This is a genomic window from Neobacillus camarae, from assembly GCF_054950115.1.
On record NZ_JBUCKX010000002.1, the window covers coordinates 348358 to 405876 of the forward strand.

At 43.9% G+C, this 57519-nt stretch carries 57 protein-coding genes (1 of these 57 only partly in view); 37 read left to right on the forward strand and 20 right to left on the reverse strand.

Features of this window, described 5'->3' with window-relative positions:
• Positions 1-162 precede the first annotated feature (162 nt).
• Positions 163-429 (reverse strand): hypothetical protein, encoded by a 267-nt coding sequence (locus ACY8D0_RS09400; RefSeq protein WP_462410253.1) that lies wholly within the window; start codon positions 427-429, stop codon positions 163-165.
• 135 nt (positions 430-564) lie between these two features.
• On the opposite strand from ACY8D0_RS09400, the gene ACY8D0_RS09405 reads away from it, so the two are divergent.
• The 3 genes from ACY8D0_RS09405 (at position 565) to ACY8D0_RS09415 (ending at position 2166) form a co-directional block, all read left to right on the forward strand.
• Positions 565-1491 (forward strand): magnesium transporter CorA family protein, encoded by a 927-nt coding sequence (locus ACY8D0_RS09405; RefSeq protein WP_462410254.1) that lies wholly within the window; start codon positions 565-567, stop codon positions 1489-1491.
• 215 nt (positions 1492-1706) lie between these two features.
• A complete protein-coding gene (locus tag ACY8D0_RS09410) occupies positions 1707-2003 on the forward strand; it encodes a hypothetical protein (RefSeq protein WP_462410255.1) in 297 nt (98 codons plus the stop codon).
• On the forward strand, positions 1951-2166 hold the full coding sequence (locus tag ACY8D0_RS09415) for a hypothetical protein (RefSeq protein ID WP_462410256.1): 216 nt from the start codon (positions 1951-1953) through the stop codon (positions 2164-2166). The genes ACY8D0_RS09410 and ACY8D0_RS09415 overlap by 53 nt, the downstream gene beginning before the upstream one ends.
• An 80-nt stretch (positions 2167-2246) precedes the next feature.
• Here the strand turns inward: ACY8D0_RS09415 and ACY8D0_RS09420 are convergent, their stop codons facing one another.
• Positions 2247-2432: a hypothetical protein gene (locus ACY8D0_RS09420; RefSeq protein WP_462410257.1), complete on the reverse strand. Its 186-nt coding sequence runs from the start codon at positions 2430-2432 to the stop codon at positions 2247-2249.
• A 211-nt stretch (positions 2433-2643) separates the two neighbouring features.
• Between ACY8D0_RS09420 and ACY8D0_RS09425 the strand changes: the two genes are divergently transcribed.
• The 4 genes from ACY8D0_RS09425 to ACY8D0_RS09440 all read left to right on the forward strand — a co-directional run bounded on the left by ACY8D0_RS09425 (position 2644) and on the right by ACY8D0_RS09440 (position 5432).
• Positions 2644-2964: an anti-sigma factor antagonist gene (locus ACY8D0_RS09425; protein ID WP_462410258.1), complete on the forward strand. Its 321-nt coding sequence runs from the start codon at positions 2644-2646 to the stop codon at positions 2962-2964.
• 12 nt (positions 2965-2976) lie between these two features.
• The gene (gene rsbW / locus ACY8D0_RS09430) at positions 2977-3459 is read left to right on the forward strand and encodes an anti-sigma B factor RsbW (protein WP_462410259.1); all 483 of its coding nucleotides are present in this window, start codon (positions 2977-2979) and stop codon (positions 3457-3459) included.
• Complete coding sequence (gene sigB / locus ACY8D0_RS09435; protein WP_462410260.1) at positions 3425-4213, forward strand: RNA polymerase sigma factor SigB; 789 nt, start codon at positions 3425-3427, stop codon at positions 4211-4213. Before rsbW ends, sigB begins: the two co-directional genes overlap by 35 nt.
• A gap of 76 nt (positions 4214-4289) precedes the next feature.
• Positions 4290-5432: a PP2C family protein-serine/threonine phosphatase gene (locus tag ACY8D0_RS09440; RefSeq protein WP_462410261.1), complete on the forward strand. Its 1143-nt coding sequence runs from the start codon at positions 4290-4292 to the stop codon at positions 5430-5432.
• Positions 5433-5566: 134 nt separating this feature from the next.
• Here the strand turns inward: ACY8D0_RS09440 and ACY8D0_RS09445 are convergent, their stop codons facing one another.
• Positions 5567-6028: a Dps family protein gene (locus ACY8D0_RS09445; protein WP_462410262.1), complete on the reverse strand. Its 462-nt coding sequence runs from the start codon at positions 6026-6028 to the stop codon at positions 5567-5569.
• A gap of 244 nt (positions 6029-6272) precedes the next feature.
• Between ACY8D0_RS09445 and ACY8D0_RS09450 the strand changes: the two genes are divergently transcribed.
• Both ACY8D0_RS09450 and ACY8D0_RS09455 read left to right on the forward strand, forming a co-directional pair.
• A complete protein-coding gene (locus ACY8D0_RS09450) occupies positions 6273-9035 on the forward strand; it encodes a CHASE3 domain-containing protein (RefSeq protein WP_462410263.1) in 2763 nt (920 codons plus the stop codon).
• A gap of 5 nt (positions 9036-9040) precedes the next feature.
• A complete protein-coding gene (locus ACY8D0_RS09455; protein WP_462411336.1) occupies positions 9041-9925 on the forward strand; it encodes a CheR family methyltransferase in 885 nt (294 codons plus the stop codon).
• 152 nt (positions 9926-10077) lie between these two features.
• On the opposite strand, the gene ACY8D0_RS09460 is transcribed toward ACY8D0_RS09455, so the two are convergent.
• Both ACY8D0_RS09460 and ACY8D0_RS09465 read right to left on the reverse strand, forming a co-directional pair.
• On the reverse strand, positions 10078-10332 hold the full coding sequence (locus ACY8D0_RS09460; protein WP_462410264.1) for a GlsB/YeaQ/YmgE family stress response membrane protein: 255 nt from the start codon (positions 10330-10332) through the stop codon (positions 10078-10080).
• A gap of 102 nt (positions 10333-10434) precedes the next feature.
• Positions 10435-10770 (reverse strand): IDEAL domain-containing protein, encoded by a 336-nt coding sequence (locus tag ACY8D0_RS09465; RefSeq protein WP_462410265.1) that lies wholly within the window; start codon positions 10768-10770, stop codon positions 10435-10437.
• Positions 10771-10972: 202 nt separating this feature from the next.
• Here ACY8D0_RS09465 and ACY8D0_RS09470 point away from each other — a divergent pair, with 202 nt between their 5' ends.
• From ACY8D0_RS09470 to murA, 4 genes are all read left to right on the forward strand, one after another.
• Positions 10973-11299, forward strand: a complete 327-nt coding sequence (locus ACY8D0_RS09470; protein ID WP_462410266.1) for a YflT domain-containing protein — start codon at positions 10973-10975, stop codon at positions 11297-11299.
• Between the two features lie 462 nt (positions 11300-11761).
• On the forward strand, positions 11762-11998 hold the full coding sequence (locus ACY8D0_RS09475; RefSeq protein ID WP_462411337.1) for a DUF1146 family protein: 237 nt from the start codon (positions 11762-11764) through the stop codon (positions 11996-11998).
• A 239-nt stretch (positions 11999-12237) separates the two neighbouring features.
• Positions 12238-13053 carry a YwmB family TATA-box binding protein gene (locus ACY8D0_RS09480; RefSeq protein WP_462410267.1) on the forward strand — a complete coding sequence of 272 codons (816 nt, stop codon included), beginning with the start codon at positions 12238-12240 and terminating at the stop codon, positions 13051-13053.
• A 32-nt stretch (positions 13054-13085) separates the two neighbouring features.
• Entirely contained in the window at positions 13086-14399 is a 1314-nt protein-coding gene (murA, locus tag ACY8D0_RS09485; protein WP_462410268.1) for a UDP-N-acetylglucosamine 1-carboxyvinyltransferase, read from the forward strand.
• Positions 14400-14458: 59 nt separating this feature from the next.
• Here the strand turns inward: murA and ACY8D0_RS09490 are convergent, their stop codons facing one another.
• Positions 14459-14713 (reverse strand): hypothetical protein, encoded by a 255-nt coding sequence (locus ACY8D0_RS09490; protein WP_462410269.1) that lies wholly within the window; start codon positions 14711-14713, stop codon positions 14459-14461.
• On the opposite strand from ACY8D0_RS09490, the gene spoIID reads away from it, so the two are divergent.
• The 3 genes from spoIID (at position 14712) to ACY8D0_RS09505 (ending at position 19532) form a co-directional block, all read left to right on the forward strand.
• Complete coding sequence (gene spoIID / locus ACY8D0_RS09495; RefSeq protein ID WP_462410270.1) at positions 14712-15740, forward strand: stage II sporulation protein D; 1029 nt, start codon at positions 14712-14714, stop codon at positions 15738-15740. The two genes, ACY8D0_RS09490 and spoIID, sit on opposite strands and share 2 nt — an antisense overlap.
• 143 nt (positions 15741-15883) lie before the next feature.
• Positions 15884-17137, forward strand: coding sequence for an Nramp family divalent metal transporter (locus ACY8D0_RS09500; protein WP_462410271.1), 1254 nt, complete (start codon positions 15884-15886; stop codon positions 17135-17137).
• A gap of 1423 nt (positions 17138-18560) precedes the next feature.
• Positions 18561-19532 carry a nuclease-related domain-containing protein gene (locus ACY8D0_RS09505; protein ID WP_462410272.1) on the forward strand — a complete coding sequence of 324 codons (972 nt, stop codon included), beginning with the start codon at positions 18561-18563 and terminating at the stop codon, positions 19530-19532.
• Here the strand turns inward: ACY8D0_RS09505 and ACY8D0_RS09510 are convergent.
• Entirely contained in the window at positions 19529-19948 is a 420-nt protein-coding gene (locus ACY8D0_RS09510; RefSeq protein WP_462410273.1) for a VanZ family protein, read from the reverse strand. The two genes, ACY8D0_RS09505 and ACY8D0_RS09510, sit on opposite strands and share 4 nt — an antisense overlap.
• A 118-nt stretch (positions 19949-20066) precedes the next feature.
• On the opposite strand from ACY8D0_RS09510, the gene ACY8D0_RS09515 reads away from it, so the two are divergent.
• Positions 20067-20963, forward strand: coding sequence for a stage II sporulation protein SpoIIQ (locus ACY8D0_RS09515; RefSeq protein WP_462410274.1), 897 nt, complete (start codon positions 20067-20069; stop codon positions 20961-20963).
• A gap of 232 nt (positions 20964-21195) precedes the next feature.
• Positions 21196-23190 (forward strand): penicillin-binding transpeptidase domain-containing protein, encoded by a 1995-nt coding sequence (locus ACY8D0_RS09520; RefSeq protein WP_462410275.1) that lies wholly within the window; start codon positions 21196-21198, stop codon positions 23188-23190.
• A 1077-nt stretch (positions 23191-24267) separates the two neighbouring features.
• Here ACY8D0_RS09520 and ACY8D0_RS09525 read toward each other — a convergent pair.
• Positions 24268-24600, reverse strand: coding sequence for an MGMT family protein (locus tag ACY8D0_RS09525; RefSeq protein ID WP_462410276.1), 333 nt, complete (start codon positions 24598-24600; stop codon positions 24268-24270).
• An 87-nt stretch (positions 24601-24687) separates the two neighbouring features.
• On the opposite strand from ACY8D0_RS09525, the gene ACY8D0_RS09530 reads away from it, so the two are divergent.
• The 4 genes from ACY8D0_RS09530 to ACY8D0_RS09545 all read left to right on the forward strand — a co-directional run bounded on the left by ACY8D0_RS09530 (position 24688) and on the right by ACY8D0_RS09545 (position 27837).
• Entirely contained in the window at positions 24688-25287 is a 600-nt protein-coding gene (locus ACY8D0_RS09530) for a pyroglutamyl-peptidase I (RefSeq protein WP_462410277.1), read from the forward strand.
• Positions 25288-25700: 413 nt separating this feature from the next.
• On the forward strand, positions 25701-25973 hold the full coding sequence (spoIIID, locus tag ACY8D0_RS09535) for a sporulation transcriptional regulator SpoIIID (RefSeq protein ID WP_007086083.1): 273 nt from the start codon (positions 25701-25703) through the stop codon (positions 25971-25973).
• 196 nt (positions 25974-26169) lie between these two features.
• Entirely contained in the window at positions 26170-27171 is a 1002-nt protein-coding gene (mreB, locus tag ACY8D0_RS09540; RefSeq protein WP_462410278.1) for a rod shape-determining protein, read from the forward strand.
• 300 nt (positions 27172-27471) lie between these two features.
• Positions 27472-27837: a DNA-directed RNA polymerase subunit beta gene (locus ACY8D0_RS09545; protein ID WP_462410279.1), complete on the forward strand. Its 366-nt coding sequence runs from the start codon at positions 27472-27474 to the stop codon at positions 27835-27837.
• A gap of 27 nt (positions 27838-27864) precedes the next feature.
• Here the strand turns inward: ACY8D0_RS09545 and ACY8D0_RS09550 are convergent, their stop codons facing one another.
• Genes ACY8D0_RS09550 through ACY8D0_RS09560 form a run of 3 tightly spaced genes read right to left on the reverse strand, consistent with a single transcriptional unit; the run spans position 27865 to position 30787 of the window.
• Positions 27865-28668, reverse strand: a complete 804-nt coding sequence (locus tag ACY8D0_RS09550) for an HAD family hydrolase (protein WP_462410280.1) — start codon at positions 28666-28668, stop codon at positions 27865-27867.
• Between the two features lie 34 nt (positions 28669-28702).
• Positions 28703-29323 carry a sugar O-acetyltransferase gene (locus ACY8D0_RS09555; RefSeq protein WP_462410281.1) on the reverse strand — a complete coding sequence of 207 codons (621 nt, stop codon included), beginning with the start codon at positions 29321-29323 and terminating at the stop codon, positions 28703-28705.
• A gap of 18 nt (positions 29324-29341) precedes the next feature.
• Positions 29342-30787 carry an MATE family efflux transporter gene (locus ACY8D0_RS09560; protein WP_462410282.1) on the reverse strand — a complete coding sequence of 482 codons (1446 nt, stop codon included), beginning with the start codon at positions 30785-30787 and terminating at the stop codon, positions 29342-29344.
• A 66-nt stretch (positions 30788-30853) separates the two neighbouring features.
• Between ACY8D0_RS09560 and ACY8D0_RS09565 the strand changes: the two genes are divergently transcribed.
• The 4 genes from ACY8D0_RS09565 to ACY8D0_RS09580 all read left to right on the forward strand — a co-directional run bounded on the left by ACY8D0_RS09565 (position 30854) and on the right by ACY8D0_RS09580 (position 35627).
• The gene (locus ACY8D0_RS09565) at positions 30854-31744 is read left to right on the forward strand and encodes an AraC family transcriptional regulator (protein WP_462410283.1); all 891 of its coding nucleotides are present in this window, start codon (positions 30854-30856) and stop codon (positions 31742-31744) included.
• An 83-nt stretch (positions 31745-31827) separates the two neighbouring features.
• Positions 31828-32256 (forward strand): 3-hydroxyacyl-ACP dehydratase FabZ, encoded by a 429-nt coding sequence (gene fabZ, locus ACY8D0_RS09570; RefSeq protein WP_462410284.1) that lies wholly within the window; start codon positions 31828-31830, stop codon positions 32254-32256.
• 439 nt (positions 32257-32695) lie between these two features.
• The gene (locus ACY8D0_RS09575) at positions 32696-35095 is read left to right on the forward strand and encodes an immune inhibitor A domain-containing protein (protein ID WP_462410285.1); all 2400 of its coding nucleotides are present in this window, start codon (positions 32696-32698) and stop codon (positions 35093-35095) included.
• Between the two features lie 157 nt (positions 35096-35252).
• A complete protein-coding gene (locus ACY8D0_RS09580) occupies positions 35253-35627 on the forward strand; it encodes a hypothetical protein (protein WP_462410286.1) in 375 nt (124 codons plus the stop codon).
• Between the two features lie 109 nt (positions 35628-35736).
• Here ACY8D0_RS09580 and ACY8D0_RS09585 read toward each other — a convergent pair whose 3' ends face one another.
• On the reverse strand, positions 35737-36159 hold the full coding sequence (locus tag ACY8D0_RS09585; RefSeq protein ID WP_462410287.1) for a YwpF-like family protein: 423 nt from the start codon (positions 36157-36159) through the stop codon (positions 35737-35739).
• Between the two features lie 246 nt (positions 36160-36405).
• Between ACY8D0_RS09585 and ssb the strand changes: the two genes are divergently transcribed.
• Both ssb and ACY8D0_RS09595 read left to right on the forward strand, forming a co-directional pair.
• Entirely contained in the window at positions 36406-36813 is a 408-nt protein-coding gene (gene ssb / locus ACY8D0_RS09590; protein ID WP_462410288.1) for a single-stranded DNA-binding protein, read from the forward strand.
• A complete protein-coding gene (locus ACY8D0_RS09595) occupies positions 36803-36985 on the forward strand; it encodes a hypothetical protein (RefSeq protein WP_462410289.1) in 183 nt (60 codons plus the stop codon). Before ssb ends, ACY8D0_RS09595 begins: the two co-directional genes overlap by 11 nt.
• Positions 36986-37394: 409 nt before the next feature.
• On the opposite strand, the gene ACY8D0_RS09600 is transcribed toward ACY8D0_RS09595, so the two are convergent.
• A complete protein-coding gene (locus ACY8D0_RS09600) occupies positions 37395-37823 on the reverse strand; it encodes a helix-turn-helix domain-containing protein (protein ID WP_462410290.1) in 429 nt (142 codons plus the stop codon).
• Positions 37824-38012: 189 nt separating this feature from the next.
• Here ACY8D0_RS09600 and ACY8D0_RS09605 point away from each other — a divergent pair, with 189 nt between their 5' ends.
• From ACY8D0_RS09605 to ACY8D0_RS09620, 4 genes are all read left to right on the forward strand, one after another.
• On the forward strand, positions 38013-38420 hold the full coding sequence (locus ACY8D0_RS09605) for a hypothetical protein (RefSeq protein ID WP_462410291.1): 408 nt from the start codon (positions 38013-38015) through the stop codon (positions 38418-38420).
• 495 nt (positions 38421-38915) lie between these two features.
• Positions 38916-40001, forward strand: coding sequence for a 3D domain-containing protein (locus ACY8D0_RS09610; protein WP_462410292.1), 1086 nt, complete (start codon positions 38916-38918; stop codon positions 39999-40001).
• Positions 40002-40288: 287 nt separating this feature from the next.
• Positions 40289-42010 carry a sensor domain-containing protein gene (locus ACY8D0_RS09615; RefSeq protein WP_462410293.1) on the forward strand — a complete coding sequence of 574 codons (1722 nt, stop codon included), beginning with the start codon at positions 40289-40291 and terminating at the stop codon, positions 42008-42010.
• A 220-nt stretch (positions 42011-42230) separates the two neighbouring features.
• Positions 42231-42503, forward strand: coding sequence for a DUF3949 domain-containing protein (locus ACY8D0_RS09620; protein WP_462410294.1), 273 nt, complete (start codon positions 42231-42233; stop codon positions 42501-42503).
• Between the two features lie 39 nt (positions 42504-42542).
• Here ACY8D0_RS09620 and ACY8D0_RS09625 read toward each other — a convergent pair whose 3' ends face one another.
• Positions 42543-43175: a histidine phosphatase family protein gene (locus tag ACY8D0_RS09625; protein WP_462410295.1), complete on the reverse strand. Its 633-nt coding sequence runs from the start codon at positions 43173-43175 to the stop codon at positions 42543-42545.
• Positions 43176-43287: 112 nt separating this feature from the next.
• Between ACY8D0_RS09625 and ACY8D0_RS09630 the strand changes: the two genes are divergently transcribed.
• Positions 43288-43746, forward strand: a complete 459-nt coding sequence (locus ACY8D0_RS09630) for a hypothetical protein (RefSeq protein ID WP_462410296.1) — start codon at positions 43288-43290, stop codon at positions 43744-43746.
• A 29-nt stretch (positions 43747-43775) separates the two neighbouring features.
• On the opposite strand, the gene ACY8D0_RS09635 is transcribed toward ACY8D0_RS09630, so the two are convergent.
• Positions 43776-44549: a Cof-type HAD-IIB family hydrolase gene (locus ACY8D0_RS09635; protein WP_462410297.1), complete on the reverse strand. Its 774-nt coding sequence runs from the start codon at positions 44547-44549 to the stop codon at positions 43776-43778.
• Positions 44550-45480: 931 nt separating this feature from the next.
• Here ACY8D0_RS09635 and ACY8D0_RS09640 point away from each other — a divergent pair.
• Entirely contained in the window at positions 45481-48588 is a 3108-nt protein-coding gene (locus ACY8D0_RS09640; RefSeq protein WP_462410298.1) for a rhamnogalacturonan lyase family protein, read from the forward strand.
• A gap of 60 nt (positions 48589-48648) precedes the next feature.
• Here ACY8D0_RS09640 and ACY8D0_RS09645 read toward each other — a convergent pair whose 3' ends face one another.
• The 3 genes from ACY8D0_RS09645 to ACY8D0_RS09655 all read right to left on the reverse strand — a co-directional run bounded on the left by ACY8D0_RS09645 (position 48649) and on the right by ACY8D0_RS09655 (position 51406).
• Positions 48649-49104, reverse strand: coding sequence for a DUF3592 domain-containing protein (locus tag ACY8D0_RS09645; protein WP_462410299.1), 456 nt, complete (start codon positions 49102-49104; stop codon positions 48649-48651).
• A 798-nt stretch (positions 49105-49902) separates the two neighbouring features.
• Positions 49903-50427 carry a P-loop NTPase family protein gene (locus tag ACY8D0_RS09650; RefSeq protein WP_462410300.1) on the reverse strand — a complete coding sequence of 175 codons (525 nt, stop codon included), beginning with the start codon at positions 50425-50427 and terminating at the stop codon, positions 49903-49905.
• Between the two features lie 166 nt (positions 50428-50593).
• Positions 50594-51406 carry a lipid II flippase Amj family protein gene (locus ACY8D0_RS09655; RefSeq protein ID WP_462410301.1) on the reverse strand — a complete coding sequence of 271 codons (813 nt, stop codon included), beginning with the start codon at positions 51404-51406 and terminating at the stop codon, positions 50594-50596.
• Between the two features lie 351 nt (positions 51407-51757).
• Here ACY8D0_RS09655 and ACY8D0_RS09660 point away from each other — a divergent pair, with 351 nt between their 5' ends.
• Positions 51758-52765: a DUF3231 family protein gene (locus tag ACY8D0_RS09660; RefSeq protein WP_462410302.1), complete on the forward strand. Its 1008-nt coding sequence runs from the start codon at positions 51758-51760 to the stop codon at positions 52763-52765.
• Positions 52766-52953: 188 nt separating this feature from the next.
• Positions 52954-53508: a hypothetical protein gene (locus ACY8D0_RS09665; RefSeq protein ID WP_462410303.1), complete on the forward strand. Its 555-nt coding sequence runs from the start codon at positions 52954-52956 to the stop codon at positions 53506-53508.
• 155 nt (positions 53509-53663) lie between these two features.
• Here the strand turns inward: ACY8D0_RS09665 and ACY8D0_RS09670 are convergent, their stop codons facing one another.
• On the reverse strand, positions 53664-54629 hold the full coding sequence (locus ACY8D0_RS09670; protein ID WP_462410304.1) for a phosphatase PAP2 family protein: 966 nt from the start codon (positions 54627-54629) through the stop codon (positions 53664-53666).
• 327 nt (positions 54630-54956) lie between these two features.
• A complete protein-coding gene (locus tag ACY8D0_RS09675; protein WP_462410305.1) occupies positions 54957-55979 on the reverse strand; it encodes an AraC family transcriptional regulator in 1023 nt (340 codons plus the stop codon).
• Between the two features lie 180 nt (positions 55980-56159).
• Between ACY8D0_RS09675 and ACY8D0_RS09680 the strand changes: the two genes are divergently transcribed.
• Positions 56160-57519 carry the 5' portion of a PTS transporter subunit EIIC gene (locus ACY8D0_RS09680; RefSeq protein ID WP_462410306.1) on the forward strand. It continues 41 nt past the right edge of the window, so only the first 1360 of its 1401 coding nucleotides appear in the window; the start codon lies at positions 56160-56162; the stop codon falls past the right edge of the window.

Genomic DNA, 57519 nt, shown 5'->3' on the forward strand with positions numbered 1-57519 from the left:
AATCCCAGCTTCTTGAATTCCATTAAAAAACTTGATAGCTCAATAAAAAAAGCAGAGCGGATTCATAAGTGAATTGCTTTGCTTTAATATTGTCTTAGGGTACCTTTAGAGAAAAGCCTACTCCTGATGCAAAAAAATTTCCTCAAGTACGTCCCCTTAAGTTCACTGCATTTTTTCATTATAAAATTGCACCGCATACATCGCACCTTCGCTGACCATATTGTTATCTTCAAGGTCATCGGGGTGAGGGTGGCCACCCTTATTAATCGGCAGTTCGGTCTTATGAAAAACAGTCGGTTTGATTTTGTGCTTCCAATCACGTAGAAATGACTCTGCCTTGATGCGGTTGGGTTTATTCGATAACCATAGTGCAGCGGAGGTACCAACCCCTACAGCCAATAATGAACTCATACTTAGGACTCGTTTCATCTCTTATTCACTCCCTTTAGTACTATTTATACTATGTATACCCGCCCATTTTTGCCATCAAACATTTTTTAAAGTTTGATTTGGGCAATAATGGGGGATGCAGATAAAAAACATCAGGGAACGGGAGGATGGAACATGGAGAATGATTTCCCTACGGGTCAGTGGCAATGGATCCAGCTTCACAAAAATGACCAGGGCCGTATTAGTGATGAAAAGATAAAGGCCTGGCTAGAGGATGTCCGCAAAAATAAAACGAACTTCCTGCGGGTCAATTGTTTCGAAGATGAGGAACAGATCGTCAATGGTTCCCTCATCTATAAACAGAATATTTCTGATGAACAGGACTATAAAATGATTCATTTTTACCTAACGGAAGATCGATTGGTGACCGTCAATTTGGATTGGTCGGAGCTAAAACAAATCACCCCCGATCGGTTTGTTCGGCAAATCAAGGGAACCAAAAATGCCGTCGAGGGATTTTTGCTGTTTCTTAGCGAAGTTATCAATGAAATGTTAGTGGGAATTGACGAGTTCGAAGAGGCGCTGAAAACACTGGTCTGGAGTGTGAGGAAGAGAAACGAAACGGGGATTTTAGAGGAGGTGTACCATCGCAGGCATGAGCTATTGGTTTGTAAAAATCTCCTCATCCCGATTAATGAAGTCAAAATGGCGATCGATGAGATGGGCTTTCACGGCATCAGCGACAGCAAAATTTTTAAAACCATCGGCAAACGCACGGAACGGATGATGTTTTTGCTGAATGAATATGAACACCAGCTAGATTCAATGATTAACTTGGAAGAAGTCATCTCTTCGCATCGCGGAAATGAAATCATGAAGACCTTAACGGTGATTACGACGATTTTTACCCCGATTATGGCACTGGGCGCCTTATGGGGAATGAATTTTAAACATATGCCGGAGCTGGAGTGGCGCTATGGCTATAGTCTCTCAATCGTTGTCATCCTTATTTCTACTTTACTTCTATATGGATATTTAAAAATGAAAGGCTGGACCGGAGACCTGCTCAAGGGCAAAAAACGAGGTTCCTTTTTTAAATAACAAGTTACAAATATATCAAAAGGATTAAAAGGCAAGAAAAAGGTTTTATGATGACGGCCGGGTGGTATAACACTATCAAGGTTACAAACAAGGTAACCTGATAGAAGAATCCAGCTTAACACAAGAAAGAGGGTGGTTGAAATATGTGGGCTGCGTGGGATTTACCGTATGTGAAAGGAAGGCAGCAGACATAAAATTTAGAGGAGGAATGGAAAATGGCAAAGAATGATAGGGAACGAATGGATATGGAAGAGACGCTTACTCAAAGGAATGACGGATACGGACGGCAAAGGCAGCTTGATGAAAGTAATCGGGACCCGCGTAAGTCTGGAGTACAAGAGCAGCGGGACCCAAGCAATGACAGGGCACACGGGATACAGGAAGTGCGGGATCCATCCGCAAACGGTGGCCGACAGTTGGAACGAGATCCCAAGTTGCAAGTCAGAGGGGGACAAGCTGATGGTGACCCGGCCGTTCTTTGTAGCGGGCAGAACGCATGGTCAACCTGGTGAGTCCGGGGATGCCCGAGCTGGCATTCCGAATTTCAACAGGAATGAACTGATCGACGACCCTACGGTCCTCTATGGTGATAAGCAGCAACAGGATACCAGCGGGTTACGATATGGAGAAGAAATGTCGAAAAGTGCATTGAAAGAGTACGGGCAAAAGGAATAAATGTAATAAACAAGAGGCTTGCACTAATTGGTGCAAGCCTCTTGTCTTGGTAAGCCCATAAAAAACCAGCGGCCCGATTATCAGGACCGCTGGTTTTGCAACGGATCAGCAGTTTTATGGTCTTCTTCCTCCAGCTCAGTGCCGGTTTTGGCCTGCTCCATTTCCTTGCCGAGTTTTTTGACTTCCTCAAGATTTCGCGCCATGGAACCATTCTGCTCGTTATTGGGACTCTCTCTTTTGATGGATGGTTTGGTCAGTTTCTCCATGTATGTCCCCTCCTTTTTATATGTGTATGTACCCGAATCTGCTATAACAAAACCACTTTTTTAAAAAAAGTACAAAAGCACTAGGCGGTTCCGTCTATTCGATGTGTTGGAATATTTTGATATAATGCAAAAAAGAAATTTTTAAAAAAAGAGGTTTAACCAAGTTTGGAAGCGGGTATTAAAAAACTAAAGCTATCAGAGGTGAGGATGAATGAATCTAGCGATTGATGTTCAAAAGAAGGATCGAGAAGTATGGGTACAAGCAGCAGGGGAAATTGATGCGTTTACCGCACCAAAATTGAGAGAGGAATTATGGCCCTATGCACAAGGAAATACGGTAACCAATATTGTCATCGACTTAAAGAATGTTTCCTATCTAGACAGCACCGGGCTTGGCGTCTTTGTTGGCTTATTTAAACAGTTGAAGCAAAAGGGTGGGGAGTTAAAACTGATGAATCTATCGAATCGGTTACAGCGGCTATTTGAAATTACAGGACTAAGTCATATTATGGATATTTCTGCGAATGTTTAGGAGTGGGGGACGATGGAACAAGTGATGGATTATATTGAAATGAAAATTCCGGCCAAGCCGGATTATGTCGGTGTGATCAGGTTAACATTATCGGGGATTGCCAGCCGCATGGGTTATAGCTACGAGGAAATTGAGGACATCAAGATTGCGGTTAGTGAAGCCTGCACAAACGCCGTGCAGCATGCTTACCCGATGAATGATAGGGGCGAAGTGATTGTTGGCTTTGGCATTTATCCCGACAAGCTGGAGCTGATGGTAGCGGACAGCGGCAGGAGCTTCAATTTTTTAGAGACAAAAAACGAACTGGGACCCTACTCAGAATCTAGCACAGTGGATCAGCTTTCCGAGGGAGGGTTAGGGTTATATTTGATTGAAACGCTCATGGATGAGGTCCGTGTGCTGAATCATTCCGGTGTAACGGTCTTCATGGTGAAGTATCTGAGCGGGGAGCGTGAAAATCATGGGACAACTAGCACAACCCAGGAAACGAACTAAGGAAGAAGTCGATGCCTTGATTTTTGAATTCCAGCAAAATGGGAACGAGTTGGCCCAGACCATCTTAGTGGAGAATTATACGGCACTCGTCGGGAGTCTGGCGCGAAAATATTCTAAAGGAAAGAATCACCATGAAGATATGATGCAAGTCGGAATGGTCGGCTTATTGGCTGCCATCAGAAGATATGACCCCGAAGCAGGAAAACCCTTTGAATCGTTTTTGATTCCTACCGTGATTGGAGAAATCAAACGGTTCCTAAGAGATAAAACGTGGAGTGTCCATGTTCCGAGACGAATCAAAGAAATTTGGCCCAAAGTGAATAAGGCGGTGGACGAGCTGACCACTCAATATAAACGCTCGCCAAAAATCCAGGAAATTGCCGAGTTTTTGGAGATTTCCGAAGAGGAAGTGTTAGAGGCGATGGAAATGGGGAGAAGCTACCAAACCGCCTCAGTGGACCAAACCATAGAACTGGGCTCCGGTGAAAGCACGGTGACCACCTTAGACATCATGGGGTCGCCGGATGAAAACTTCGAAAAAGTGGAACAGATGCTTTCTATTCAAAGTGCCCTAAACATTCTATCCGAACGAGAAAAACAAATTCTCCATTACACATTCGCTGCTAACAAAAGCCAAAAAGAAACAGGCGAGCAACTGGGAATCTCCCAAATGCACGTATCCCGCCTGCAAAAAAAAGCCCTCAAAAAACTGCGCAAAGCACTCACAAGCGACTCCTTCCAAGGAGTCAACTAAAAGGTGCCTGACCCCCGTTGCGTTAACGCGTTAATACACTGGGGGACAGGCACCTTTACAAAGGGGATGAAGCTTGATGAATATTGTGATTGTCGATGATAATGCCACCAATTTAATGATTGTCGAGAAGGTGCTGCGGAAGGCTGGTTATGAACGATTGGTTTTGCTGTCTTCAGCCCGAGCGTTATATGATTATTTGCAGCTGGACACGCCCAATCCGGAGGAGGTTCCGGCCGATTTAATTTTGTTGGATTTGATGATGCCGGAAATTGATGGAATCGAGGCGTGCCGGACGATTCTGGCTAATGAGCGATATCATGACCTGCCGATCATTTTTGTTACGGCGATGGGAGACTCCTATAAGATGGCGGAAGCGATGGATGCGGGTGCCCTTGATTATGTGATGAAACCAATCAATAAAGTCGAGCTGTTGGCGAGAATCCGCTCGGTGCTCCGCTTAAAGTATGAGAAGGACCTGAGGAAAGAACGGGATAAGCGGATTCAGTATGAATTGGACTTGGCCAAGCAGGTGCAGCGAAGCGTGCTGAGCAGTCCGTTTCATGATGATCATGTGACCATTTCAGCGGTGTACAAACCTTCATTTGAGCTGGCTGGTGACTTATATGCTTGGTATAAAATTAGTCCCGACCGTTATGGGGTTATTTTGCTTGATATGATGGGACATGGAATTTCATCCTCCCTCGTATGCATGTATATTTATTCTGTCTTAAAAGATTGCATTACGGGTATGTGCGACCCGGAGACGGTGATGAAAGAATTGAATCGGCGCATGAACCAGCTGCATGATTCTGATAGTCTATTAAATTATTATTTTACGGCAATTTATTTGGTGCTCGACACGGACAATCAGACGGTTGAATATGTGAATGCCGGGCATCCGGCGGGGATTGCAATGGTGGATGGCCGGGCGGAAATGATGACGGAAGGCTGCTGCCCTCTTGGCCTGTTTGAGGAGATTGAGGTATCAAAAGGTGTGATTTCGTACCAGGATGGGGTACGGATTTTGTTGTTTACAGATGGGGTATCAGAATCGCTGGAGGAAGATTATGAGGAAGCATTAATGAAGATCACCGACTGTATGGAAAGACCGGGTATGGTTGATCCTGCTGCTTTGCTGCAACAGCTGCAGCCAGGTTCTGAGTTGGTGAATGCTCCAAAGGATGATATGTGTTTGGTGATGCTATCGACAAAAGGTTAGGACGGGGCTTTCAGGGTAGTGATGTAGGTTGGGGTTGGATAAGTCTTTGTCGGTGGTCACAAAGAAGGGTCTCAGCATTCTAATGCTGACACCCGAAATGGTATGGGATGGGGAGGGGGATTCTCCTACTCAGACTAGTAGGCTTGGAGCATCCATCTGTATTTCTCGAGTGAAGCCCGGATGCTGGTCATCAGGTCGGCGGTCGGCTGGTCTTCGTGGTTTTCGGAGAGGGTGATGCCCTCGGTGAGCTCACTGCAGATGGCGTCAAGGTCGTCTGCGAGTGCCTGGACCATGTCTTGGGCGGTCTCCTCGCCATCTGCTTCGTTTATGGAAGAAAGCTGTAATTGTTCTTTCAATGTCGCAGTTGGAAAGGCGCCAATTGACAGCATTCTTTCCGCAATAGTATCAAGATGGAGCGCTGCTTCGGTATAGAGTTCTTCAAATTTAGCATGCAGCGTAAAGAAGTTCTCACCTTTTACATACCAATGGAAATGGTGCAGCTTCATATAAAGGACCGAGAAATTAGCCACCTGCTTATCCAGCAAACCACCCACCTGACCAGCCTTCGCCATTCCCTTTGTCATCGTTCTAGCCATACTAACAACCTCCAGTTATGAAACAAATTTTGATAAATAAGTGGTGCTACCCAATAAATACCCGTAAATCGAACACTTAAAACCTAAAAAAATATAACTCTTAAAAATGCTACAAGGGGGACAGGCCTCCAGCAGAGTGACGCGGTAAAGTAATGGGGGACAGGCCCCCGGCAAGGTAACGCGGTAAAGCAGCGGGGGCCTGTCCCCCGTCACTGTAATGTAATGATGTAAGGGGGCGGATGGGATGAAAGGTTTTGTTTATAATATTCGTGGCAAGATTTTGTCGGGTTATTTGTTTGTCTTGTTTTGTTTGGTGCTGTCTCTGCTGATTGTGATTGGCAGGATGACGGCTCTGCAAAACGAGGTGGATTATGTGGCTGAACATGATATGGCGGTGCACGATTTAGCGAATCAGATTCAAAAGAATGTCTTGGATATGGAAACCGGTATGAGGGGTTATGTGATAACGGGCAATGAGGACTATTTGGAGCCCTATAACCAGGGGAGCCGGAGCTGGCAGGATAACTACAATAAACTGCATTCTCTGTTAGAGGAGAACGGCGCCCAGCAGCGGACTCTGGAAGAAATTAAACCTTTGATAATCAAGTGGGTAAACGATTCTGGAGAATACCTCATCAATCAAAAGCGTGCAGGGAACGAAGAGGCAATAACCGAAAACTTTAAAAATAATACAAGTAAGAATATAACGGATCAGCTGCGCAAACAGTTTGATTCTTTTCTGGCGGCAGAAAAGAAACTGACAAGCGAACGAATCAACCATCTCTATCAGAACAACACCAACTTAAAAGTAGCCCTGTATGCCATCATCGTTTTGGTGTCATTGGTTACCATTGCTACAGCATTATTTTTGTCCAATTCAATCGCCAAAACGATTAAACAAGTAGTTAGGACGATTAAAAACATTACCGATTCCAGTTCTGAAGTCGATCTTACGGCACGGATAAAGGTAAACACACGTGACGAGACCCGCGAGCTGGCAGACGCAATGAACGACCTTCTCGGCAGTCTTGAAAAACAAAGCTGGGTTCAAAAAAGCGTCGCTGATATTTCCACGATGTACCAAGGAATCACGGACCTTGACGACTTGGCGCAGGCCTTTGTTACCAAATTGGCTCCATTACTTGAAGCAGTTTACGGGGTCGTCTATCTCCGCAAGAGCGAAGGGAAGGAGACCGTTTATGTGAAAGCCGCCGGATATGCCCTGACGAAGGAAGAGCCTGGCGAAGCAAGCTTCCGGCTGGGGGAAGGGCTCATCGGCCAAGCGGCATTGGATAAACGATTATTTCTAATTGATCAGCTGCCCGAAGAGCACATCAAGGTGACCTCCGGATTAGGCATGTCATCACCAAGAAACCTATTGATTGCTCCAATTGTCGTGGAGGACAGGGTAGAGGCAGTCGTTGAGTTTGCGGCACTGCAGCCATTTCTCTCCCAGCACTTGACCTTATTGGACATGCTTCAAGATAAATTTGGCTCGGCGATTACCAATGTAGCCGGCCGGATGGAAGTCGAAAGGCTGTTGGCAGAATCACAGGTCTTGACGGAAGAACTACAGGCACAATCTGAAGAGCTCCAAGCCCAATCAGAAGAATTGCAGATGCAGCAGGAGCAGCTGCGGATTACCAATGAATTTTTAGAAGAACAGAAGCAATACGCCGAGCAGCGCGCGCGTGACCTCAAAAAAGCGAAGGACGAACTGGAGGATTATTCGCGAAAACTGCAGATGAGTTCACAATATAAGTCTGATTTTCTGGCGAACATGTCCCATGAGCTTCGCACGCCGTTAAACAGCATCATCATTCTGTCACAGATGCTGATGGAGAATACGGAAGAAATGGACGAGGGCGAGGTAAGTGAATCGGCACGAGTCGTGTATACAGCGGGTAAAGATTTATTAAGGCTAATTGATGATATTCTTGATTTATCAAAAATTGAAGCAGGGAAAATTGAAATTTTAACAGACGAGGTCAATGTGACAGAAATTCCGCAGATGATGAAAAGCATGTTTGACCCCATTGCGGCTAAAAAGGGGCTGGGTTTCGACGTAATCATCGGTCCCGATGTGCCGCCTATCCTATCGACAGACGGACAACGATTGCAGCAAATATGGAAAAATCTACTATCAAACGCCTTTAAATTTACTGAACACGGCTCGATTACGGTACGAATTGAACTTGCCGGTTTTGAAAAAATCCAAGGGTTGCTTGGACAACAAACTGGGGAGCCTGTGCTGGCGATATCGGTAACAGATACCGGAATTGGCATTCCAGCCGAAAAACAGCAAATTATTTTTGATGCCTTCCAGCAGGTCGATGGCACGACCAATCGGCAATATGGGGGTACCGGACTCGGATTGTCCATATGCCGCGAATTCACTCGTTTGCTTGGCGGCGCCATTGAAGTAGAAAGTGAGCCTGGCAAGGGAAGTACGTTTACCTTATATATTCCAAGTATTATAGAGGCGGAGTACCATGCATTGGACCTTGCGATGAGAGAAGTGGCGGCCGGCACCGTAACAGAACCAGTGGAACGTTTCGATAATGAACCTGAGGCTCAGAAGGAACCAGCCGATACGGAATGCTCTGATGTTCAGCTTTTTAAAGGAAAAAAGGTACTATTAGTCGAGGACGATGGCCGAAATGTCTTTGCACTTGTGACCGCTCTTGAGAAAAAAGGAGTGAACGTGCAGGTGGCAGAGAACGGCAGACGGGCCATTGAGATATTGCAAGCACAGGCCGAATTTGACTTGATTTTCATGGATATCATGATGCCAGTCATGGGAGGTTATGAGGCAATGAAAATGATCCGAAACGACCTGCAGATGGAAAATCTCCCTATCATTGCATTGACAGCCAAGGCAATGAAGGGAGAACGCGATAAGTGCATGGAGGCAGGGGCCTCTGATTACATTATGAAGCCATTAAATATCAATCAGCTATTTTCGCTGATGCGCGTGTGGCTGACGGAGCAGGTGAATCCAAGGTGAACAACATGCCCATCAATCAAACGATAAATATAATAGAAGAAAGAGATGCTTTTGAACTGAACGAAATTCAGCAAATCGAAATCAATTTGCTTTTGGAAGGACTATATCAAATGTATGGCTATGACTTCCGCGGCTATGTGCGATCGTCTCTTACCAGAAGGATATTATATCGCATGAAGGCAGAGCGGCTTCCGACAATTTCGTCACTTTTGGAAAAAGTGCTTCACGAGCAAGGCTATGTAGAAAGGCTGTTGAATGATTTATCCATCCGGATGACGGAAATGTACCGGGACCCCAGCTTTTTTGCTGCTTTTAGGGATCAGGTCGTGCCAGTGGTGCGAGGTCTTCCGGAGATCCGCATCTGGCATGCCGGCTGCGCGACAGGAGAAGAGGTTTACTCCATGGCCATCCTGATGCTCGAGGAGGGGCTGGCTGCCAAAACAAGGATTTACGCGACGGATATGAATGAGAAAGCCCTGCTAGCAGCACAAAAAGGAGCATTCCCACTGAAGAAAATGCAGCAATACACGAAAAATTACTTAAAAGCAGGTGGAAAAAGGTCCTTTTCCGAGTACTATACAACCGACCATCATTATGCCTATTTCCGCCCTGATCTGAACCAGAACATCACCTTCGCGCAGCATAACTTAGTTACAGACGGATCGTTCAACGAATTCCATGTCGTCCTCTGCCGAAATGTGATGATATACTTTGACAACCACCTGCAGCAGCAAGTGCACACCCTCATCCACAACAGCCTGGCGGACGGAGGATTCATCGGACTCGGAAACAAAGAAACCATCCTATACATGCCCAAACACATCCAATACCAAGAATTCAACCCACAAGAGAGAATCTACCGCAAAGGGGTCAGGCCCCCGGCGGAGTAATGCGGTAAAGCGGTGGGGGACAGGCCCCCGGCAAAGTAATGCGGTGAAGCGGTGGGGGCCTGTCCCCCAACAAAGTAATGCGGTAAAGTGCCGGCAGCTGAACAGGGTCCGAAAAAAGAGACTGCATGGTTTGCAGTCTCTTTTGGTTATGTTTATGTTGTGCGGTTGAGGCTTTTGAGTAGGAAGGTTACGAGGAGTGTGATGGCTATGGCGCCGAGGAGTGCTGGGAGGATGTAGAATCCTCCGATGACGGGGCCCCAGCTTCCTAGTAGGAGCGATCCGAGCCATGCTCCGATAAATCCTGCAATAATATTTCCAATGATGCCTCCCGGTAGGTCCTGGCCGAGAATGAGCCCGGCCAGCCAGCCGATTACGCCTCCGATGATTAATGACCAAATGAATCCCATAAAGATTCGCTCCTTTCTATTTTTCTATGAGTTATGGGTTATATGTACCCGATTAAAAATCACTTAAACATGGTATTGAACGATTCTAATAATCCCACCTGTTTACAACAGTTTCTCGTGAAGTTGCCCCTGGGGATCAGCTGCTTTTAAACCTAAATAATGCCGGCATACCTTAAGCTCATACGTCAACCTTTGGAATTTCTCCTGATTCCGCTCATCCAAACATTGGTCGATTTCCCGTTGCAGCAAACTCATCTTGGTGATAATTTCAGCCTGGCACCTCTGCTCCATAGAAATATGCTTGTTCCGCTTGGGCGGAAGCTCCCGGGCATAATCAATCGGCTGGGTTAATAATAACCCGCATTTGCACCAATTTACTCCTACATCTATCACGAAAAATTCATCGTTGCCGCAATATCGGCATTTCAGTTTCCTCATTCTAGCCACCTCCAAAGTAATAACGGCCTCAACCGCTCCTACGTTTTTTCATCTATATACCCACATTTCTTTTCCGAGTAACCTCGAATAAAAATTTTTTAAAAATAGGTTTCATATCCTTCAGGAGCGGTTATATACCAAACAAGCCGCAACTGACATTCATCGTCAGCTTCGGCAAAGTGACCCTAGAGGAGGAATGAACATGGCTTTTATAAAAACAGTTGAAAATGGAGTAGAAGCGAAAAGGGAAATCGAGCAATTTCTCACCCAAGGGTATTCAAAGGAAGAAATTTATTTATTTGCCCATGATGAAAATCGCTCGGAGCATTTAACCGATTCTTTGGAACTGAATCATGTCGGAGTGGCAGAGCAAGGTGTACTGGATTCCATCGCCAATGTGTTCCGCAGCCGTGGGGATGAACTTCGCTCAAAGCTGCATTCACTGGGAGTATCCTCAACAGAAGCCGAAGTATATGAAGAACAATTAGATCACGGAAAACTAGTCGTACTGGCTGCCAAAACAGCCTAACGGGAGATAGCAGGAAATCGATAGGGAACCCAGTTACAATAGGTTCCCTATCGATTATAAAAAAATGGGGAGAGGAGAAATTAATATGAAAATATCCAATCAAAGTTTAGATCGATTATTAGGAAATCGTAAAACGGCGCGGCACAAAACCAGCAGGGTATCCGTACTGGACCCATTACCCGATTATCCATCAAGAGATACAGGGAGACAGGGTCTATGTTCCACTTAATTTAATGCAGGTCTGGAATGAAATATAGGAACAACAGCATTTATCATCCATCCTTAACTGCCTAAACACGGTTCTATGGTTGTGACCGGGTTTAGGCAGTTAAGCATGTGGAAAAACACGCAGGCAACTTATGGTTTTTGGAATATTCTAAATTAAAACAAAATGGAAAGTTTTAGCATTTTGTCCCGTCGGTATGATAGAATATTCACAGTGTTTCTAAAAGGAAGGGAATAATAATGGATGATTTCGGGCAGATTGCGTTAATCAGTATCTTGTCCCATTTGGTTTTTATCGCGATTTCCTGGTGGGCATTGCAGGCCATCCGGTTGGACAAACTGCTGAGGCCAAACCATATCGCCCAAGCAAGATTACTTTATATATTGTTGGCCATTGTCATCGGCTCAACTGTTAGTAATTTTTTCCTAGACTACCTACAATGGTCGCGCCAACTGCCATTAATCCTGCAGTAATGAGAATTGGAAAAAATTTAGGTCCTCGTACATGTTTCCAAATGGGAGGATTTTGAGTACAATCTAGTTTGTGGAAAAATGAGCATAGGCCATTTAATGCGCAGTGCTACATTTTTATAAATCGCAACTTGTCAGACGTATAACATGTTTTGGACATTCGTTGTCAAAAAGTGACGACAATTCCCAAGTATGCTCCCTCCACCATTGGAAACAATGGTAATTAAGGGGGAGTTGAAACGATGAAAAAAAACAAAGAAACGTTTTTATATGTAATTATCCTGTTTTGTTTTTGTTTGGTTGTTATTGGGAGTAAAACCACTGAGGCAGAGAGCGGTCTGGATCTCCATCATGCAGAAAAATCGGAAAGCGGCAGCCGGTCAATTTTTCAAAAAAATGTTCAGGACATAGCAAAATTAACAAAGGTACTCGAAACCGAAAATATTTTGCTTCAGGAATGGACATATTATGCAAGAGAACAAGTGAAAGACCTGAAAAGTGAAGAAGAGATTAAGGAATACGCAGAAGAGCTTAAGAAAAAGTTTCCCGATTGGCATTGGACAGAGAAAACCACCGATGAAACTTGGGAAATGACAGCAGTATCTCCAACATCGAACCACCACAACGAAATGCTTCAAATCATGGCGACCCACACAAAACAACCACTTACTGCGTATACTGTTTATCGAGTCAGTGGAAAGCAGTGGAACAAAGCGTCAGAGGCCTTTTTCAAATCCGCCGAATTTGAAAGTAGGCAAAATGACATATTTCGAGAAATTCCTACAGTTTTTTCTTGTGTGAAAGGGCTTTACAGTGATACGATTGATAGGGCTTTAGCGAAGACAGCAGGAAAACTGCTTAATGGATTTAAGGCAACAGAAATTGAATCGTTAAAAGAGGAGAGGTTCATGTCGGTTTCGGCTGCATCCCCTTTGTTTTCTGACTCGATTATCACAGGAAAAAACAACATGAACCTGCAAATTGGCTTACGCTCCGAAGGATTGGGCGGAGAGACTACCGTTGTAGTTGGCACACCTATCATAACGATTGAATATTAATATAGAGAAAATGGACGCGGAGGGGAATACTCTTGGAAAAGATCATCGTCCGCGGCGGAAAAAGGCTGGAAGGAACGGTTAAAGTTGAAGGCGCAAAGAATGCCGTTCTGCCTGTTATCGCTGCAACATTATTAGCAAGTGATGGAAAAAGTGTAATTTATGATGTACCTACACTCTCCGATGTATACACAATAAATGAAGTTTTACGTTACCTAAACGCAGACGTAGCTTTTAATCATAACACCGTTGTTGTTGATGCATCTAGAGTGTTACGTGATGAAGCGCCGTTCGAATATGTTCGAAAAATGCGCGCGTCAGTACTAGTGATGGGATCCTTATTGGCAAGAAACGGCCGTGCCCGTGTTGCCCTCCCGGGTGGTTGTGCAATTGGATCTCGACCTATCGACCAACATTTAAAAGGCTTCGAAGCCATGGGTGCAACGGTCAAGGTAGGAAACGGCTTTATCGAAGCGGAGGTTAACGGCCGCTTGCGTGGGGCAAAAATCTACTTGGACTTCCCAAGTGTTGGGGCAACCGAAAACATTATGATGGCGGCAACCCTTGCAAAAGGAACGACCACCATTGAAAATGCCGCAAAAGAACCGGAAATTGTCGACCTGGCAAACTTCTTGAATAAAATGGGCGCTAAGGTAAAAGGAGCCGGCACCGGCACGATTCGAATTGAAGGCGTGGATGTGTTATTCGGTATCGAGCATACCATCATTCCTGACCGGATTGAGGCAGGTACGTTCATGGTGGCTGCAGCGATTACGGGCGGAAATGTCCTTGTTCGCGGTGCTGTACCAGAACATCTTTCTTCATTGATTGCGAAAATGGAAGAGATGGGTGTCAAAATTATCGAGGAAGAGGATGGCGTTCGTGTCATTGGACCGGACCGCCTAAAGGCTGTCGATATTAAAACGATGCCGCATCCAGGCTTCCCGACCGACATGCAATCGCAAATGATGGCTTTGTTGCTTCGGGCGCAGGGCACATCGATGATTACCGAAACCGTGTTTGAAAATCGCTTCATGCACGTGGAAGAGTTCCGCCGCATGAATGCCGATATTAAAATTGAAGGCCGTTCTGTTATTTTAAATGGTCCTTCAAACTTACAAGGCGCTGAGGTTTCAGCTACCGATCTTCGCGCTGCCGCAGCCTTGATTTTAACCGGGCTAGTTGCTGAAGGTGTGACACGCGTCACCGAACTTAAACACCTTGACCGCGGCTACGTGAACTTCCACCAAAAGTTAGCGGGTCTAGGGGCCGACATCGAGCGTGTGAACGAACAGGATGAAGATCTCTTCATCGGAATGCCAAAATACGTATCAGATATGAACGCTTAATTATTACACTAAACATGAACACAACCAAAGCAACGGGGCCTGGTAAACGGGTCCTGTTTTTATTTTGGAGAGAGTAGTTCATCCGGTGCGTTTCGGCATTTTTTTGCCTGCTGAGTACGTGCGTTTTGTCCTAAAAAGAGGGTGCGTTTTACCCTACTTACTTTATTATTATCTTGGTTGTTACTTAAATCTGCCTTAAGTTCTTTTGACAAATTTTTTGTAATAAATGCTTGTCCGCCTCCATATCTTGTAAAGAGACAAACAACCAGCTTGATAAGGCTGGCTGTGAAATTACAAACTGGAGGCACATACATGAAAAAATTCAACCCACTCTTCGTAGCAGCTGCATTTCTTCTTGCCTTGACGTTGATGATCCCCGCTATCTTGGTCATCCCGTTTTCCGACCACAAGGCGAGCGGAAAACTGGGCGAGGACCTGGCGAAGGCTCCGACAGAAAATGTTTCATCCCCATCCAAGGACGCGGCAGTAGAAGTCGCTGTGTTCCGTTCTTCCCAGAAAAAAATTGAGAATGTCGACATGGAAAACTACTTAGTTGGTGTGGTGGCGGCTGAGATGCCTGCTGATTTCAATGAGGAAGCACTCAAGGCCCAGGCGCTGACAGCTAGAACCTACATCGTCAATCGATTGGTGAACAAGGATACGTTGGGCGCCCCGGAAGGCTCACAGGTGACAGACACACAAATCCACCAGGTGTACATGAATGATGCTGAGCAGCGTGAGAAATGGGGCATGGACTATGATTGGAAAAAGAAAAAAATCGTGGAGGCAGTCCGCTCCACAAGCGGCCAAATTTTGACCTATCAAGGCAAGCCGATCAGCGCCCTGTTTTTTTCGACCAGCAACGGTTATACGGAGAATTCCGAGGACTATTGGTCCGGCAGTTTCCCATACTTACGAAGTGTGACAAGCCCATGGGATAAAAGTTCCCCGAAATTCAATACTCAAAAAGTGGTGACAGTAAAAGAGTTTGAGTCGCGCTTGGGTGTGAAAATTGGCAGCAGCACCACCATCGGCGAAATTAAAGAGCGGACCGCCGGCAAGCGTGTCGCTAAAGTGGTGATCGCCGGTAAGACGTTTACCGGTCGGGATGTCCGCGATAAATTGGATTTGAAATCCTCCGACTTTTCATGGGTGCGCAAAGGCGACAATATTGTCATTACCACTAAAGGCTTCGGACATGGCGTGGGCATGAGCCAGTACGGCGCCAACGGGATGGCCGAGGAAGGCAAGAACTATCAGGAAATCGTCAAGCACTATTACCAAGGCGTTGAAGTGACAGCAGCAGACAGCATGCTGGCCACGATTACGGCGCAAAAATAAATGAGGTTTGTTTAGCCAGGACCAAAGGGGTGCCTGGCTTTTTGATTTGCTCTATATGGCCTATTGAAAAAATAACCGTGAAATAGAATAATTACAAATATTGGTATAAATGTAAACGTTTCCTGTGGAAAGAGGGGGTTTCGATGAAAGAGGAGAGACAGCTTGACACCACTCCGGTGGTGGTAAAAAAGACGTCCATGATCGGACCGGGTTTGATTGTGGCCGCGACAGGGGTAGGCGCGGGGGACTTGGTTGCCGCGCTTGTGGCAGGCACGAACTATGGTTTGGTGTTCTTATGGGCGATTTTGATTGGGGCCATCTTAAAATTTGCCCTGAATGAAGGGGTGGGCCGCTGGCATTTGATGAGCGGGAAGACGATTCTGGAAGGCTGGCATCTTATGGGCAAATGGGCCACCGGCTATTTTGGGGTGTACTCGGTGATTTGGGGCTTTGTGTACGGAGCGGCAGGCACGGCTTCCTGCGCGCTGGCGGCCTCGGCCTTATTTCCGCAGTTGTCGTTGACTGTATGGGCGATTATCCATGGAATCCTGGGCTTGGTCTTGGTCTGGTCCGGTCAATATAAACGGTTTGAGCATGCGATGAATGTGCTGATTGGCATTATGTTTGTGACGGTGGTGGGGTCGGCAATTTTGATTCTGCCGCAGCTCGGCGATGTAGTGGGGACCGCAGTGCCAACCCTGCCAAAGGGCTCGCTGATTTATGCGCTCGGGTTAATCGGCGGCGTCGGGGGCTCGCTCACGATGGCTTCTTATGGTTATTGGCTGGAGGAAAACAAGTGGAAGGGACCATCGTTTATTCCTTCGGTCCGCTACGATTCTGCCGTGGCCTATATTGTGACAGCGTTGTTTACGGTCTCGCTGCTTGTGTTGGGGGCCGGGCTGTTGTTTGGCACGGATGTGACGATTAGCGGGGAAAAAGGGTTGGTGGATTTTGCGGGGATTTTGGGGAATGAGCTGAATCCGTTGGTCCGAATCTTGTTCTTGGTGGGGTTCTGGGCGGCTTCGTTTACTTCGGTGCTTGGGGTTTGGAATGGCGTGCCGTATTTGTTTGCCGATTTTATCCGCACGGTCCGGCATCAAGATATTCCGAATGAGGAGTTGAGCAAATCGAAGGCATACCGGTTTTATGTGCTGTGGCTGACGTTCCCGCCGATGCTGCTGCATATTATCGGCAAACCGGTGGCGTTGATCATTGCTTATGGTGCCTTGGGAGCAATCTTCATGCCATTTTTGGCGATTACGCTGCTGTATTTGTTAAACAAGAAGAAATACATCGGTACGCGTGACCGCGGCCAGTGGCTGTCCAATATCGGCCTGGGGGTAAGCATCTTGCTGTTTGTGGTACTGGCGGTCAATGAATTGATGGGGTTGTTTTGATTTGAAAAGGGCAGGTGTTGATAGAAGAGGGAAAATGGTTGATAAGAGGTACCGATCGGTCGATAGAACAGGTATAGGGGGGACAATGAACTTTGAAATGAACAAAGTCAAGAATCAAAGAGTTTGCCAGGCCCTAGCCTGGTTTTTTTATGAAAAAAGTGGAGTGTTGATAGAAGAGGGAAATCGGTTGATAGGAGGTCCCAATAGGTCGATAGAACAGGGAAAAGCGTTGATAAACAGGAAAGTTTGGTTGATAAACGAATCCAACTAAAAAAGTGCTCGCTTTAAAGAACGGATAAAGGGGGACAATGAACTCTGGAAAGAACAAAGTCAAGATCCAAAGAGTTAGCCAGGCCTCGGCCTGGCTTTTTATATGAAAAAAGGACAGTGTTGATAGAAGAGGGAAATCGGTTGATAGAGGATCTCCAATCGGTCGATAAGAGGTACCAGTTGGTCGATAGGACAGGGAAAAGCGTTGATAAACTAATCCAACTAAAAAAGGCTCACTTTAAAGAACAAATAGAGCAGAGAAATGACCTCTAGGAAGAACAAAGTCAAGATCCAAAGAGTTAGCCAGGCCCCGGCTTGGCTTTTTATATGAAAAAGGGACAGTGTTGATAGAAGAGGAAAGTCGGTTGATAGAAGGCTCCAATCGGTCGATTAAGGGGTCTCACTTGGTCGATAGAACAGGGAAAAGCGTTGATAAACAGGTAAGTTTGGTTGATAAACGAATCCAACTAAAAAAAGGCTCGCTTTAAAGAACGGTTATAGGGGGACAATGAACTCTGGAAAGAACAAAGTCAAGATCCAAAGAGTTAGCCAGGCCCCGGCCTGGCTTTTTAAATGAAAAAAGGACAGTGTTGATAGAAGAGGGAAATCGGTTGATAGAGATCTCCAATCGGTCGATAAAGAGTCTCACTTGGTCGATAGAACAGGGAAAAGCGTTGATAAACAGGTAAGTTTGGTTGATAAACGAATCCAACTAAAAAAAAGGCTCGCTTTAAAGAACGGGTATAGGGGGATAATGAGCTCTGGAAAGAACAAAATCAAGATTCAAAGAGATAGCCAGGCCCCGGCCTGGCTTTTTATATGAAAAAAGGACAGTGTTGATAGAAGAGGGAAATCGGTTGATAGAAGGCTCCAACCGGTCGATAAAGGGTCTCACTGGGTCGATAGAACAGGGAAAAGCGTTGATAAACAGGTAAGTTTGGTTGATAAACTAATCCAACTAAAAAAAGCTCACTATAAAGAACAAATAGAGCAGAGAAATGAGCTCTGAGAAGAACAAATAAAGCAAAAAAAGAACCCAATCCGGGGTGCTCATCTAAAGGTTCAAAAATATGTAACAATACTGGCCAAATTTAAGTAGGAGTAGCCGGACTATGAAAAGAAATAATAGAAAAAATGAAAGGAATGATGTTATTTGTCATCACTGTTCGCGAAAGAATGCGAGAAATCACTCCTCCTCCAAAAATATGAGGCACTGATCCCGCGAATCCCCAAAAACCACCCCGTCTACCACGAAATCCAGTCAGAATACAAACGAAGGCTCGCCGGTTACATAGGAGAAAAATCACTTGTCTTCTACCTCAGCATGCTCCCCGACACCAAATACGTCATTTTCCACAACCTTCGTCTCCAATTAGAGCATTATTTTTTCCAAATCGATTATTTAATCCTTTGTCCCTCGTTCGCCCTAGTCCTAGAAGTCAAAAACCGCATAGGTGAGTATTTTTTTGATAAAAACCTCAATCAGACCACGATAACCCATAATGGAATCACGGAGCGAATCAGAAATCCGGCCACCCAAGCCCGGCTCCAAGCGGTCAAACTGACCCGCTGGCTGCAAAAGCACAACTTTGGTGAACTGCCCATCCTCTATTTGTTTGTCAACGCCAACGAAAAAGCCAGCATCAAGCTGGCACCGGGCAGCGATCACCTACTGCGCCACATGTGCAACAGTGAAGGATTGCTAGAAGAAATAAGTGGAATCCAGAATCAGTATAAAGAAGAAAAGTGTGACCCAAAAGAAATCAAAAAGATCAAGCGGCTCCTTTTGACAAACCATACTCCAGATGATACCGATTTGCTGAAGAAATTTAATCTTACGCCAAAGGACCTTCCCCCGGGGGTCCAATGTCTAACCTGCGATTTTTTGCCCATGAACTATAACCACGGGATATGGAATTGCCCAAACTGCAAGGCAACTAGCAAAAAAGCTCATGTTAAAACCATACATGTCCACTTTCTTTTAATCAAACCAACTATCACAAACGCCGAACTAAGGCGGCTGATTCTCATTGACTCACCAAGGGCGGCCAACCACATTCTCCATTCATTGGACCTTCTCTATTCCGGAATCAATAAACACCGAATCTATTTTTTAAAAAACTAACCTAATTTCTCAACTCGTCCAAGCATTTTCCGGACCCCGGTAAACTTCCCTTTGAACAGTGCCCCGTTGACAAAATAGTAGCAAACGCTGATTCCAATAAAGTCTTTCACCAAATCAAACCAGGAAGCGGAGCGTGCGGGTATGAATGATTGATGGATTTCGTCGCTGATGCCGTACAGCCCGGCAAACACGGCGCAGGCTGCGTTCAGGGCCGGCGTAAATCCGCGGCGGCGCGTCAGCATGGCCAATACCAGGAGCACATACAAAATCGCAAACTCTATTAAATGCAGCGATTCCTTGATCGTCTGGTCGATGGTCGAGTCGGGCAGCTCGACGAACTTATTCGACGGGAAGCTTGATTGGATAAAGACGATGGCCATATAGACGATCGGCAAGATCCGTAAAACCCATTTCATAAAAAAAAACCTCCAAACTATGAATAAAAATATCATTACTGTAGAAAAATAAAAAATTTTTCTGACTAGTGTATATAATTCTACTTATCTGTTCAGAATGATTGCTGAGGTGATGAAAATGAGAGAGGAAGAAAACAAACGATCTTCTCAAAGTTCCAGCGTAAAACGCTTTTTCAAAAAGCGTTGGGTATTTCCAGCCATTTATATCGCAAGTGCAGCAATCATTTTAACCGGTGTTCTTTGGTACCAAAGCAGCGCGGGAGACACAGACAAATACAGCTATAAGTCTTCTGACCTGACTGGTAAAAAGAAAGAGACTCCGGCAGTCGAAGTCAACACAGCATTAGAAAACGTGAAAATGCCTGTCGCTGATGCCAAGGATGCTGAAATCAAAACGAAATTCTATGATTTCAATGCCAAAGCAGCCGACCAGGAAGCAGCTTTAGTATTTTACAATAACACGTACCAGCCAAACACGGGCATTGATATTACCATGAAAGACGGCAAAAGCTTTGATGTTACGGCATCATTATCCGGAACCGTTACCCGTGTGGAAGAAGATGCCATACTAGGCAACGTGATTGAAATCGACCACAACAATGGTATTGTAACACAATATCAATCTGTGAAGGACATTCAGGTTGAGGTTGGCGATAAGGTTGAGCAGGGAGATGTACTTGCCAAGGCTGGGCAAAGCTTGTTCAATGAAAAAGCGAAAACACACGTCCATTTTGAAATCCGTAAAGATGGTGTCGCGGTGAATCCATCCGAGTTTTTTGACAAACCGCTAAGCACTTTACAAGAAGATAAACAATCTCAATCAGTGGATACTCCAAAAGCCAAGGAAGATCAGCAAAAAATTGACGACGAAGGCACTAAAGTAGAGGATCCAGCCGGTGACACCCCATCAGATGATGAGTCAACCACAGAAGACGAATCAACGGACACAGACTCCGGTGACCAACCAGCCACTGACGACGAATCTAGCAACAAAGCCAAAAAGCAAAACTCATAATGCATAAATCATCCGTAACAAAGGGGAAGGGGAACACTTTCCTCTTTTTTTTTTGCCACGGATTGGTGCTCCTCTGGTGATGGCATGGGAAGTATCTCGTGCCTCAAAAATGAAGCGGTGTACCTTCTCTTGTGCATGGTTCAAGATCAGAATTGGTCCATCGGTCCCACGTTAAATCGGTGCCTGTCTCCATCCGTATATGTTAGAATGGGGTATAAAGGAGGGGGTTACATTGAAAAAAATCGTTGGGATGATGCTTTTGCTTGTGCTGGGGCTCCTTATTACAGGCTGCAGCAGCAAGGAACCCACGCCTCAGGAGCGGTTCTCCCAGTACATAGACCTATGGAACCAACAAAAGTTCGATAAGATGTATGAGTACCTTTCTAATGATGCCAAAAAGACAATCTCCAAAGAAGACTTCACCAATCGCTATCAAAAAATTTACGAGGATCTGCAAATTACCGATCTGAAAGTGACGTTCAAAAAACCAAAAGACGACGAACAGGCGAAAAAAGAGCAGGCCCAATATTCTTTTTCGGCTAAAATGAACAGCATTGCAGGTCCCATTAATTTTACCCAGAAAGCCAACCTAACAAAGGAAGGCAAAGACGATAAGGAAAACTGGTATGTGGACTGGAATACCGGATTTATTTTTCCACAACTGAAGGCTGGCGATAAAATCAGCCTCAGCACGGTGGCGCCGAAACGGGGCGAGATTGTTGACCGCAACGGCACAGGTCTGGCCGTCAATGGACAGGCTTACGAAGTCGGAGTGTCGGCGGGGGAGATAGATGCACCGGTCAAGGAGCAGTTAGCTTCCCTGTTAAAAATGACCCCCGAGCAAATTGATAAAGCGTTGAGTGCCAATTGGGTCAAGCCGGGTGTGTTTGTCCCGCTCAAAAAGGTGCCGCTGGACGACCAGGAGCGGATTGCCCAGCTCATTGCCCTTGAGCCAGTGAAAACACGGAAGGTCGATGCGCGGATTTATCCTTTTAAAGAGGCTGCCGCACAGCTGACTGGCTATGTAGGCGCGATTACGGCGGATGAGCTGGAAAAATTAAAGGACAAGGGCTATACAAGCTCGGACGTGATTGGAAAACGCGGCTTGGAACAAGTCCTGGACGAACAGCTGAAGGGCCAGAGCGGCGTGAAAATTCTCATTAAAAAGAATGACGGCGGCGAAGAGGTGCTGGCCGAAAAGCCGGTGGCCGATGGGAAAACGGTCAAGCTGACCATTGATGCCAATGTGCAGTCGATCATGTATAACGAGATGGGTGGCGAGACAGGGACCGCTTCGGCTCTGCAGCCAACTACAGGGGAAACACTTGCGCTGGTCAGCAGCCCATCGTTTGACCCGAATCTGGCGGCCCTAGGCATGACCTCAGACGAGTGGAAGGCACTGCAGGATGACATACGTCAGCCGCTTCTCACGCGGTTCAAGATGGGCTTTGCGCCGGGCTCGGTGATGAAGCCGATTACCGCTTCCATCGCGCTGGACAGTGGAGCAATTAACCCGGACGAAGCGGTGGCAATCAGCGGCAAGCAATGGCAAAAAGACAGTTCCTGGGGCGGCTATTATGTGACACGCGTCCACGAAAGCAGCCCGGTCAACCTCGAAAGAGCTCTTGTTCTATCGGATAATATTTATTTTGCTCAGACGGCTTTAAAGATTGGCAAGCAAAACTTTACTGACGGGTTGACGAAATTCGGCTTTGGCGCCAAGCTTGATTATCCGTATCCGCTCGAGGAATCGAAAATCGGGGAGCTCGGAAATGATATCGCGCTTGCCGATTCCGGGTATGGCCAGGGGCAAATCCAGATGAGCATTGTCCATCTGTTGAGCGCCTATACGCCGTTTGTCAATGGTGGCAATATGATTAAACCGATTTTACTTGATGAAGAGAAGCGGAGCCAGGTGCTGAAGGAAGCAGTGGTGAATCCGGACCATGCAGCTTTGATTGCGGGGGATTTGCGCAAGATTGTTTCAGATCCTGACGGAACGGCCAAGGGAGCTAATATGCCAGATTACCCGCTGGCCGGGAAAACTGGAACGGCGGAACTCAAGCAGAAACAAGGCGAAACGGGAACGGAAAATGGCTGGTTTATCGCTTATAACCCGGATTCCCCGACTTTGATGATCGCGATGATGATCGAAGGTGCCCAAGGACGCGGCGGGTCTGGGATAGCCGTGAACAAAGTGAAAGATATTTTTATGAAAATGAAGTAATTTAGGCAAAAAAGCACCGGTTTGGTGCTTTTTTGCTGTTTTGCGGATTTTCTATTTGCTTATTTTCGGTACTATGGATAGGTTTACTGGCACTTTGCCCATTGCATGCATTATAAAAACCAGGCTTGGCCTGGCAGGGTCAATAGGTCATGGTTTTGGAACTTGATTTGTTCTTTTAAGAGCTCGTTTATCCACTATATATGTTCTTTGAAGCGAGTTGTTTTTTAGTTGGATTAGTTTATCAACCCAATTAATCTGTATATCAACGCATTTCCCTGCTCTATCGACCCAATGGGACACTTTATCGACCGATTTCCCTCTTTTATCGGCAAAGCCCAATATCATATAGAAAGCCAGGCAGGGTAAATGGATCTTGGTTTCTGGACCGGAATTGTTCTTTCTAGAGTTCAATTCCCCGCGATACTTGTTCTTTAAAGTGAGCTATTTATTAGTTGGATTAGTTTATCAACCCAATTAATCTGTTTATCAACACGGTTCCCTGTTTTATCGACTGATTGGATCCTTTTATCAACCGATTCCCCTCTTTTATCGGCAAATCCCAATATCATATAAAAAGCCTGGCAGGGTAATTGGTTCTTAGTTTCTGGACCGGAATTGTTCTTTCTAGAGTTCAATTCCCCGCTATACTTGTTCTTTAAAGTGAGTTATTTTTTAGTTGGATTAGTTTATCAACCCAATTAATCTGTATATCAACGCATTATCCTGTTTTATCGACCGATTGGAACCATTTATCAACCCAATCCGCTCTCTTATCGGCAAGAACCTTTTTTATATAAAAAAGCCAGGCCGAGGCCTGGCTAGGTCAATGGGTCATGGTTTCAGAACTTGATATGTTCTTTTTAGAGATCGTTTAATCCACTATACTTGTTCTTTGAAGCGAGCTGTTTTTAATATGGATTAGTTTATCAACCCAATTAATCTGTTTATCAACAAATTCCCCTGTTTTATCAACCAAAGGGAATCTTTTATCAACCGATTGGAACCTTTTATCAACCCAATCCCCTCTTTTATCGGCACACCCCTTTTTCAAAAATAAAAAGCCAGGCTCCGGCCTGGCTAAAGCAAATCTTCTTCAAATAATTCCAGCGGCTCCCACTGGTACTTTCCCAAATCAATCCTACCGCCGAGGCCTACCTCCACCCCTTCGGCCTCCAGCGACATCAGCTGCTCCTGGTACGATGCCTCATCTTGAAGGGCAATTTGCCCTTTTGAGTTAATGACCCGGTGCCACGGCAAACGGTGCTTCCGGCTCATCGAATGGAGCACCCGCACCACCTGGCGCGCCGCCCGCGGACTGCCTGCATACTTGGCAATCCCCCCGTAGGTCATCACCTTGCCCTCGGGAATATGTTGAATAATCTTCACGACTTTCTCAGTAAAAGGTGTCACACGCCAAAATCCCTTCCAAAACTATTTTCTTTCAATTAACAATAAATAAATTATATAATAATTAAAAAAATTAGAGGAGAAACAACTATGAAAACACTTCTACTCACTGGATTTGAACCATTCCTTGAATTCCCAATCAACCCGACGGAAAAAATCGTCACAGAACTCGATGGAAAAACCGTCGGTGCCTATCAAATCAAAGGCCTCTTACTGCCTGTTACATACGAAGAAGCAGGACGGCGCGTGCTGGACGCGATTGACCAAATAAAACCGGATGCCGTCATCTCCCTAGGACTTGCCGGAGGGAGAGCCAACATCACTCCCGAGCGGATCGCCATCAATTGCCGTGACGGGGCACCGGACAACAATGGCGTTGTCTTAAACGATGCACCCATCTATGAGGACGGCCCGGCAGGTTATTTTTCCAAACTGCCGATTAGAAAATTCGTCGAAACCTTAAAGGAAAACGGGTATCCGGCCGAAATCTCGAATACTGCCGGAACTTACCTTTGCAATAACGTCATGTATACCGCGCTGCATGCGCTAAAAGACCAACCCGTACCGGCGGGATTCATCCATATCCCTGCCTCCCATGAGCTGGCTGTAAAGCAGAAAAAAGCGACTCCATCTTGGTCTGACCGCGACTTGTTGGAAGCCGTAAAACAGATGATTGAAGTATTGGAATAATTTTTTTCATCCGACAAATTTCTCGGGAAATAATCGCATTGGCACCACTATTTCCACACTAAACCCAATGTTTATAAGGTTTTCGCCGCTTATCGAAGGAATGTCGAAGAAACAAAAGTGTGTCTGATTTTTCAAAAAATAAACGGAATAACGTGTCCTGATTGTGTATTTTGTGCATAAACCCGTATCCAAGCTAATACAATGTTACCAAACCTTTATACAAAGAGAGTGTTTGAGGTGAGGAGTCGTTTGAAGTTAACGGGAATCCAGCCGGGGACATGATTATTCATCGTATGATCAGAAAGATTCACTTTCTGCCGTAAGGCGCACTGCCTTGCGGAAGCAGCATTCGTTATAGTGATAAGCGGGTCTCATTTCACACTACTCACATCCAATTTAGGGAGGGCGAGAGTGTGCACGATTACATCAAAGAGAGGACTATCAAGATTGGAAAGTATATCGTGGAGACGAGGAAAACGGTTCGCGTAATCGCGAAAGAGTTTGGCGTATCCAAAAGTACAGTCCATAAGGATTTGACCGAGAGACTTCCAGAGATTAATCCAGAGCTTGCAAACGAGGTAAAAGAGATTTTAGATTACCATAAATCGATTCGCCATTTACGGGGCGGCGAGGCGACCAAAATGAAATATCAAAAGGAAGAAAAAGAAGGGGAGGCTGTCAAGTAAACGGCCAAAACCAATCGGAACCAATCAAAAATTTGGAAAAGAAACACCTTTTATTCTCTGAAATACCTTTTTTCCGACAGATTTCCACAAAAAATTCCATCATTTTTTCAAAAAGTTTATGGAAACTTTAAGGAATATGATAGAATAGAAAATTAGGAAATAGTAGGAATCCGTCTTGAGGAGGAAAGGATAGAGAATGTTTGCAAGGGATATTGGGATTGACTTAGGAACAGCCAACGTGCTGATCCATGTGAAAGGCCGTGGCATTGTATTAAATGAGCCATCTGTGGTGGCCATCGATAAAAATACGAACCGGGTACTGGCCGTCGGCGAAGAAGCGCGCCGCATGGTGGGACGTACTCCTGGAAACATTGTGGCAATCCGTCCGTTAAAGGATGGCGTCATCGCTGATTTTGACGTAACAGAGGCCATGTTAAAACATTTTATCAATAAACTGAACGTAAAAGGCTTTTTATCGAAGCCGCGCATCTTGATTTGCTGTCCTACGAACATCACAAGCGTAGAACAGAAAGCCATCAGAGAAGCTGCCGAGAAAAGCGGCGGGAAAAAAGTGTACCTGGAAGAGGAGCCGAAAGTGGCGGCCATTGGGGCCGGGATGGACATCTTCCAGCCAAGCGGAAATATGGTAGTAGACATCGGGGGAGGAACGACGGATGTTGCCGTTCTGTCCATGGGCGATATCGTGACTTCTTCCTCCATTAAAATGGCCGGTGACAAGTTTGACATGGAAATCCTGAACCACATCAAGCGCGAGTACAAGCTATTGATCGGGGAGCGCACTGCGGAAAACATCAAAATCAACATCGCAACTGTATTCCCAGGGTCCCGGTCTGAAGAAATGGAAATTCGCGGCCGTGATATGGTCAGTGGTTTGCCTCGTACGATTACCGTTCATTCGGAAGAAATCGAGCAGTCCTTGCGCGAATCTGTTTCAGTTATTGTCCAAGCCGCTAAAAGCGTGCTGGAGCGCACACCGCCAGAATTGTCGGCTGACATTATCGACCGCGGCGTCATCTTAACAGGCGGCGGAGCATTGCTCCACGGCATCGACATGCTGCTTGCAGAAGAGTTGAAGGTACCTGTACTAGTGGCAGAAAACCCAATGGATTGCGTGGCAATCGGAACAGGTGTCATGCTCGATAATATTGACCGGATTCCGAACCGGAAATTGGGATAATTTTTTTAAAAAAATGCCTGCAGCTGTGAAGTGGTAAGACATCATACAGCGAATATAGGAAAAAAGTCCAATGAACAAAGGCTGGGACAAGCCTGGTTCATTGGGCTTTTTGTTTTATAAAAAAGCGGTTTTTTTACATGAAATGTCGATTTTTTTAAAAAAATAATGTGTAATGGTGAATAATTTCTTATAATAGGAGTATCTGCCTGACAATTTTTCGGTGGTACGCTGGAAATTGGTTATAATATGTATGTACTCACCAGGCGTTTCATTCGGCGCTCGGTTAAAGGGGAATAAAAAATGTCTGTTGATAATATAAATCAAGAACAGGTTCTGACGAGGGAAGAATATAAGCGGGCGAAATCCGGGACCGAGCATGCCCATCCGGATTCCGCACAAGAAAGAACCACTCCTGTCAAAAAAGGAGGTTCGCGCCAGGCTGTGCAAGAAAATAAGACAGCAAAGGCAGCCAAACAGCAGAAAAAGCGGGTCCGCATCCGGCTCTTACCTATCTGGTTGAGGCTGGTCCTGCTGATGGTGTTCGTGGTTTTCAGTTTGGTGGCGGGGGCCGTGGTGGGTTACAGTGGGCTTGGTGGCGGCAAGGCGGCCGACGTGTTCACCGGCTCGACCTGGACGCATATTCAGGATTTGGTCGAAAAGAAATAAAAGGGAGGGGCTCACACGCCCTTCCCTTTATGCTTCCTGTAACGATAACATTTGAATAATGGTTTTCATGACGGCATCTTCTTCATTGGAGCGAGTGATAAAATTTGCGGCATCCTTTAATGGATCAACAGCATTGCGGACAGCAAAGCTATAGTCAGCCCGAACCATTAGCTCTAAATCGTTATAACCGTCGCCAAAGGCCATGGTTTCTGCCGGTGTCACGTTCAATAATTGCTGCAAGTGTTCAACAGTTGTGCCTTTATGGACATTCGCGTTGGCAATGTCAATCCAGGCTGCTTCTGATGCGACGATATAAGCCGATTCAAAAAAGCGGGACAATTTTTCTCTGGTTTCAAAACACTGAAGTGCTGGGTCGTGAATGGTGATTTTCACGAAATCCTCGGTGATGTCTTGAAAATCGGAGACTTGTTTTACTTGGGCATAGGACCGTCTGACAATCGCTGCCTCTTCAGGGGACAAGGTTTCTTTTATGACGGCGCCGCTTTTGGTGCAGGCGATAATCGTATGATCCAGACTGATATCTTCAAGCAATTGGATAATTTCCAGTCCAAGTTTGTTGCTCAACAAAGATTCATAAACAAACTCTCCGTTATGCTTGATTCGAGTCGCGCTATCTCCCAAAATCCATAAATCCTCAGCATCCCCGCCAAATAACTCTTCTACGCGTTCACACTGCTTGCCGGTAACAGGCGCGAAAACAACGCCTTTTTCTTTCATGATTTTTTTAGCATCTTTGTACAGTTCCCGGTTAAAATCACCTTGATTGTTTAAGAATGTTCCATCCATATCGGTTAATACTAATTTAATCATTCCGATTCCTCCTCTTAGTTGCTTTTTGAAAAAATTATCTCAGACGGGCTTCTTCATCGAGATCTTCTTGGGTTATTTCGCGATCCTTGTAATAATATTTCATATCATGTTCGTTAATGGTGCGCAGCACTTTGCAAGGATTGCCAACTGCGACGGAATTGGCTGGAATATCCTTCGTGACCACGCTTCCGGCCCCGATGACACTGTTTTTGCCAATGGTCACGCCGGGACAAATGATGCTGCCGGCGCCAATCCAGCAATTATCCTCTATTTTAACGGGGTCAGCATACATATATCCCCGGTAATTCGGATTGATGGGATGTCCAACAGTAGCGATAGTGACGGCCGGACCAAACAACACATCTTTTCCGATCATAATTTTTGTATCATCCACAAAATTACAGTTGAAATTAAGATAAGTGCCCTCGCCTATTTCAATGTTGGTTCCATAGCAAAAATAAAACGGCGGCTCAATCCAGGCTTTGGTTTCTTTGGCGAAAATCTCGTTCATCAACCGGGTGCGCTCTTCCAAAGCATCCGGACCGGTCGCATTGAACGCCATCATTCGTCTTTTCGCTTGCATCCTGTCTTCAGGCAGTCCCTCACCGTAATCCGTGAATAACTTTCCGGCAGCGATTCTTTCCCTCATTGTCATAAAAATGATTTCCCCTTTTCATGTAAAATCCCGTGTGATATTGTTTAACCATTTATATTGGCGGTACCGAAATGCAGCCAAGGGCAGCTTGATGATTTCATCCAAACTGATGACGGCATACAGGGCGATTGGATGGACGTGCCACACAAAAGCACTTAGGTACCCTAATGGCAATATGATGCCCCACATCACGACGGAATCGCACCAAAGGCCAAACTTGGCATCTCCTCCAGCCGGGAAGATGCCGCCGATGATGGTGGAGTTCATGGATTTGCCGATGCAGTAGTAAGCGCATATATAAAGCATACCATTCAAATAAGATTGGGCGGAGCTGTTTAAATCCACTATATCGAATACCACGGGTTTTAGCAGTAAAATGGTTCCGCCGGCTGCCACTCCGAAAATCAGGGCGTAAAAGTTGATCCTTTTGCCGGCTTTTAATGCCATCTTTCGATCGTTGCCGCCCAGATATTTTCCTACCAGAACAGCGCCCCCGCTGGCAATGCCGCCACAAAACACGATGGCCAAATCTTTGATGACGTTCGCCACGGAATTGGAGGCAACCAAATCGGCGTTTACATGACCGATAATGACAGTTGTCGCCGTCAAAGCTCCGCCCCAAACGATGTAATTGGCCTGCACGGGCATGGTGTAGGTCAGGAAATCTTTGCGCAATTGGCGTTCCCTATCTTCACGTACAGGCAATCGGAACCGGACAGGCCCCTGCCGTATGGAATGAACAAGGCAGCATCCGAGTTCGATGAAGCGGGCACAAACCGTGGCGGCAGCAACACCGGTAATGGCCTTTTCAGGCATACCGGGAAACAGGACAAATACACAAAGAGCATTCAGGGCTATGTTCAAAAGAAGGCATAGCGAACTGATTGATGCACTAAAGCGTGCGTTCTCGATGCTCTTCATCACACTGAAATACATCTGCGAGAACCCCATGGCGAGATAGGAAAACGAGACTGCCCGCAGAAAAGTCGCGCCGTATTTGATTAACCCGCTATCATTTGTAAATAGCCGCATCAGCATTTCTGGGAAGTACAGTGATAGGACGAAAAAGAAAAGCGATATAGCAAATGAAAACATGCTGGCAATACTAAGAACGCGTTGGATGGTTTTAATATCCTTCTTGCCCCAATACTGTGCGGTAAGGATCCCGGTTCCTGTCGCCATCCCCATATAAAAAAGGGTCAACACAAAAGTGACTTGTCCTGCCAGTGAAACGGCAGACATCGCGGACTGACTGATTTTTCCCAGCATCACCACATCCGCTGCGATGCTGGCTGCTGAAATGAGATTCTGTAATGCGATTGGTATGACCAGTGAAATCAACGCGCGATGAAACGTGCGATTGAAGTCAGGATCATCCGTTATGGCCACGCTTGCCTGTTGCCCCACCACGCATCCCATCTTTCTTGCTTTTCTTGTACTATCAAAATTGTATAGGGTTGCCATTGAAGCTTCCACCAAAATCGGATATAATTCTATCAAAATCGTATATTCTTTCAGGGGGGTGTTGGGATGAGTTTAGAGCTGGAAGTGTTTTCGGACTTGTCGGAACGAATCAACTACAATCTGCCTGATTTTCCGCTTTATGTGCGTAAAGGTGCACTGAATCAATTCGATCGATTTGCGGCCGCGTGCCATTGGCATCCTGATTTGGAGTTTATCTTGGTGCTGGACGGGGCAATGGAATATTTCGTGAATGGGGAAACAGTGCCGATTGAGAAGGGAAATGGAATCTTCGTCAACAGCAAACGCCTGCATTATGGTTTTTCTACTAATAAGGCGGACTGTTCTTTCATCGTGGTGGCCGTCCATCCTTCCTTGCTTGGCGAGAGTACGCATGCGGGGAAAGTGTATCTGAATGAAAAATTCGGATCAGGCACAGAAGACTTTATTTTGCTTACATCTGACAGCCCGTGGAAAAAGGAAGTGCTGGTGTCACTGGAACAGATGTACCATGAAATGCATAGCCCTGCACGAAACGCGCTTCGTCTTCTTTCACAGGCCACGTCACTTTGCGCCTGTATCGGAGACCATATTCAAAAAGTTCCTGGGCAGCCTAACGATGATCAGTCATGGATGGCGGTTCGAAAGATGACAGGGTTCATCCATCATCATTATGACCAAAAGCTAACGCTTGATGACATGGCGGCCGCGGGTTCGATATGCAGGAGCAGGTGCTGTGAGCTGTTCAGCAAGTACATTGGTCAAACCCCCAACGCCTATTTGGTGCGATATCGGATTCAAAAGAGCTGTGAGATGCTGCTGGAAACCAATCGGTCGGTCAGTGAGATTGCGATGGTGTGCGGGTTTCAGACCCCGAGCTATTTTTCCTATGTGTTTCGGAAGGAAACCGGCCTGACTCCACAGGATTATCGAAAGAAAGCTAGTAATTGTTCAGCCTAATTGGAATTTAAATGTCCTTATTATATAATAGGCAAAGGAAAATTTTTCTTTTTAAAATTGTAAAACTGAGGAGTTTATTTTGAATGGAACTGAATATTGATCAAATCAAAGAAATTATTCCCCATCGTTATCCTTTTCTTTTGGTTGATAAGATTATTGAACTGGAGGAAGGAAAACGGGCTGTGGGCATTAAAAATGTGACCGCAAATGAAGAGTATTTCAATGGCCATTTCCCTGATTTCCCTGTCATGCCCGGAGTTCTGCAGCTGGAAAGCGCAGCACAAATCGGGGCGTGTGCCCTTTTATCGTTACCGGAGTACAAGGGATCAATCGCCTTATTCGCCGGCGTGGACAGGCTAAGATTCCGCCAACAAGTACGTCCTGGTGACACCATCGTCACAGAAGTAGAACTAACCGCCATCCGACGCGGAATCGGAAAAGGCACCGTCGTTTCCAAAGTAAACGGAAAAGTCTCAATGGAAGCCGAAATCATGTTTGCCATCCAAAAGTGAACAATTTGTGAGGGGCCAGTCCCCCATCGCTTTAAAGCGATGGGGGACTGGCCCCTTTTTTGCTGTTTTTGAGGTGTAAATTGGGAAAGTTTTATTCTTGTGAAAAGCGGTGAAATGGATGGAGCTGTCGAATTTGGGGGCTTGTTGGGGAATGGTTAGCGGTTTTTAGGGATATTCCGGGTGCAGCTCATTAAAAAGTTGGGAAAATCATTGGATGTCCCTAGAAAACTACTAAATATCCACTAAAATAACAGAAAAATAATCCGAAAGAACTATATATCATTAGATTGTTAGTGTGTGAATGTGAGTTAAGACCTAGAAAGGGGCAAGTCTACTACTACTTTTATATTATTTACAATTTTTAGAACTTTCCATAAACTATTAATGCTATGCTGCTTCTATTAAAAACAGAGCAATTTTAAGAGGGGGTTTAAACTTAATGGAAAAGAGAAAGACATTAAAAGTACTCTCCAGCGTTGCCGCGAGTACGATGTTCGCATCGGTGCTATTTGCAGGCACATTTGCTGGAACTACAGTCGCACCAAAACCTGCGGCTGCAGCAACAACCCTGGAATCTGCACCGGTTGATCTGAACGTGGTGGATATCGATCGACTCGGAAAGGCGCTGCAACAACGCGGCCTCGTTTCGAAAAATGCAACCGCTGCTGAAATAACCAAAGCGGCAAAAGACTATATTAAGCAAAAGCAAGGTAGTCAGGCGGGAAAAGCGACACTAACAAAAGAGCAGAAAGATATGGATAAAAAGGCTCAAGATTTCCTTACGAAACAAAAGGACCAGCTGGCAGAACAGCTTAACAAAGGCCATGAAAACTATAAAAAAGGCAAGCCGACAGGCGCAGCCAAAGTAGACTCTGCCCAGCAGGCCTCTTATAACGGAGATGTCCGCGAAGATAAAGTACTCGTGCTTTTAGTAGAGTACGCTGACTTCGGGCATAACCAAATTGAGCAAGAACCAGGCTATATGTGGTCGGATGATTTCAGCAAACAGCATTATGAAAAAATGTTGTTTGGCAATGAGGATTTCACCCTATTTAATGGAGATAAAGTAAAAACCTTCAAACAGTATTACGAAGAGCAATCCGGCGGAAGCTATACGGTAGACGGTACGGTTACTGATTGGTTGAAGGTACCAGGAAACTATAAAGACTATGGTAGTGATAACCCTGCAGGGGGTAATGACAATGCTGCTGGAACTAAAGGTCCGCGTGGTCTTGTAAAAGATGCCTTAAATGCGGCAGTAGCCTCCGGTATTAACTTGGCAGATTTCGATGATTTGGATATCTATGACCTGGATGAGGATGGAAATATCTATGAGCCAGATGGTCTTGTAGACCACTTGATGGTACTTCATGCCGGTGTCGGCCAGGAAGCTGGCGGGGGAGCAATGGGTGATGATGCAATCTGGTCACACCGCTGGACTTTAAATGGAGTTTATCCTGTTGCTAACACTACAGCATCAGTAAACTACTGGGGCGGCAAAATGGCGGCATATGATTACACCATTGAACCTGAGGATGGAGCAGTCGGCGTGTTTGCCCACGAATATGGCCATGACTTAGGAGCACCGGATGAGTATGATACCCAATACACTGCCAATGGTGATTCAGTTGCCCAATGGTCCATCATGAGCGGAGGCAGCTGGAGCGGTAATATTGCAGGAACGCAGCCGCCAAGCTTCTCACCACAAGTAAAAGAATTTTATCAAAATACGATTGGCGGAAACTGGGCCAATATTACCGAAGTAAACTATGAAGATCTCGATCAAAACGGTGTAACGGCAGTAATCGACCAGAGTGTTACAAAATCGAAGAATGCCGGTATCGTAAAAGTAAACCTGCCTAACAAAAAAGTTGAAGGTGTATTACCTAAGTTTGGGCAAAAATACTACTACAGTACAAAAGGAGACAACCTGGATACTGTAATGGAAACACCAGAATTTGATTTAACAAATGCAAGCACTGCGACATTTGATTTCAAATCTTTCTATGAAGTTGAAACAGATTATGATTATGTAACGATAACTGCAGTAGCCAATGATGGCACAACGAAAGAAGTTGACTTTATCGGTGACGATACGGATGAGGTTCGCAGCAGTTCTGCCTATGAAACTACTAAAGGAGAATGGGTAGATAAATCCTATGATTTAAGTGAATTTGCTGGTAAAAAAGTGAAATTAGTATTTGAATATGTAACTGACGGAGGACTTGCTCCAAATGGTTTCGGATTAGATAATCTTCAATTAACCGTTGATGGACAAGTTGTATTCTCCGACGATGCAGAGGGTACGCCAAAAGTAACACTAAACGGCTTCGAAGTTTCTGATGGTTATATAAACAAACCGCACTACTACTACCTGGAGTGGAGAAACTATTCCGGTTCTGATACTGCCTTGAAATATTCTCGCGGATCAGTATACAATACTGGATTAGTAGTTTGGTATGGTGACGACACATATACCGATAACTGGGGCGGAGTCCACCCTGGTGAAGGATTCCTGAACGTAGTCGACTCTCATCCAGAAGCGCTTATTTTCAAGCTAAATGGTCTTGACTCTATCTCTCAAACTACACGTTACCAAGTAGCAGACGCAGCATTCTCATTAGATAAGTCACCTGCCTGGTATGTTGATTCACCAACTCGTGGGATCTTCGATTACAAAGGCCTTCCAGGCGTAACCGAATTTGATTCCACAAAATCTTACATCAACACTGTCATTCCGGATGCAGGGGTTAAAGTTCCTTCCCAATATCCGTTGAAAGTCCAAGTCATCGGCGAAGCAAAAGACAACACTGCTGGTGCCGTTTGGATTCACAGGTAATTTTCTCGCATAAAAGACATCGGGCTAATGCCTGATGTCTTTTATTGTTGCCCGAAACATCCGAGCCTATGTTTGAAAAAACTTCCATGAAAAAATGGTTTTATCAAGGGGAAGATATAACTGCCGGAAAAATCTTAGTTGAAAAGGAGTTTTGGGCATGAAGAAAAAATTGCTTGGCTTGCTGACGGGGGCACTACTCTCCGGAATCATGCTGGCCGGATGTAACAACGCTGATAATGATACCAAAAATAATCTAAGAACCCCGCCGCAGCCAACGGTCGATACACCAGATAGCAATGATGTGAACAATTTACGAAACAACCGAAACAACAATTACCGAAACAACAACTATCCACACCAGGATCTAGACAACAATGACGGTGTCAATGACGACGGCCTAATCGACAACAACGAAACCAACGACACCAACACCCACACAGACAAAGACCCGGCAAAAGACCATAACACACCGCGTGAAGAAATCATCGAGGACGACCTCGACGCGCGTGACCGCGACAACAAAGACCGGTAAAACAATGGGGGCCTGTCCCCCGGTGCAGTAACGCGTTAAACCAGCGGGGGCCTGTCCCCCAGTCCTTCACCGCGGTAAAGGGCTGGGGGACAGGCCCCGCTTTATGGTTTTAGACTTTGAGTTTGGGTTTGCTTTGCATTTTTTCTTTGAATTCGATGAGTAATGGTTGGCCTTCGAGGCCTTTTTGGAGGAGATTTTCGAGCAGGAGCTCGGAGTAGTCGCTTTTGTTGCGGCGCATTTGTCCCTCGAGCAGCACGCTGGTATGCTGGTCAAATTTCAGCAGGGAAACGATCCGCGTTTGAAAATAGGCGGGCACGTTTTCCTTCTTGGTAATGACCACTTCTGCAATCACTTCGCGGTTTTCATCCTGAATCTTCTTGAAAAAATCATATAAGGAAAGGTTCGTATATGCCTCGATCAGCCAGGTGGAGCGTTCGTCTTCCTTATTGAGGATTAATCCATCTTCCAAAGGAATTTCAACCGGAGCGTCGCCTTCCAATACTTCCAGAGAATACAACTTAAACGTCTTCATCAACCCGGACCTCCTCTAAGCGTTTTCTCCATTATAACATATGTTGGAAAAAGACAATGTCGAAAAATATTGCCCATTGCAGGGAAGAATGGTTTTTGGGAAAAAAGAATGACCGGCTTTGACAAAAAACGCCATGAAATACTTCTTTTCGTAAAAAAACAACACAGGAAAACTCGATTTTCGCGGTTTTACAATGATTCCTTACGGGACTAAGATGGAATCATCAAACGAAAAGGAGTGGATTTCGTGATTAATCAAGTGACATTGGTTGGGCGATTAACGAAAGATCCGGAACTGAAACGAACATCGGAAGGGACGGGTTTCACCCAGATTACCCTCGCAGTAAACCGGGATTTCCGCAATCACAACGGCGAAATCGACACGGACTTTGTCCAGTGCACATTATGGCGCAGGGCGGCTGAAAATACGGCCCGGTACTGTCGGAAAGGCTCGGTGGTAGGAATTACCGGACGCGTGCAGTCAAGGTATTACGACAGGGAAGGAAAACGAATCTACGTCACGGAAATTGTGGCCGAAACGGTCCGGTTCCTCAGCAGCAAGCCGCATGAGGATGTCCATGAGCAGCAGCAGGATGTTCATGAGCAGCAGCAGGAGCTGAAGAAGGAGAAGGAGGAAACATCCCTTGCCTTTTAACGACCACGATGCCGCCAACCTAGAAATGCTATTGGAAAGCTTGATCAAAATGGTTGGCAATGCCAACAAAAATGTCGACAATCTGCAGAAACGCGTCAGTCAGCTGGAATGGCTCATCAAGGAGCAGCAGCTAGAGAACCATCATCATAACTCCATCCGCTTCTACTCCTAACATGACTACCAATCACAAAACTCCTTTCTGACGAAAATATACCAAAAACCGAAGATTTCCTCGCAAATGCCTCTCAAAGAAAAGAGAAAATCAAATACGTCTCCGTAATGGACCCCGTTTTGAAAAATTCCGGCATATTTTAGCCGGAATTTTTTCTTTTTTTGTAGAACGTATTAATTTTTTGGCGTATCTAATGAGTACCGGCGTTTTTGAAGTGTTTACCGGCACTTCCCCAAACTTTAGGCTAGTTCTTACTATAAAAAAAACCTGGCCCCAAGCCTGGCCCAGCAAATTTATCATTCCTATGTATAATCCCCGCTACCCTGGGCAAAATAATAGTAAAACCCCCCTGTTTTTTATAAGAAGCCGCTGACCATGTGTCAGCGGCTTCTCTAGTATTTATAGGAATTTACAGCTTGTCCTTGTGCCGGTTGCTTACTTTCATGGAGCTGGCAATCAAATCCGCATAGAAGGCACGGCGCTTCGGGGGCATGAGGTGCAGCTCAACCAGCGCTTTTTTCAAATCGGGTTCAGCCCTCAATAACTCGAGAACCATCCCGATATCGGGGTCATCCAAATTCTCCTTCAAAACAAAGCCCGGCGCCTCAACGTTCGGCAGCAGCTTGTCGAGCTCATTTACGAGGTACTCTTTATCCACTTTATATATTTCCGCAAATTGAATCACCGTTTGGTAATTTGGGACGCTTCTCCCTGTTTCATAGCGACTGATCGTCGAACGATGCAAGTTCATCATCTTGGCCAGCGTCTCCTGAGACCAGTTTTGCTTATCACGAAGCTCTTTTAATTTTTCCGATAATGACATCCCATTCACCGCCATACAAACATTCTGCTTTTACCTTAGCGGCAAAAAATGGTTCACAGGAGAAATGTGCGCGATATGCACAAACGGGTTTGTGATAATCATGCACACAGCTGTAGGAGTCCGCACATTCGGCAGGATAGGCAATGTTATTGTCGAATAATAAAGCGTATATAGAAGAAGAATGTCGCTTTTTGGAGGGATGTTATGGAGTGGAGCTCACTGGTTTTTGTAGGAGAAAGAATAGAAAACGGAGAATGGAAGATGACCAGGCCGCCTGACCCGAACGATATAGCCGTGCTATTATTTCAATTACCACAAGAAAACTCAACTTATCAATTTATTCCTCTTACTAACCATGAAATGCCTTGGATTTATTTTTCCGATAGTAATATCCAAGTGACCTGCCACAATCAGTCTCTCCACGTGTTTAAGGGAGATTGCGAGCTTAACGAGAAACAAGTAATCGACGTAATCAGCCGATTTGCCCTTAAAGACGGAAACCGCATCGCCGTCCTTAGATTATTTCCAAATAGTAAAAACCGACCGCAAAAGCGTAAGAGCGCTCGCATCGTGTCGGAAGAGAAATCCTTATATGAAAAAAGCAGCAAGTAGCGCCGTTGGAATTCGGAAGCCATCGACAAAAATGACCTATCCGGAGGAAAAAGTGGAAACGTCATGAGGACAAGAATGGCGGAAAAAGCCCAAGGTTTGTCCACATGGAGCTGTCATGAGGACAAGAACTGCAGAAATCACCAAGGCTCTGTCCTCATGATGCACCCTTCTCCGGTATCATGGGAACCAAACAGGCTAAACTATAAAAAACTATCTATAAGACTAAAACGAATTTTTTTAAAAAATTCTCCTCCATACAAGAATAATAGATTTGCATTTCGGGCACAAAACAACACTATTTTTTTACAAAAAAGCCTTCCAACTTCCAAATGTAACCGTTAACAAATTGCTGAAAAACCCACAAAATGTCACAGATATACCATTTATTAGGTTATTTTTACCGCATTAAGACACTTTGTTGTCGGTTTTTAATATTCTTGTAACATAACTGGCATATTGATTTGTTATAAATAGAGTAATAAGGAGGGAGATAGTTTGCAAAACATAAAGCGTATTACTCTCGCAGTATTAACTCTTATTTTGTGTGGAACAGGTACAGTTACATACGCGCAAACGACTAGCGACACCTTACAAAGTCAGCTCGAGCAGAAACAGAAAATAGTCGAGCAAAAACAAGTTGAAAAGCAAGCTGTTAATCAAGAGATCCAAAACATTCAGCAAGAACTGCAATCGATATATAATGACATAAACGAAAATCAGTCAAATATGGCGAAAACGCAAGGCAAGATTGACGAGGTCAACCAGTTAATTGAAGCGAAAAAACAAGAAATCGTCGTGCTGGAAGATAAAATCCTTGGCCGTAAAGACATAATGGAAAAACGGGCCCGGGCTCTTCAAGAAGACGACAATGTCAGCATGATCATCAACCTGTTTTTCGAATCCGACAGCATCACGGAATTCATTCAAAAAGCGGGTGCAGCATCCCAGCTGATGGATGCAGACAAAGACATCTTGGTCGCGCAAAAAGAAGACCTTCAGAAAATCGAGAATGATAAACAAGAAATCGACAAACAAGAAAAAGTGCTGGAAGAACAACAAACCGTGTTGGCCCAACAGCAAGCAGAGCTTGACCAAAACTTGCAATCAAGACAGCAAAATTTAACCGCTATGCAGGAAAAATACAATCAAATCACAGAGCAAATGCAAATGGCTGAGCAAGAAAAAGCCGGCATCCAATCACAAATAGCAGAAGTTCAAGCGAAAATCGCCCAGCAACAAGCAGCACCAAAAGCAGCAGCAGCAGCACCCCCCGCAGTTGCGAGTGCAAACGTTAGCGGAACAGAACTGTATGTAAGCGCTACCGCCTACAGCCCAGAGGATTCTGGCTCGATTACTAAACTCGGCTACAATATTGCAGCCAACCCGAACATGAAATTGATCGCGGTCGACCCGTCCGTTATCCCGCTGGGAAGCAGGGTCTGGGTGGAAGGCTACGGTGAAGCCGTTGCTGGAGATACCGGCGGCGCTATCAAGGGCCACAAAATCGACGTCCTGATGCCGAACAGTGCAGCCGCACGAGTTTGGGGCAGAAAAACTGTTAAAGTGATCATCCTAAAATAATCGTTTGTGGAAAAAAGGTATGACACCTTTTGCAGTGTCCGCATAGGAAAACTCAAATATAAAACAGATACAAAAGCAGTGCCTTTCACCATTGAAAGGCACTGCTTTTTATTGTTCCTTCCTTTTTCACAAAATATCCACAGACGATATTCAGAAAATATTTTAAAATTAGATAAACAAGTTTTCCAGATTGATAACGTTGCAAAGAAACCCTGTTATCTAAAAGACATTTATTCCTATAAAATAAATCACCAAAAAAGTACGGACCATCCAGGGGTGACGAACCATTGAATTATGAAATCGAGCTGGATAAAGCAATAAAAAAATTACAGGATATCGAACTAGCTTTAAATGAGTCTTCCATTGTTGCTATTACAGATAGCAAGGGGATCATTCAGTTTGCAAACGATAAATTTTGCGAAATTTCTAAGTACAGAAAAGAGGAATTAGAAGGTAGCAACCAAAATATCGTAAAATCTGGTTATCACAGCAGAGAATTTTTTAAGGAAATGTGGAGAACGATTGGCAGCGGAAGGATCTGGAGGGGAGAAATAAAAAATAAGGCCAAAGATGGGACCTATTATTGGGTAGATACAACAATTGTCCCTTTCTTAAATGAGAACAACAAGCCCTATCAATACATTGCTATACGCCATGATATTACAACACTGAAAGAATACGAAGAGGAAATCAGACAAATGGCTTATTATGATCCATTAACCCTATTGCCGAACCGCAATATGTTAAATAAATGGGTCAATGAATGTTTTGTGAAAGGTAATGATTTCTTTACGGTCATGTTTTTAGACTTAGACCATTTTAAAGCATTAAACGATACCTTTGGGCACCACATCGGCGATTTGATTTTAAAAGAGGCGGCTGCACGATTGCAAAACTGTGTCAGGCAAAATGATCTTATTTCACGGCAAGGTGGAGATGAATTTATCGTGATCCTAAGTGGGGTACACGATAAACAAGCCATCGTTTCTCTAGTAAAAAGAATGGCCGGAGAATTGAGTATTCCCTTCTATGTTAATGGAAAACCAATCATCATGACTACTAGCATTGGAATAAGCCGGGATCAAATCAGCGGAACAAAGGAAGATTTCCGCAGCGGTATGGAAAGGTTAATAAGACAGGCTGATATCGCCATGTATTACGCCAAAAAGGATGGCGGCAATTCCTATTGCTTTAATACAGAGAACCAAAATAATGAGATGGAACGATATTATCAATTAGAGCAAGAAATAAAAAGCGGCTTTGAAAATAGTGAGTTTACCATTGTCTACCAGCCCTTTATCAATATAAAAAGAAATCAGCTTGTGGGAGTAGAAGCGTTATTGCGTTGGAATAATGCAAAATTAGGTGCTGTGCCGCCAGTGGAGTTCATTCCAATCTTGGAAGAACAGGGTCTCATCATTCCAGTAGGCAGGTGGGTTCTAAGGTCAGTTTGTGATCAATTAAAAAGGTGGCAAGAACAAGGGATGGATCTAGAAAGAGTTTCGGTCAATGTGTCTCCTGTTCAATTTAGAGATAGGAACTTTGTAGATGATGTGAAACAAATTCTAAAAGAGTCGAAGGTTGAACCGCATTTTATAGAGATTGAAATCACAGAAGGTACGCTTTTGAATATAAAAGAGGCATCCAAAACGATCAATGAATTAAAAGATTTAGGACTAAGAATTGCGATTGATGATTTCGGGACAGGATATTCCTCTCTAAGTTATCTCAAGCAATTGCCAATAGATACGTTAAAAATTGATAAGTCATTCATGGATGATTTAAATCTTGACAGTGAAGTCATCGTGAATACGATTATCTTTTTGGCGAATCATTTGAATCTTAATGTGTTAGCCGAAGGAATCGAAAACAGACAACAACTATCCTACCTTAAAAACCAAAATTGTCACGAGGGGCAGGGGTATTTTTGGAGTCAACCCGTAACAGAGGACGAGATTCAAAGAATGTATGACTCCAAATGGGAACAACCCTTGATTTATACAGGTTAATAAATCTAATGAAACGGTAATAAAACTCGTCACTGGGCGAGTTTTATTTTATTCTCAAAAAAATGTAGATCATTTTAACTTGTACGGCCGTCCAGAGAAGTTGAAAAATACCTCCGCCCAATCTCTTAACGATCCATCCATCGGTTTCCAATATATGGTATAATATGCATATAGAACGATAACCACTATCCACCTGAATCAATAGCAGAGGGGGGAATGAATGATGGGTTTATCGGTCACGATATGGATTTTGGGTGGCTACGTTTTATTGTCGCTACTCTTGACACCCTTTCAATATTCCTACATTAAATCATTGAAGGAAATGGACAAAAAGCGGCAGGGGAAAACCCAGAACGAGATGTATGAGGACATGAGCTTTGAGGAGCAGCAGCTGCATTACAATGCCCAAGGAAACATCTTCTTCATCTTGGCTAACCTTTTCGCGACTCTTGTGTACCATTGGAAACATAAACATAGACCCGGACTGAACTAAATCCGAAGGGTGAAAAAATGACGTGTGAACCGCCACACGTCATTTTTGTTTTGGTGCTCCATTTATATGCCCAGTATCCCCAACCAGCTCAACATCAAACTTCTCGCCGTTCCAATGGACGACCGTCAGGCTGGTGCCGTGGATGAACGGGTCATCCCAAAACCTTTCTGTTGGGATTCCCATGATGGTGGAAAACAACGCCTTAATAACACCGGCATGGGCCACGATTAAGATCGACCCATCCTCATGATCCACGGTCAATTTTTTCAAAGCGAGCTCAACCCGCTGCTTAAAATCGGCCAACCCCTCGCCGTTGTGCGGCCGGTGGTCATAAAGATGGGGCGCATTCCAAAAATGGGTATATTCCTGTTCATGGTCTTGCACAATCTCGTCCTGCTGTTTGCCTTCCCAATCGCCAAGGTTGATTTCTTTAAAATCATGTTCATAAGCAATCGGAATGTCGCGGTCGCCGCGAACCAGTTTCGAAGTCTGCACGGCCCGGCCGCTGGGACTCGTGTAAATCACATCAATCGGTGTGGCGGACAATCTTTCTCCCAACCGAATCGCATTTTCCAAACCCTTTTCCGTCAGCTCTGAATCGCCCCAGCCCTGCAATCGGCCTTCCTTATTCCACTGCGTCTCCCCATGGCGGGTGATATAAATCGTTAACAATATACTCCCTCCCATACGTACATCTCTATTTTTAAAAATTGTAGCACAGATTGGAGTGAATATTTCTTTCAGTTTTTGGCAAAATAAAGAAAAATGGATAGGGGTCTGTAACATGTTGGCGGCATTCATTAGAATTGGACTTTTAATCATTTCCTGGTCAACCGCATTTCTTATTCCAAAGAACGAGTTTAAAAAATATACCCCAGTGGCAACATTTGCTACGGTGCTGGTCTTGATAGAAAGTATGCTATCGATTCCGTTTAAATGGTGGACCGTAAAAGGCGGCCTCCGGAAAAAAGTCCTGAATGATTTAAGTTTTATTTTAGGGCCATTTATCGTGGGAACCATTTGGATCTTCCGTATTACATTCGGGAAATTTTGGCTGTACCTTTTGACCAATGTAGTAATGGATTTGTTTCTTGCGTACCCGATGAATGCGTTAATGCAAAAGCTGAAGGTCTATAAACTAGTGAATTTTAAAGCGAAACACATATTCTATACCGGAATCAGTTACGCTCTCATCATATACCTATTCCAATTATTCATCACCAACTCAAAATCCAGGGATTAGGGCGGTAAAAAAAGGCCTGGAAAGAGGCTTTAGATTAGCCCTAATTTTGTTAACCCGTTAAAGATCCCATCATCTGTATTGGAGGATGTTACAAGATCACTGACTTCCTTCAACGCGGGAATGGCGTTGCCCATTGCCACGGAGGTGCCGACTGCAGAAAACATTTCCATATCATTTATTTCGTCACCAAACGCATAGACGTTTTCTTTTTGAATCCCTGTCATTTCAAGGAATGTGGATATACCAACCGCTTTTGAAATTTCATTTGGAAGTACATCCAAAGCGTACTTATGCCATCTAATAAATTGCATAATTTGATATCTTTCTTTATAAAAGTCTTCTTCAAGGTCTTCGCAAAACAAAATTAATTTATAAATAAGGTTGTCGCGAAAAAAATTCTTATCAACAGGGGGATAACTCATTTTCCCCAGTTCATACACATCCTTGATATACCGGTGATTTTCAATAGAGGATTTCATATCATCAAGACTCGCGTATACCAATGGGTGTTGATTGGTTGAAGAAAAACGAACGATGTCATGTAAAAATTCTCGTTCGAAAGGTTTTTTATATACCTCTTCTCCTTCATAAACAGCATGCTGTCCATTAATGGTGATATAGGAATGAATGTTTAATTCGTCTAGTATCCATTTAATGCTTTTCGGTGGTCTTCCGGTAGCAATAGCCGCTATTACACCCTTTTCCTGAAGTTTTTTAATGGCCATTTTAGAAGATTCGAGTATTTTTTTCTCTTCATTTAATAAAGTTCCATCAAGGTCAAAGAAAACAATTCTTTTGTTCAAAAAAATCCCTCCAATTTATATATGTCCCTCTACAATGGATGGCATATTAATTGCCCAACACATAAAAAATCTACTATTAAGCCTAATTATATAGATATCTATGTAATTTTTCAAAAACTAAAACCTTTTTAAATCTTTCCCAACCGATCTTGCGGTCAAGAATGAAGGCCTATCTTATGTAAGCAAAAAAAAGGCCCTCGAAAGCAGCTCGCTTTTCAAGGGCAATGAGAAATATATATTAGGGGGTCTATGAAAAGTGTGTTCTTTTCATAGTTAAATCTTAACTCATAAACATGAACAAATTATGAAGGGCTTATGAAATTTATGCAGATGACCTGAAATGGGGAAAGATTACTTAGACCATTCAGCCGCAAGTAATACTTTATTCCCGTACAGCAAAATGCTTTGAGTACACATTCCTGTTATTTATGTATGCAAAAAAAGCCCTTGAAAGCAGCTTGCTATTCAAGGGCAAAGAGAAAATATTTTAGGGGGGTCATGAAAAAGAAACTTCATGTTGTAATAGTAGTGGATGGACCTTAACTTTTTATTAATTTTACAAACAGCAAGAGAGTACTAATTCCGAAAAGAATTCTATCCATTATAGTAAAAAAGTATGATTGAAGAATTGTTGAAAAGGCACTAACATAAGTAAAGACAATGTTTTTGAACGACATTCAAAAATAAACAGAAAAGGGATACCAAGAAATGTAACCGTTTGCATTACTTTGGTCCTAGTCACTGCTAATTTGGTTTGTCTAGAAAAAAACAGAATCAAAGATTTTGCAGTTCAAAAGGGGAGGGGATTATTTTTCAGATAGTAGTAAAACAGAAGTTTGTCCCATTAAAGAAAGAAGTGGAGTAACAGGGGGAGACCTTCAACGAGAACCATCTTCAGCCCTTGATCAAAAATTCAAGGAGTGAAACTTAAGTGGGGAAAAACAAAAACAAAGCAAAAATTGCATCCGTTGTCACAACAGTAGGTCTTGTCTTTTCAAGCCTGCCATTTGCAGCTGTTGCTGAAACGAATGTACCATACAATGTGTTGTCCAGCGCCAATTTTGAAAATAGCGACCTATGGGGATTTTCTACATCCGGTGCAACGGTTTCTATTAATCATGCTAATGTTGGTGGAAATACTTCAGGAAAACTAGAATACCAGATTGTCGATCAAAAAGGCGGCCGTGTCGCCACAAAGAATTTTGATACGGCAGTAAAAGGAAGCGAAATCTCTGTCAACTTTGACTGGTATCCAGGCAAAATCAATGATAAAGGCAGCAACCCTTACGAAAACGGCGGGGAATTTAGACTGATCGACAGCTCCGGCAACATTGTTTTTACCATCAACAATACCCGCAATGAGGCATTGAGCTATTTCGCCAAAGGCCAGGAAACCGTCAAAACCAGCGCAACCAATATGGAAGCATGGTATCATTTTGACATTCGTTTTGATATCAGAAACAATACCGTCACGGTCGATATGAAAGACCAAGAGGGTGCCAGTGTTAGTGAACACACTTTTTCACTAGATGGCTCAGGCTTTGATGGGTCAATCGCCTCCTTAAAATTGGTGGGCATCCGGACTTCCGGCAATAATGAAACATGGGATACATATCTTGATAATTTCGAGGTTTCCAATGTGCCGGTTGAGGATAATGTCCTTTATCTGGTTAATAAATTAGCGTACCACCGTGTGTATGTGAATCAAACCACAACGGACATCTCTTCCATTGGTCTGCCTAAAACTGTTAACGTGACACTTGCGGATAATAGCAAAAAAGAGGTGGCAGTCAGCCAGTGGGAATACGTGGGAGACAAAGCCTGGGATCCTAGCAAACCAGGAGTCTATGAGTTTAAAGGCACTCTTGCGGAAACAGACGGGATTGTGAACAGCTTTAACAAAACGGCGAAAATCTATGTCTATAATCGCTTGTCTCCTTCCGAAACAGACAGGCAAACAGAGTTTCTTGACAGGGGCGCTATTGCACTGAAATCCGATCAGGGCAATTTTGTCAGCTGGCGTTTGCTTGCCGATGAATATGATAAAGATGTGAAATTCAATATTTACCGCAATGGCGAAAAATTAAATAAGGAAGCGCTTACGGTTACCAACTATAGCGATTCTGATGGCACTGCAGCGGATACCTATACGGTGGAAACTTTGGTGAATGGCCAATCGACAGAATTAAACGAGGTAAAAGCCGCTGATAAGGATTACTTGTCGATTCCCATGCAAAAGCCTGCGGGCGGCGTGACGCCTGATGGCCAGTCTTATACCTACTCCGTGAATGATTCAGGTGTTGGCGACTTGGATGGTGACGGCCAATATGAGGTCATCGTGAAATGGTATCCTTCCAACGCGATTGACAGTTCATTTTCGAGCTACACGGGGCCAACGATTTTTGATGCTTATAAATTAGATGGAACGCTGTTGTGGCGAATGAACATGGGACACAATCTGACGTCGGGTGCCCACTATAACCAATTTGTGATTTCCGATTTTGACGGCGATGGCAAAGATGAATTCATGATCAAAACGGCAGACGGAACCAAAACGTACGGCGCGACAGATGGAAAGGTCGACGAAACCAAGGTCATCAGCCAAATCGGCAATCCGGCAGATGACGGAAAATATGTCGGCACCCATGGCCATGTCGTTGGCGGACCTGAATATATGTCCGTTTTCAGTGGGGAAACCGGCAAAGTGATTGACACAATCGATTATGCGTTCCCGGTTGGTGAAGAAGATAGCGGCGCTTCATGGGGAGACACTTGGTATAACCGTTCTGACCGGTTCCTGTCCGGGCTGGCCTACTTGGATGGTAAAAAACCAAGCGCAGTCTTTGGACGAGGCTATTATGAGCGGACAACCTTTGCCGCCTATACCTTAGAAAATGGCAAGCTAAAAGAACAATGGACGTTTGATTCGAATGTAGCAGGAAAGGGTGCAGGATTGGGCTTTCATAACTTGTCGGTTGGAGATGTCGATAATGATGGCTGCGATGAAATTGTGGCGGGTTCCTTGACGCTCGACCAAGATGGAACCATTCTTTATGCCATGGATGGAGAGATGGGGCGCGAACAGGGCTCCCATGGTGACGCCCAACATTTAGGCGCATTTGATCCTGATCGTGAAGGCCTGAGCGCCATGCAAGTGCATGAAATCCCGGCCGTGGCGTCGGAAGAATTGCATGATGCGGCCACAGGGGAAACCTTAATGTCCTTCTATGCGTATACGGATGCAGGCCGCGGATTAGCAGCCAACATCACTTCTAGCCCAGGCTATGAGTTCTGGGGAGCTGCCGGTTCCACTGTGGATAGCGGCGGCGGTGTGTATAATGTCCAAGGCAACGTAGAATTATCGAAAAAGCCAAGTGGGCTGTCGACGAACTTCGCCCTGTATTGGGATGGCGACCTATTGGATGAATTATTGGATGATACATCGATCAGCAAATACAATGAATCAACTGGGAAAGTGGACACTCTAGAGAAATTTGAGGGCGTTCACAGCAGTAATGGAACTAAGGCCACGCCAACGCTGCAGGCCGATATTCTGGGCGACTGGCGTGAAGAGGTTCTATTGCCAACAACGGACGATTCCGAGCTGAGAATCTTTAGCACCACGACTCCGACACAATACAGAATTTATACGCTCATGCAGGATCCGCTGTACCGAAACGGCATCGGCTTCCAGAACAGCGCCTACAATCAGCCGCCGCATCTGGGATTCTACCTCGGTGAAGATATGAAAGAGTCGGTTCTTGAAGGCAAATTAACAGCACCGGGCGTTGATTATACGGCCAATCTTCAAGCGATGAAACATACCGTGGCTCTTGAGCTGAATAGTCCGGTCTATTCCGTGTTAAAAAATAATCTGAACCAAGCCCAGCACCAGCTGGAGATTGGCAACCCTTCTCAGGCCGCTAAACTCATGGATGATTTTGTGAAGCATCTCAGCAAGGATAGCAGCGTGAATGAGGCGTTAAAAACAAAATTAATCGCTGATGCGAAGCAATTAATGAACGTCTGGTCAAAATAACGGGCTAAAAAAAGCAGGGTCAATCTCAACGGATTGACCCTGCTTTACCAATCTCTACTTTCATCCATTCAGGAACATCAGCCATAAATAAACACCAAATCCTAGACCGAGGCAGCTAAAGACAAAATCCCAGGTGGCATTGCCCCAATTGGAGGCAAAGTCTGCGATATCCGCTTCGTGGGGATTTTCCTTTTTGTACCGTACATTGACCGATTGTCCGGTTAACAAATAACTTTCCATTCTGTCTGTTCCTTCAAATGTAACAATTTCATGGGGATTTTCCGATGGACTAAACTTCACAACAGGTACATCTCTTGTTTCAATGCCCCATCCATTATCCGTCATAACTTCAAATTGGACTTTTTTTAGATCGACAATTTTTCCTTTCACGATGTTGCATTGATTGAGCCAAGTTTTTCGTTTTCTTATATTACGCAGTCCAACAATAAAAAAGACAACGCCGCCAATCAATAAAGCAAGTATAAAACTAATGAAAAGAGTATCAACCATACCCATCAAATATGCACCTCTTTTCCACTTACAACGAGCCAAATTATGTTATATCTCTATTTTATCATGTGGGTTCTACTTTCTTTGTAAAAATTCCGTAAATAGCAGGGGGGCAACGGTTCCCTTTGGTGCTTTTTGGAAGTGCCGATAGGAGGGCTCTTTTTACAACCTAACTTTGCAAACTTACGGCTCTTTTTTTCGTACTTACAACCTCTTTTCAGACACATACGACCTAAATTTCAGACCTTACGACATATTTTTGGAGTTTTATGGAAAACTCGTAAGAAGATCACCTTTTTTTAAAAAAAAAGGCCCTCGACAGCAGCACACTGTCAAGGGCAAAGAGAAATATAGAAAAGGGGGGTAATGAAAAAGAAGCTTTTCATATTGTATATAGTAGAGTATGAAACTTAACTTTTTATTAATTCCGTAGGATATATAAGCGACTGTTCTGGCATTTTTTCTGAGTGTAGAGTCGTTAATAAATGGCTATTAACGACGATACTGGTGCTTATTCTGAGTGTACCGTCGCTAACAAGGGCTATTAACGACCGTACTGGTGATTTCTTCGAGCGAACGGTCGCTAATAAAGGCGATTAACGACCGATCCGGTCATTTTTCCAGGCGTACGGTAGTTTATCGCTAGTACATCTTCCCAGCGGTCTATTAACGTAGAAAAAGCAACAATCCTTTAGAAAAGAGCCTTGAAAAAAAAGGCCCTCGAATGCGGTCGCTATTCAAGGGCAAAATATACTTGGGGGTCAAGAAGAAAATCTTCCGTGTTGTAATAATAACAGGACAACCTTAACTTTTCCTTAATTTTTCCAAGTAATGCAAAATTTGTTTTCTGCTTGTTAAAGTAATAATCTCTTTTTCCGAACCCGACACCTGGAAAGACTGAAACCGTTCTTTCATTTTTCTCTTTCTAGGTTCGTATGTCGTGTATATAAACTTAATAAACTCCCAGTCTATTTTTTCTTTGCAGCCTTCGCCCATATCAGGCCGTGTTCTGCCAATATTCAGGAGCAATCTTTTAAAAACCCGATACAGACAAACAGGGAGAGGAAGTTCCAGATAAATAATCGTATCGGCATGTTCAGTGCGAATGTCAAACGTACTCGTGTAATTCCCTTCCATAATCCATTGAGGCTGATGGACAATATTAAGCTGGGACTTTGAAAATTCCTCCAAAGGGGACTCCACCCAGCCTGGCTTCCAATAGAGAGCATCTAAATGATGAACAGGTATGTTCAGGGCCTTTCCCAACTTTTGCGCAAAGGTGGACTTGCCCACACCGGCTGAAACACCGACCACCATGATTCTTTTCATCCCATGTCACCTTCTTTCTACGGTCCCGCGTAAATCTAACATAAACCCCTACCATAATTTCTACATAAGCATCCTAATTCCTTGTTTCACACTAAGCTTTTGTGCCATAACGCTAAAAAAGAGGCTAAAATGCTCAAGTGAAGCATTTTAGCCCTCTTTCATTTGTCTAGATCCACTTGGCAAACCAGGCTACATAATAGGCAGCAGGGATAAACAGAAGTTGAGCGACAATGGTACCTAAAAATTTGGAACTAATCATCGTTAACGAGTAACTTTTTAAATAGATATAATCTGTTTGTTTTTTCATGACCCGATCGGCCAATACAGAGGCTTTAGGGTCAATGAACAAGGTCAATAAAATAGTGGCAATCCCATTGATAATCCCGGAGGACATGAGTGCCGCTTGCGAATATTTCGGAACTAGCATGGACGCGTAAATGGAAGACAGGACGCCAATCGTAAATACAGCCGAGATAATCACATTAATCACAAAGAGCCGTTTGGGAATAGTTTTTAAAGTAATCCCCTTCAGGTAGGTCAACCTTGGCAGTCTAAAACACCTAACAATTTTTTTAATGCCATTTGGATTGAATTGCTGAGTAAAAAGCCCAATAACGGAGCCTCTTTGTTCGGAAAGCTGGATAATGGCTCTTGAAAAAATATTGATAAACGTCGGAAACAGAAGGATGCCCAGCAAAACCCCAATAGAAGTCACGCCAATTAAAATCCGATATTGTTCTTCTATAAAGTGCATTTTGTGCAAATCGGGTGCTTCCGCAATCAGTTTTGCTGTGAGAGGCTGCTGGATCATGGTAGAAAACCTTGAAACAATCACCAGGGTACTAAACAATGATAAGGCCGTGGCAATCAATTTGACGCGGGCTCCGGAAATCCTAGTGGAATAAGCTAATGTTTCAATCATGGTAATGATTAATATAAAAAGGGAAATGAGAACGACTTTACCTGTAATGAGTTCCATAGAAAGCTCCTTAAAACGAATAATATCCTATTATAAACGAATTTATATGGCAATGGTATGAACGAAATAAGACAATTACTCTTTTTAACCATGGGGATGGTTCTGGAGGGTACGTGTGCTCAGCACGGAGCGGCAAAAAAATAGCCCTCGCTCTTCGAGGGCCAAAAAATATATAAAGGGGGATGGTTGAAAAAGGTGAGCCTCTTTCATGTGGATATCGTAACGGATGAAACTTAACTTTTTATTAATTTTATATAAATCTCTATATAAGAAGGAATCATTTAAACCTCTGAATAATTGTTGCATTTTCGGAAGTATACTAAAAGAACTAGGCCTAAGGAGGTAGGAAAATTGATTCAAACAAATCCTATAAGCAGTTCGGAAGTTGGAACACTTTGGCTTACATACATAGAAAAAACCATGATTATGAGGATCTTGGAATACTTTATAGAAAAATCGGATGACCCACAGGCCAGAAATATATTAGGTGGCTTGTGGCAAGAATTGAATTTTTATATCAATCAAATGGAGCAAATTTTTAAAGAACAAAAAATGGCCAAACCAATTGGCCTCACACAGCAAGATGTGAACTTAACGGCCCCTAAGCTATATGACAATGGGTTTGATATTATGTTTTTGCGGGTGTTAAAAGAAGTCAGCATGGGCCTATACACCATTAATATGAATATGGCCTATAACGATAAAGTTATGCAGATTTATGAGGGGTTAACGACGGTTACCCAAAAAATTTACAAGCTGGCAACCCTCTATTTGCTGGAGAAGGGAATTCTGACGCTTCCGCCTAAAGTGACTATGCCCATCACAACGGAGTATATTAAAAGCAAAAAGTACATGGGGAAATTTAATCCATTTGCTGAAAAAAGGGCTTTGAATGATATTGAGCTGGGCATTCTTCACCATGGAATTGAGACCAATAATGTGGGACTGCAATTGATTACCGGTTTCGCACAAGGTGCCCAGCACAAAGAGGTGAAACGGTATTTTGTAAAGGGGATGGAACTGTGTAAAAAACAAATAAAAACGTTTCAGCAAATACTATTGGATAATGATGTTCAATTTTCTGCTACATCCGGAAGTACCGTCACTACTTCGACCGTCCCTCCATTTTCCGATAAGCTCATGCTGCTATGTATCCTCTTTCTTGATGGCTTTAGTATCGTGGGAAATAGTTTTGGAACTTTTTTTAGTTTGAGAAATGATATCATTATGAAAACGACTTTGCTTGCTAAAGATATTTTCTTTTACGGACAAGAAGGAATTGAATTAACCATCAAACATGGCTGGTTTGAAGAACCGCCACAAATGGAAGACCGGGCACAAATCATAAAAGGGGATTGAGGCCGTGGGGGGACAGTTTTTTGAACTTATCATTTGAAAGGACTTAAACCGTTCATCCACTTTTCTTTTCTAGGTAGTAGGTAGTTTATATAATCTTAATAAATCCCAGTCTATTTTCTCCTTGTAACCTACATCCACAGTCACTATGGACAACTGACTAGTATAAAATAGGTCAGGAGGTGTAGGAAATGGATGATGGATATAGTGGTTATTACCGCCAACAGCCCAGCATTCCACCGAATTTACATCAAATTTTGGAGAGATGGACAGGGGAACCAAAAGAAACCGTGTATTTGTTAATCCGCAAATATGGGTTGCCAAATGATGCAAGCATGACGAAAGTGACTTGGTATAATAACGGTCCTTGGAAGCGGACGATTGTTAATCAGCATACAGTCGTTCATAACAATCCGACACCACATCTTGATTATTTAGAACAAACCATTGATTATAAAGTCCCTGTTAAATTCTTTGATGACTTAGCACGGTTTGACGGCAGTTTATATCCAGACCGTACGGCTGGTGAGGCTACGGCTAAATGTGACAAAGAAGCGGCGAATTTTATGGCATTAAACTTAATGCACGACATGGTGACGGGCAAGCGTACCGTAGAAGATGCCCGTCAGGCAGCTACAGAAATTGAAAAAGCTTTTCGATTAAAAGGTCAATATTCCCCATACACCACAGGATTTCTATTCCCAAAACAATCGCATACTGCTGACCCCGATATCGCTGTTTTTTAAAGCAATAAAGAAATGGCAGGTTAGTTTCATAGGTTAAAGTATATAGTTATCGAACTAACCTGCTCCGCTAAAAGAAAGCTATTTCCTAAAACGACCACATTGTGAACTCCGATTTCAAGAAATACGCGACTGTTGGATCGTGTACCCCTTATTTGTTAAGAACTATCTTCTTTACAATTACAATTTTGATTTACTTTATAACATTTGCACCTAAATAATCTTAAAAAGAACTTAGTAATTCTATCGATTAACGGGACTTTTATGGTAGTGGATTGGCATTCGTTTGCAAAGTCATACGGAATGGCCTGCCGATAAGGGTAGCAGCCCGGCGGAAGAGCCGCTGCACGATCTTCTGTGAATTCTCTGTCTACTGGGTTACCAGCCGCATCGACTTGAGTCTTAAAGTATGCTACTAAAGAACAGCCAATCGCATGTCCAAGCTTTAGGCCTTCATAAATATCAATAGGAAAATGGACACCTGCATATAACCGAGAAATACAGCAATCATAAGCTAATTCCTCTAATCTGTCTTTGTGTGTGGGAAAAAAGTAGCCTAATACTTCAACCATCACACCCGTAGAAACAGAATGCCCTGAAAAATAGGAAGGATGCCTGGGAGTACATAAATAGGTTGGTAAATTGTGGTCCTGCTGATCGGGCCTGGCAACATCTTTTCGAAATTTATAGTCCCAACAAACGATAGTTGCATCTGCAATAGCTGAAAAGAGCAAGGACTGGATGCGTCCCGCTTCTGGAGTGGATAAGGAAATAGGGGGTACCTTTGTCATAAAAATGGTGTAGGTATCGATGAGACTGCCGGCAATGGGACCAATTTGTTTCGTAACTTGTCCAGAGCCCCAATAGTCTGCAAGGATTTGCTGCTCAGGAGTTAAGTTTGCCAAGATTTGCTGTGTTTCTTTTAATTGACTAGCCCAATCGATTTTATTAGGGTCTATAGGCATCGGAATAGCATCTCCTAACGGGCCTGTATACCATCCATTGCCATCCCTTTGTAAAAAAATGAGTGGCCATGAGCCTGCAAGTGGTTCTTCTGGGTTATTAGGGGGACTGCTTTCTCCTGTATAAGGTAATTGGGACCAGCGTGGGTAATTAAAAACCAATAAATTTCACCTCCATATACCTTTATAAAACAAGAATATGAAAAAAATAGAAATTCGCTTGGACAAGTAACCAATAAAATATAGTAAACTTTCGAACAAAAAAAGGACCCTCGCTCATGGAGGGCCAAAAAAATATATTAAGGGGGGTTGGTTGAAAAAGTTATCCTCTTCCATGTTGATAGAATAAAGGATAAACCTTAACTTTTTATTAATTAAAACTTATATTTTTATAAACTCTTTTTTTAAGCTCTGATAAGTTGGCTGTTGATTTCCGCTCTAATCAACATTATCTTTTAACAAAGCCTTTTTTAGAAAACTTCTTAGTTACTATTCTTTATCCACCTGATTCGCTCTCCGATAGTCTTTGGGTGCATACCCAAACCGCTCCTGAAAAATCCGATTGAAAAAACCATGATTATGATAGCCCACCTCATTCATGATTTCTTCCAGGTTCTTATCCGTGTTCACTAGCAGAAAACTAGCTTGATTTAATTTTTGCTCTTGCAGGAGCTGCTTAAAGCTTTTGCCGGTATTCTTTTTGATCATGCGGCTCAAGTAATTGGGGTGGAACGCAAACTTTTCGGCTACCGTCTCCAAGGTACACGTCTGATGGTTTTCCTCAATATGCTGCAAAATCTCTAAAATATAGGTTTTTTTCGATTGGCTGGACTTTGTACCTTGGTCAGTTTTGTAATAGCGGAGCAGTTCGGAAAAAATAATGATCATATAGGCCTGGATAATATCTTTTGCCGAGAAGCTGGGATCATAGTATTCACACAGCAGGTTTTCTACTAAATAAGCTAGTTTATCACTCTCTTGACAGTGGAAGAGAATAAATCGATTGTGCTCACGGTCCTGCGACATCGCTTCACGGATAAAGTCGGAAATAATACTGTTACTCGATAATTGACTTAAGGTGGAAGCAGTAAAGTAACTTTTTTTCATCAAAAAATTAATCACGATATCCTTTTCCTCTGCGTCTTTGATCGTATGGGGGACATTGGTATCCATAATACAAACATCACCGCTACTTAAGGTGATTTCTCTGTCCCGCACGACTGCTGTACAAGACCCAGAGTAAACGTAATTCATTTCAATGTAATCATGGATATGGGTGGGGATTTCGGAATATCTAGAGTGCTTAACAATGGCAAGGTTAGGATTGAAGGAATACGGACGATCATTCTCCTTTTTCTGTTCCAAAAATTTAAACACAAGCACATCTTGGTTACCCTGTTTGGCAGAGTCAAATTGTTTGTAAAAAGCTCTTTGTAGTTCAGGATGATTTTTATGTTTGATTTCACTTTCAGTCATCGTAAACAAAAGCTTAGTTAACTCACTTTTTAACATGATTGCACCTCAAGTAAGGTTAAGTTTGGTACAGTTTTTGGTCATCATTCGTAATGTCATTATAGTGCAAAAGCGTTTACAATACAAAGTATAAGCGACTTCAACCATACTATGGCCTAGTATTTTACACGAAGTTTAATTTTGGCAAGGTTAAGTAACGACAAGTGAGGAGTGAGAACGATGGATTTTACAACCTTAGCAAAACAGGTTGTTTCGGAAATAGGCGGGAAAGACAATGTCAAAAGTGTCACGCATTGCATGACTCGTCTGCGTTTTGTTTTAAAAGATGAAAGAATCGCAAATACAAACAAGATTAAACAAATACCAGGTGTGTTGGGAACAGCGATTTCGGGCGGTCAATATCAAGTAATCATTGGCCCGAATGTGGGAAAGGCCTATGAAAAAGTGACCGATGTACTGGGTATCCAAGGAGAGGGCGAAGTTCCGGATGATGCCTCCGAAACGGAAGGCAAGGTAGGCTTATTTAATCGGTTCTTCAAGCTGATTTCAGGAATCATTTTCCCAGTCATGGGGGTTATGGCAGCTGTCGGTATTGTCAAAGGGCTCTTGGCTGTATTAACGACTTTCCACCTTCTCTCCGCAGAAAGCGGAACCTATCAAATTCTGTACGCATTTGCTGATGGCTTCTTTTATTTTATGCCGATTATACTCGGTATCTCAGCAGCCAATAAATTTAAATCGAACCCCTATATCGCGGCGACTATCGGGGCAGCACTGGTTTATCCCAATATTGTGACCGTCTATAGTAAGGGAGCAGATCTTTCCTTTTTAAAAATTCCAGTGGTCATGGCAAGCTACGCAAACTCCGTATTCCCGATCATTGCTGCAGTTGCCTTTGCCGCTTGGTTAGAAAAGAAAGTTCAAGACAAAGTACCAGCATCATTGAAATTGTTTGGAGCACCGTTCGTTGTATTAGTGATTACCGTTCCGCTGACCTTTTTAGTCATCGGACCGATTATGACGTATCTCAGCAGCGTTTTAGCAGCGGGTACACAAGCCATTTACTCGTTTAGTCCAGTGGTGACAGGTGTTATTCTTGGGGCGTTCTGGCAGTTGGTTGTTATCTTTGGATTGCATTATGCCTTTATTCCGATTCTCATCAACAATATCACGACAATGGGTGCCGACCCGATTAATGCCATTTTGAACGTAACCGTTTTTGCTTTAGCCGGTTCTGCGATTGGCTTCGGTTTGCGCCAGAAGGATAAGGAAAAACGTTCATTAGGTTTCTCCACAGGAGTGACTGGACTAATGGGAATTACCGAACCCATTATCTATGGGATTGCGCTTCCTTACAAAAAACCATTTATCGCTGCTTTTATCGGCGGTGGTTTAGCCGGTGGAATTACCGCATCCATGGGAGCCAAAATGTTTGGCTTTGGAGGAAACGCTGTATTTGCCGCACCAATGTTTATCAATCCAAAAGGTATTGATTCGAGCTTTACGGCTTATATCATTGCTTCCATTGTGGCGTTTGCCGTCTCTCTGGTGATTACGTTCCTAACAAGCAAGCAAAAAA

What these genes read in the sequence shown, in the direction of transcription:
- ACY8D0_RS09480 (WP_462410267.1), top strand. Translation starts at nt 12,238, where the DNA reads ATGAAAAAAAACAAAGAAACGTTTTTATATGTAATTATCCTGTTTTGT.
- ACY8D0_RS09605 (WP_462410291.1), top strand. Translation starts at nt 38,013, where the DNA reads ATGGAGTGGAGCTCACTGGTTTTTGTAGGAGAAAGAATAGAAAACGGA.
- ACY8D0_RS09400 (WP_462410253.1), bottom strand. Translation starts at nt 429, where the DNA reads ATGAAACGAGTCCTAAGTATGAGTTCATTATTGGCTGTAGGGGTTGGT.
- ACY8D0_RS09510 (WP_462410273.1), bottom strand. Translation starts at nt 19,948, where the DNA reads ATGAAATGGGTTTTACGGATCTTGCCGATCGTCTATATGGCCATCGTC.
- ACY8D0_RS09645 (WP_462410299.1), bottom strand. Translation starts at nt 49,104, where the DNA reads ATGGGTATGGTTGATACTCTTTTCATTAGTTTTATACTTGCTTTATTG.
- ACY8D0_RS09575 (WP_462410285.1), top strand. Translation starts at nt 32,696, where the DNA reads ATGGAAAAGAGAAAGACATTAAAAGTACTCTCCAGCGTTGCCGCGAGT.
- ACY8D0_RS09410 (WP_462410255.1), top strand. Translation starts at nt 1,707, where the DNA reads ATGGCAAAGAATGATAGGGAACGAATGGATATGGAAGAGACGCTTACT.
- ACY8D0_RS09545 (WP_462410279.1), top strand. Translation starts at nt 27,472, where the DNA reads ATGTCTGTTGATAATATAAATCAAGAACAGGTTCTGACGAGGGAAGAA.
- ACY8D0_RS09655 (WP_462410301.1), bottom strand. Translation starts at nt 51,406, where the DNA reads ATGGAACTCATTACAGGTAAAGTCGTTCTCATTTCCCTTTTTATATTA.
- ACY8D0_RS09455 (WP_462411336.1), top strand. Translation starts at nt 9,041, where the DNA reads ATGCCCATCAATCAAACGATAAATATAATAGAAGAAAGAGATGCTTTT.
- fabZ (WP_462410284.1), top strand. Translation starts at nt 31,828, where the DNA reads ATGGAACTGAATATTGATCAAATCAAAGAAATTATTCCCCATCGTTAT.
- ACY8D0_RS09560 (WP_462410282.1), bottom strand. Translation starts at nt 30,787, where the DNA reads ATGGCAACCCTATACAATTTTGATAGTACAAGAAAAGCAAGAAAGATG.
- ACY8D0_RS09650 (WP_462410300.1), bottom strand. Translation starts at nt 50,427, where the DNA reads ATGAAAAGAATCATGGTGGTCGGTGTTTCAGCCGGTGTGGGCAAGTCC.
- ACY8D0_RS09565 (WP_462410283.1), top strand. Translation starts at nt 30,854, where the DNA reads ATGAGTTTAGAGCTGGAAGTGTTTTCGGACTTGTCGGAACGAATCAAC.
- ACY8D0_RS09405 (WP_462410254.1), top strand. Translation starts at nt 565, where the DNA reads ATGGAGAATGATTTCCCTACGGGTCAGTGGCAATGGATCCAGCTTCAC.
- ACY8D0_RS09620 (WP_462410294.1), top strand. Translation starts at nt 42,231, where the DNA reads ATGATGGGTTTATCGGTCACGATATGGATTTTGGGTGGCTACGTTTTA.
- ACY8D0_RS09450 (WP_462410263.1), top strand. Translation starts at nt 6,273, where the DNA reads ATGAAAGGTTTTGTTTATAATATTCGTGGCAAGATTTTGTCGGGTTAT.
- ACY8D0_RS09555 (WP_462410281.1), bottom strand. Translation starts at nt 29,323, where the DNA reads ATGACAATGAGGGAAAGAATCGCTGCCGGAAAGTTATTCACGGATTAC.
- rsbW (WP_462410259.1), top strand. Translation starts at nt 2,977, where the DNA reads ATGGAACAAGTGATGGATTATATTGAAATGAAAATTCCGGCCAAGCCG.
- ACY8D0_RS09500 (WP_462410271.1), top strand. Translation starts at nt 15,884, where the DNA reads ATGAAAGAGGAGAGACAGCTTGACACCACTCCGGTGGTGGTAAAAAAG.
- ACY8D0_RS09585 (WP_462410287.1), bottom strand. Translation starts at nt 36,159, where the DNA reads ATGAAGACGTTTAAGTTGTATTCTCTGGAAGTATTGGAAGGCGACGCT.
- ACY8D0_RS09445 (WP_462410262.1), bottom strand. Translation starts at nt 6,028, where the DNA reads ATGGCTAGAACGATGACAAAGGGAATGGCGAAGGCTGGTCAGGTGGGT.
- ACY8D0_RS09490 (WP_462410269.1), bottom strand. Translation starts at nt 14,713, where the DNA reads ATGTATGTGCCTCCAGTTTGTAATTTCACAGCCAGCCTTATCAAGCTG.
- ACY8D0_RS09420 (WP_462410257.1), bottom strand. Translation starts at nt 2,432, where the DNA reads ATGGAGAAACTGACCAAACCATCCATCAAAAGAGAGAGTCCCAATAAC.
- ACY8D0_RS09550 (WP_462410280.1), bottom strand. Translation starts at nt 28,668, where the DNA reads ATGATTAAATTAGTATTAACCGATATGGATGGAACATTCTTAAACAAT.
- ACY8D0_RS09515 (WP_462410274.1), top strand. Translation starts at nt 20,067, where the DNA reads ATGAGAGAGGAAGAAAACAAACGATCTTCTCAAAGTTCCAGCGTAAAA.
- ACY8D0_RS09425 (WP_462410258.1), top strand. Translation starts at nt 2,644, where the DNA reads ATGAATCTAGCGATTGATGTTCAAAAGAAGGATCGAGAAGTATGGGTA.
- ACY8D0_RS09470 (WP_462410266.1), top strand. Translation starts at nt 10,973, where the DNA reads ATGGCTTTTATAAAAACAGTTGAAAATGGAGTAGAAGCGAAAAGGGAA.
- ACY8D0_RS09630 (WP_462410296.1), top strand. Translation starts at nt 43,288, where the DNA reads ATGTTGGCGGCATTCATTAGAATTGGACTTTTAATCATTTCCTGGTCA.
- ACY8D0_RS09530 (WP_462410277.1), top strand. Translation starts at nt 24,688, where the DNA reads ATGAAAACACTTCTACTCACTGGATTTGAACCATTCCTTGAATTCCCA.
- mreB (WP_462410278.1), top strand. Translation starts at nt 26,170, where the DNA reads ATGTTTGCAAGGGATATTGGGATTGACTTAGGAACAGCCAACGTGCTG.
- ACY8D0_RS09580 (WP_462410286.1), top strand. Translation starts at nt 35,253, where the DNA reads ATGAAGAAAAAATTGCTTGGCTTGCTGACGGGGGCACTACTCTCCGGA.
- ACY8D0_RS09460 (WP_462410264.1), bottom strand. Translation starts at nt 10,332, where the DNA reads ATGGGATTCATTTGGTCATTAATCATCGGAGGCGTAATCGGCTGGCTG.
- ACY8D0_RS09600 (WP_462410290.1), bottom strand. Translation starts at nt 37,823, where the DNA reads ATGGCGGTGAATGGGATGTCATTATCGGAAAAATTAAAAGAGCTTCGT.
- ACY8D0_RS09675 (WP_462410305.1), bottom strand. Translation starts at nt 55,979, where the DNA reads ATGTTAAAAAGTGAGTTAACTAAGCTTTTGTTTACGATGACTGAAAGT.
- ACY8D0_RS09415 (WP_462410256.1), top strand. Translation starts at nt 1,951, where the DNA reads ATGGTGACCCGGCCGTTCTTTGTAGCGGGCAGAACGCATGGTCAACCT.
- sigB (WP_462410260.1), top strand. Translation starts at nt 3,425, where the DNA reads ATGGGACAACTAGCACAACCCAGGAAACGAACTAAGGAAGAAGTCGAT.
- ACY8D0_RS09440 (WP_462410261.1), top strand. Translation starts at nt 4,290, where the DNA reads ATGAATATTGTGATTGTCGATGATAATGCCACCAATTTAATGATTGTC.
- spoIID (WP_462410270.1), top strand. Translation starts at nt 14,712, where the DNA reads ATGAAAAAATTCAACCCACTCTTCGTAGCAGCTGCATTTCTTCTTGCC.
- ACY8D0_RS09465 (WP_462410265.1), bottom strand. Translation starts at nt 10,770, where the DNA reads ATGAGGAAACTGAAATGCCGATATTGCGGCAACGATGAATTTTTCGTG.
- ACY8D0_RS09665 (WP_462410303.1), top strand. Translation starts at nt 52,954, where the DNA reads ATGGATGATGGATATAGTGGTTATTACCGCCAACAGCCCAGCATTCCA.